At 73.8% G+C, this 56,402-nt stretch carries 48 protein-coding genes (2 of these 48 only partly in view); 23 read left to right on the forward strand and 25 right to left on the reverse strand.

Features of this window, described 5'->3' with window-relative positions:
- Window positions 1–1,283, forward strand: partial view of a multifunctional oxoglutarate decarboxylase/oxoglutarate dehydrogenase thiamine pyrophosphate-binding subunit/dihydrolipoyllysine-residue succinyltransferase subunit gene (locus D7294_RS18605; protein WP_120681166.1) — the end only. The gene continues 2,515 nt to the left of window position 1, outside the view; only the last 1,283 of its 3,798 coding nucleotides appear in the window; the start codon falls outside the window, past its left edge; it ends in the stop codon at window positions 1,281–1,283.
- Between the two features lie 138 nt (window positions 1,284–1,421).
- On the opposite strand, the gene fxsT is transcribed toward D7294_RS18605, so the two are convergent.
- The 8 genes from fxsT to D7294_RS33280 all read right to left on the reverse strand — a co-directional run bounded on the left by fxsT (window position 1,422) and on the right by D7294_RS33280 (window position 15,176).
- The gene (fxsT, locus tag D7294_RS18610) at window positions 1,422–4,412 is read right to left on the reverse strand and encodes an FxSxx-COOH system tetratricopeptide repeat protein (protein ID WP_120681168.1); all 2,991 of its coding nucleotides are present in this window, start codon (window positions 4,410–4,412) and stop codon (window positions 1,422–1,424) included.
- Window positions 4,413–4,534: 122 nt separating this feature from the next.
- A complete protein-coding gene (locus D7294_RS18615; protein ID WP_120681170.1) occupies window positions 4,535–5,920 on the reverse strand; it encodes an aKG-HExxH-type peptide beta-hydroxylase in 1,386 nt (461 codons plus the stop codon).
- A complete protein-coding gene (locus tag D7294_RS18620) occupies window positions 5,917–7,089 on the reverse strand; it encodes an FxsB family cyclophane-forming radical SAM/SPASM peptide maturase (protein WP_120681172.1) in 1,173 nt (390 codons plus the stop codon). The genes D7294_RS18615 and D7294_RS18620 overlap by 4 nt, the downstream gene beginning before the upstream one ends.
- Window positions 7,090–7,303: 214 nt before the next feature.
- A complete protein-coding gene (locus tag D7294_RS18625; RefSeq protein ID WP_241562458.1) occupies window positions 7,304–7,540 on the reverse strand; it encodes an FXSXX-COOH protein in 237 nt (78 codons plus the stop codon).
- A gap of 418 nt (window positions 7,541–7,958) precedes the next feature.
- On the reverse strand, window positions 7,959–11,306 hold the full coding sequence (locus D7294_RS33745; RefSeq protein ID WP_120681173.1) for an SAV_2336 N-terminal domain-related protein: 3,348 nt from the start codon (window positions 11,304–11,306) through the stop codon (window positions 7,959–7,961).
- A gap of 5 nt (window positions 11,307–11,311) precedes the next feature.
- Window positions 11,312–12,271, reverse strand: a complete 960-nt coding sequence (locus tag D7294_RS18635) for an AAA family ATPase (protein ID WP_120681325.1) — start codon at window positions 12,269–12,271, stop codon at window positions 11,312–11,314.
- A 261-nt stretch (window positions 12,272–12,532) separates the two neighbouring features.
- Window positions 12,533–14,674: a VMAP-C domain-containing protein gene (locus D7294_RS18640; protein ID WP_120681175.1), complete on the reverse strand. Its 2,142-nt coding sequence runs from the start codon at window positions 14,672–14,674 to the stop codon at window positions 12,533–12,535.
- Window positions 14,661–15,176: a CU044_2847 family protein gene (locus tag D7294_RS33280; protein ID WP_241562459.1), complete on the reverse strand. Its 516-nt coding sequence runs from the start codon at window positions 15,174–15,176 to the stop codon at window positions 14,661–14,663. Before D7294_RS33280 ends, D7294_RS18640 begins: the two co-directional genes overlap by 14 nt.
- Window positions 15,177–15,349: 173 nt before the next feature.
- Between D7294_RS33280 and D7294_RS18650 the strand changes: the two genes are divergently transcribed.
- The 3 genes from D7294_RS18650 to D7294_RS18660 all read left to right on the forward strand — a co-directional run bounded on the left by D7294_RS18650 (window position 15,350) and on the right by D7294_RS18660 (window position 17,483).
- Window positions 15,350–15,529, forward strand: coding sequence for a DUF6104 family protein (locus tag D7294_RS18650; protein WP_120681177.1), 180 nt, complete (start codon window positions 15,350–15,352; stop codon window positions 15,527–15,529).
- 201 nt (window positions 15,530–15,730) lie between these two features.
- A complete protein-coding gene (locus D7294_RS18655) occupies window positions 15,731–16,591 on the forward strand; it encodes a DUF4097 family beta strand repeat-containing protein (RefSeq protein ID WP_120681179.1) in 861 nt (286 codons plus the stop codon).
- A 1-nt stretch (window position 16,592) separates the two neighbouring features.
- The gene (locus D7294_RS18660) at window positions 16,593–17,483 is read left to right on the forward strand and encodes a PadR family transcriptional regulator (RefSeq protein ID WP_120681181.1); all 891 of its coding nucleotides are present in this window, start codon (window positions 16,593–16,595) and stop codon (window positions 17,481–17,483) included.
- 19 nt (window positions 17,484–17,502) lie between these two features.
- Here the strand turns inward: D7294_RS18660 and D7294_RS18665 are convergent, their stop codons facing one another.
- Entirely contained in the window at window positions 17,503–18,465 is a 963-nt protein-coding gene (locus D7294_RS18665) for a zinc-binding dehydrogenase (RefSeq protein WP_120681183.1), read from the reverse strand.
- A gap of 82 nt (window positions 18,466–18,547) precedes the next feature.
- On the opposite strand from D7294_RS18665, the gene D7294_RS18670 reads away from it, so the two are divergent.
- The gene (locus tag D7294_RS18670) at window positions 18,548–19,081 is read left to right on the forward strand and encodes a GNAT family N-acetyltransferase (RefSeq protein ID WP_158674652.1); all 534 of its coding nucleotides are present in this window, start codon (window positions 18,548–18,550) and stop codon (window positions 19,079–19,081) included.
- A 143-nt stretch (window positions 19,082–19,224) separates the two neighbouring features.
- On the opposite strand, the gene D7294_RS18675 is transcribed toward D7294_RS18670, so the two are convergent.
- Genes D7294_RS18675 through D7294_RS18685 form a run of 3 tightly spaced genes read right to left on the reverse strand, consistent with a single transcriptional unit; the run spans window position 19,225 to window position 21,911 of the window.
- The gene (locus D7294_RS18675; RefSeq protein WP_120681187.1) at window positions 19,225–19,992 is read right to left on the reverse strand and encodes an amino acid ABC transporter ATP-binding protein; all 768 of its coding nucleotides are present in this window, start codon (window positions 19,990–19,992) and stop codon (window positions 19,225–19,227) included.
- Window positions 19,989–20,948, reverse strand: coding sequence for an amino acid ABC transporter permease (locus D7294_RS18680; protein ID WP_120681189.1), 960 nt, complete (start codon window positions 20,946–20,948; stop codon window positions 19,989–19,991). Before D7294_RS18680 ends, D7294_RS18675 begins: the two co-directional genes overlap by 4 nt.
- Before the next feature lie 12 nt (window positions 20,949–20,960).
- Window positions 20,961–21,911 carry an ABC transporter substrate-binding protein gene (locus D7294_RS18685; RefSeq protein ID WP_120681191.1) on the reverse strand — a complete coding sequence of 317 codons (951 nt, stop codon included), beginning with the start codon at window positions 21,909–21,911 and terminating at the stop codon, window positions 20,961–20,963.
- A 668-nt stretch (window positions 21,912–22,579) separates the two neighbouring features.
- Between D7294_RS18685 and D7294_RS18690 the strand changes: the two genes are divergently transcribed.
- Complete coding sequence (locus tag D7294_RS18690) at window positions 22,580–23,779, forward strand: NAD(P)-dependent malic enzyme (RefSeq protein ID WP_120681193.1); 1,200 nt, start codon at window positions 22,580–22,582, stop codon at window positions 23,777–23,779.
- 103 nt (window positions 23,780–23,882) lie between these two features.
- On the opposite strand, the gene D7294_RS18695 is transcribed toward D7294_RS18690, so the two are convergent.
- Window positions 23,883–24,641, reverse strand: coding sequence for a class I SAM-dependent methyltransferase (locus D7294_RS18695; RefSeq protein ID WP_120681195.1), 759 nt, complete (start codon window positions 24,639–24,641; stop codon window positions 23,883–23,885).
- Between the two features lie 99 nt (window positions 24,642–24,740).
- On the opposite strand from D7294_RS18695, the gene D7294_RS18700 reads away from it, so the two are divergent.
- Window positions 24,741–25,364 (forward strand): CGNR zinc finger domain-containing protein, encoded by a 624-nt coding sequence (locus D7294_RS18700; protein WP_120681197.1) that lies wholly within the window; start codon window positions 24,741–24,743, stop codon window positions 25,362–25,364.
- On the opposite strand, the gene sodX is transcribed toward D7294_RS18700, so the two are convergent.
- Window positions 25,274–25,687 (reverse strand): nickel-type superoxide dismutase maturation protease, encoded by a 414-nt coding sequence (gene sodX / locus D7294_RS18705; RefSeq protein WP_241562460.1) that lies wholly within the window; start codon window positions 25,685–25,687, stop codon window positions 25,274–25,276. The genes D7294_RS18700 and sodX overlap by 91 nt on opposite strands.
- 238 nt (window positions 25,688–25,925) lie before the next feature.
- Here sodX and sodN point away from each other — a divergent pair, with 238 nt between their 5' ends.
- On the forward strand, window positions 25,926–26,321 hold the full coding sequence (gene sodN / locus D7294_RS18710) for a superoxide dismutase, Ni (RefSeq protein ID WP_120681201.1): 396 nt from the start codon (window positions 25,926–25,928) through the stop codon (window positions 26,319–26,321).
- Between the two features lie 153 nt (window positions 26,322–26,474).
- Here sodN and D7294_RS18715 read toward each other — a convergent pair whose 3' ends face one another.
- Window positions 26,475–27,407 carry a LysR family transcriptional regulator gene (locus D7294_RS18715; RefSeq protein ID WP_277751105.1) on the reverse strand — a complete coding sequence of 311 codons (933 nt, stop codon included), beginning with the start codon at window positions 27,405–27,407 and terminating at the stop codon, window positions 26,475–26,477.
- A 94-nt stretch (window positions 27,408–27,501) separates the two neighbouring features.
- Here D7294_RS18715 and D7294_RS18720 point away from each other — a divergent pair, with 94 nt between their 5' ends.
- Window positions 27,502–28,413, forward strand: a complete 912-nt coding sequence (locus D7294_RS18720) for a CTP synthase C-terminal region-related (seleno)protein (protein ID WP_120681327.1) — start codon at window positions 27,502–27,504, stop codon at window positions 28,411–28,413.
- Between the two features lie 14 nt (window positions 28,414–28,427).
- Here the strand turns inward: D7294_RS18720 and D7294_RS18725 are convergent, their stop codons facing one another.
- Together D7294_RS18725 and D7294_RS18730 are read right to left on the reverse strand one after the other, a co-directional pair.
- On the reverse strand, window positions 28,428–28,835 hold the full coding sequence (locus D7294_RS18725) for a four-helix bundle copper-binding protein (RefSeq protein ID WP_120681205.1): 408 nt from the start codon (window positions 28,833–28,835) through the stop codon (window positions 28,428–28,430).
- A 62-nt stretch (window positions 28,836–28,897) separates the two neighbouring features.
- Window positions 28,898–31,210 (reverse strand): HelD family protein, encoded by a 2,313-nt coding sequence (locus D7294_RS18730; protein WP_120681207.1) that lies wholly within the window; start codon window positions 31,208–31,210, stop codon window positions 28,898–28,900.
- Between the two features lie 219 nt (window positions 31,211–31,429).
- Here D7294_RS18730 and D7294_RS18735 point away from each other — a divergent pair, with 219 nt between their 5' ends.
- From D7294_RS18735 to D7294_RS18745, 3 genes are all read left to right on the forward strand, one after another.
- Window positions 31,430–32,011, forward strand: a complete 582-nt coding sequence (locus tag D7294_RS18735; protein ID WP_120681209.1) for an NUDIX domain-containing protein — start codon at window positions 31,430–31,432, stop codon at window positions 32,009–32,011.
- A gap of 352 nt (window positions 32,012–32,363) precedes the next feature.
- On the forward strand, window positions 32,364–32,777 hold the full coding sequence (locus tag D7294_RS18740) for an ATP-binding protein (RefSeq protein WP_120681211.1): 414 nt from the start codon (window positions 32,364–32,366) through the stop codon (window positions 32,775–32,777).
- Entirely contained in the window at window positions 32,774–33,682 is a 909-nt protein-coding gene (locus D7294_RS18745; protein WP_422070717.1) for an RNA polymerase sigma factor SigF, read from the forward strand. Before D7294_RS18740 ends, D7294_RS18745 begins: the two co-directional genes overlap by 4 nt.
- 69 nt (window positions 33,683–33,751) lie before the next feature.
- On the opposite strand, the gene D7294_RS18750 is transcribed toward D7294_RS18745, so the two are convergent.
- Window positions 33,752–34,183: a hypothetical protein gene (locus tag D7294_RS18750; RefSeq protein ID WP_120681215.1), complete on the reverse strand. Its 432-nt coding sequence runs from the start codon at window positions 34,181–34,183 to the stop codon at window positions 33,752–33,754.
- A 61-nt stretch (window positions 34,184–34,244) separates the two neighbouring features.
- Between D7294_RS18750 and D7294_RS18755 the strand changes: the two genes are divergently transcribed.
- Both D7294_RS18755 and D7294_RS18760 read left to right on the forward strand, forming a co-directional pair.
- On the forward strand, window positions 34,245–35,213 hold the full coding sequence (locus D7294_RS18755; protein WP_120681217.1) for a diacylglycerol/lipid kinase family protein: 969 nt from the start codon (window positions 34,245–34,247) through the stop codon (window positions 35,211–35,213).
- A 300-nt stretch (window positions 35,214–35,513) separates the two neighbouring features.
- A complete protein-coding gene (locus tag D7294_RS18760; RefSeq protein WP_062206726.1) occupies window positions 35,514–35,771 on the forward strand; it encodes a WhiB family transcriptional regulator in 258 nt (85 codons plus the stop codon).
- Between the two features lie 135 nt (window positions 35,772–35,906).
- On the opposite strand, the gene D7294_RS18765 is transcribed toward D7294_RS18760, so the two are convergent.
- Window positions 35,907–37,550 (reverse strand): PAS domain-containing sensor histidine kinase, encoded by a 1,644-nt coding sequence (locus D7294_RS18765; RefSeq protein WP_241562461.1) that lies wholly within the window; start codon window positions 37,548–37,550, stop codon window positions 35,907–35,909.
- A gap of 569 nt (window positions 37,551–38,119) precedes the next feature.
- Complete coding sequence (locus D7294_RS18770; protein WP_120681219.1) at window positions 38,120–38,719, reverse strand: TetR/AcrR family transcriptional regulator; 600 nt, start codon at window positions 38,717–38,719, stop codon at window positions 38,120–38,122.
- Between the two features lie 102 nt (window positions 38,720–38,821).
- On the opposite strand from D7294_RS18770, the gene D7294_RS18775 reads away from it, so the two are divergent.
- A complete protein-coding gene (locus D7294_RS18775; protein ID WP_120681221.1) occupies window positions 38,822–39,586 on the forward strand; it encodes an SDR family oxidoreductase in 765 nt (254 codons plus the stop codon).
- A 78-nt stretch (window positions 39,587–39,664) separates the two neighbouring features.
- Here D7294_RS18775 and D7294_RS18780 read toward each other — a convergent pair whose 3' ends face one another.
- The 5 genes from D7294_RS18780 to D7294_RS18800 form a co-directional block, all read right to left on the reverse strand.
- Complete coding sequence (locus D7294_RS18780; protein ID WP_120681223.1) at window positions 39,665–40,717, reverse strand: SIS domain-containing protein; 1,053 nt, start codon at window positions 40,715–40,717, stop codon at window positions 39,665–39,667.
- Complete coding sequence (locus tag D7294_RS18785; RefSeq protein ID WP_120681225.1) at window positions 40,714–42,294, reverse strand: glycoside hydrolase family 3 protein; 1,581 nt, start codon at window positions 42,292–42,294, stop codon at window positions 40,714–40,716. The genes D7294_RS18780 and D7294_RS18785 overlap by 4 nt, the downstream gene beginning before the upstream one ends.
- Window positions 42,295–42,303: 9 nt before the next feature.
- Window positions 42,304–43,122: a carbohydrate ABC transporter permease gene (locus tag D7294_RS18790; RefSeq protein WP_241562462.1), complete on the reverse strand. Its 819-nt coding sequence runs from the start codon at window positions 43,120–43,122 to the stop codon at window positions 42,304–42,306.
- Entirely contained in the window at window positions 43,119–44,132 is a 1,014-nt protein-coding gene (locus tag D7294_RS18795; RefSeq protein WP_120681227.1) for a carbohydrate ABC transporter permease, read from the reverse strand. The genes D7294_RS18790 and D7294_RS18795 overlap by 4 nt, the downstream gene beginning before the upstream one ends.
- 72 nt (window positions 44,133–44,204) lie before the next feature.
- Window positions 44,205–45,467, reverse strand: a complete 1,263-nt coding sequence (locus tag D7294_RS18800; protein ID WP_120681229.1) for an extracellular solute-binding protein — start codon at window positions 45,465–45,467, stop codon at window positions 44,205–44,207.
- 234 nt (window positions 45,468–45,701) lie between these two features.
- Here D7294_RS18800 and D7294_RS18805 point away from each other — a divergent pair, with 234 nt between their 5' ends.
- The 8 genes from D7294_RS18805 to D7294_RS18840 form a co-directional block, all read left to right on the forward strand.
- On the forward strand, window positions 45,702–46,490 hold the full coding sequence (locus tag D7294_RS18805; protein ID WP_120681231.1) for a GntR family transcriptional regulator: 789 nt from the start codon (window positions 45,702–45,704) through the stop codon (window positions 46,488–46,490).
- 138 nt (window positions 46,491–46,628) lie between these two features.
- Window positions 46,629–48,833: a carbon starvation CstA family protein gene (locus D7294_RS18810; protein ID WP_120681331.1), complete on the forward strand. Its 2,205-nt coding sequence runs from the start codon at window positions 46,629–46,631 to the stop codon at window positions 48,831–48,833.
- Complete coding sequence (locus D7294_RS18815; protein WP_120681233.1) at window positions 48,830–49,054, forward strand: CstA-like transporter-associated (seleno)protein; 225 nt, start codon at window positions 48,830–48,832, stop codon at window positions 49,052–49,054. Before D7294_RS18810 ends, D7294_RS18815 begins: the two co-directional genes overlap by 4 nt.
- Before the next feature lie 389 nt (window positions 49,055–49,443).
- On the forward strand, window positions 49,444–50,829 hold the full coding sequence (locus tag D7294_RS18820; RefSeq protein WP_241562463.1) for a DUF2079 domain-containing protein: 1,386 nt from the start codon (window positions 49,444–49,446) through the stop codon (window positions 50,827–50,829).
- Between the two features lie 63 nt (window positions 50,830–50,892).
- Window positions 50,893–51,429 carry a GNAT family N-acetyltransferase gene (locus D7294_RS18825; protein ID WP_120681333.1) on the forward strand — a complete coding sequence of 179 codons (537 nt, stop codon included), beginning with the start codon at window positions 50,893–50,895 and terminating at the stop codon, window positions 51,427–51,429.
- 325 nt (window positions 51,430–51,754) lie between these two features.
- Window positions 51,755–54,205: a ribonucleoside-diphosphate reductase subunit alpha gene (locus D7294_RS18830; protein WP_120681237.1), complete on the forward strand. Its 2,451-nt coding sequence runs from the start codon at window positions 51,755–51,757 to the stop codon at window positions 54,203–54,205.
- Window positions 54,206–54,324: 119 nt separating this feature from the next.
- Window positions 54,325–55,281, forward strand: a complete 957-nt coding sequence (locus D7294_RS18835) for a ribonucleotide-diphosphate reductase subunit beta (RefSeq protein WP_120681335.1) — start codon at window positions 54,325–54,327, stop codon at window positions 55,279–55,281.
- Window positions 55,282–55,618: 337 nt separating this feature from the next.
- On the forward strand, window positions 55,619–56,402 hold the 5' portion of the coding sequence (locus D7294_RS18840; protein WP_241562464.1) for an intradiol ring-cleavage dioxygenase. It continues 8 nt past the right edge of the window; the window shows 784 of its 792 coding nt (coding positions 1–784); its start codon is at window positions 55,619–55,621; its stop codon lies off the right edge, out of view.

A 56,402-nucleotide genomic window follows, 5' to 3' on the forward strand; every position in this document is an offset into this window, starting at 1 on the left:
CCGAGCAGGCGCTCCAGGACTTCCAGGGCCAGCTGGAAAAGGTCTTCAAGGAGGTCAGGGAGGCCACCGGCAGCCCGGCGCCCGCCGAGGTCCCCGCGCCCCAGCCGGAGTTCCCGGTGGCGGTGGAGACCGGCGTCAGCCAGGAGGTCGTCAAGCGGATCGCCGAGTCGCAGGTCAACATCCCCGACCGGATCACCGTCCACCCGCGGCTGCTGCCGCAGCTCCAGCGCCGGGCGGCGATGGTCGAGGAGGGCACCATCGACTGGGCCATGGGCGAACTGCTCGCCATCGGCTCGCTGTTGATGGAGGGCACCCCGGTCCGGCTCGCCGGGCAGGACTCCCGGCGCGGCACCTTCGGCCAGCGGCACGCGGTGCTGATCGACCGGAAGACCGCCGAGGACTACACCCCGCTGCTCTACCTGACCGAGGACCAGGCCAGGTTCAACGTCTACGACTCGCTGCTGAGCGAGTACGCGGCGATGGGCTTCGAGTACGGCTACTCGCTGGCCAGGCCGGAGGCGCTGGTGATGTGGGAGGCGCAGTTCGGCGACTTCGCCAACGGCGCGGCCACCGTCATCGACGAGTTCATCTCCTCGGCCGAGCAGAAGTGGGGCCAGACCTCGGGCGTCACGCTGCTGCTGCCGCACGGCTACGAGGGCCAGGGTCCCGACCACTCCTCGGCCAGGATCGAGCGCTACCTCCAGCTCTGCGCGCAGAACAACATGACGGTCGCGGCCCCGACCCTGCCGTCGAACTACTTCCACCTGCTGCGCTGGCAGGTCCACAACCCGCACCACAAGCCGCTGATCGTCTTCACGCCGAAGTGGATGCTGCGGCTGAAGGCGGCCACCTCCACGGCCGAGGAGTTCACCCGCGGCGGGTTCCGGCCGGTGATCGGCGACGACACGGTGGACGCGGCCCAGGTGCGGAAGGTCGTCTTCACCACGGGCAAGGTGCACTACGAGCTGGCCGCCGAGCGCGAGAAGCTCGGGATCACCGACGTGGCGCTGGTCCGCCTTGAGCGGCTGTACCCGCTGCCGGTGGACGAGATCCAGGCGGTGCTCGCCACCTACCGCAACGCCCAGATGTACGTGTGGGCCCAGGAGGAGCCCGCCAACCAGGGCGCATGGCCGTTCATCGCGCTCAACCTCCCGCAGCACCTGGAGCGTCCCGAGCTGCTGCGGCAGGTCACCAGGCCCGCCTCCTCCTCGCCGGCCGTCGGCTCGGCCAAGCGCCACCAGGCCGAGCAGCAGGCCCTGCTCGACGAGGTGTTCGCCCTCTAGGGGACACGCCCCGGCGGGCCCGGCGAAGTCGACGGGCCCGGCACACCCCGGCACAGGGGCCGGGCCGCACCGCGGAAACGGTGCGGCCCGGCCCCTTGCGCCTGTGTGGGACCGGCCGCGGGACCCGGGCCGGGCGCCTCAGATGGGCAGCGGCTCGAAGTCCCAGTAGGGCCTGACCCGGGCGCGGGCGCTGATGGTGTGCGCGTGCTGCGAGCCAAGGCTGGAGATCAGGCCGGACAGCGCCTCCTCCTCCACCTTGTCGGCCTCCCGCCGCCTGCGCAGCCCGCGCAGGTCGGTGGCCAGCGCCACCTGGCTGGAGAGGTAGAGCGGATGGGTGCGGCCCAGCACGGCCCCGGCCCGGCGCACCGTCTCCCGGCTCAGCTCCGCCGCGCCCTCCACGTCCCCCTCCAGGTTGCGGCCCGCGGCGGCGTTCAGCGCGACGCCCAGCGTCCAGGGGTGGTCGAGGCCGAGCGCGGCCGACATGTCCGCCAGGCACTCCTCGGTGAGCATGTGGGACTGCTGCCGCTCGCCGATGGCCCGCAACACCAGCGCGTGGTTGACCGTGGTGCCGATCGTGTAGGGGTGGCGGGCGCCGAGGGCCTCCGCGTAGTGCTTCGTGGTGCGCTCGCCGATCTCCCTGGCGAGGTCCAGGTTTCCGCGGGCACGCTGGGTGAAGGAGTAGCTGGTGGCGATGATCAGGGTCAGCGGCGAGGCGTCGCCCAGGACCTGCTCCGCGCGTTCCAGGAGCCGCGCCAGCCGGGCGCCCGCCTCCTCCCGGTCGCCGGAACGCAGCACGCACAACGCGTGGTTGAGCTCGGCGGTGAGGGTCTGCGGGTTGTTCTCACCCATCAGGTTCCGGTGGACCTCCACGCTCTGCTCCAGGACCGACTGGGCCTCCGCGTAGCGGCCGAGGAGCCGCAGGTCCCAGGCGTACATGATCTCCGAGTACAGGGACCAGTTGTGCCGGGAGCCGAGCAACTCGCGGCGGGCCTGGAGGTTGGCCCGGTCGGACTCCAGCGCCTCCCGGTACCTGCCGAGCATGCGCAGGGAATCGGCCGCGTTGTGCCGGGCGTTGAGCGTCCTGGGGTCCAGCTCGCCGACCAGCTGCCGGTAGTCCGCGAGCACCTGCTCGCTCACCTGCAGCGCCTCGTCGTACTTGGCCAGGCCGCGCAGGTCGGCCCCGAGGCCCTCCTCGGCGCGCAGCACGGTGAGGTCGCGGGGCCCGCGGTGCGCGCTGAGGTGCTCGATGACGGCGCGGTCGATCCGTTCGGTGCGCGCGTAGTCGCCGGTGGCGCGCAGCATCGTGGCGTACTGCGAGTTGAGATCCCACACCAGCGGGTGGTCCTCGCCATAGACCTCCTTCCAGGCCCGCTCGGTGCGCTCGGCGAGCTGGATGCCGAGGGTGTACTCGCCCGCGAGGAACAGGTAGTTGAGGCAGTTGAAGATCAGCCGGTGCATGTCGGCGTGCCGGCTGTGCAGGGCGCCGGATGCCTCCAGGTGCGGCACGATCTTTTCGAACCTGGACCACCTGCGGGTGTCGGCGGCGCGCTGCGGGTCGGCCGCGGACAGGGCGCGGCGCACCGCGCGGGAGTAGGTCTCGCGGTCCTCCTCGCTCATCCCGGCCCGCACCGTCTGGTGCACCATGCGGTGCAGGTGGATGGTGCCGGCCTCGGGGTCGGCCTCCTGCTCGGGGCTGCCCCAGCGGATCACCGAGTACTGGATCAGCTTGTTGATCGCCGTGTTCCAGCGCAGCGGGTCCTCCATGAGGCCCGACAGCGGCTCGGGCAGGTCGGCCTGCGGAATGCCGCGCACCAGCTGGACGGGGATGGCGCCCGGCGCGAAATGGGCGCACAGGCGCAGCAGGTCGACCGACTCGGGCACGGTCTCGCGCAGCCGGTTCAGCAGTATGGAGAAGGCGGTGTAGTACGTCATCGGGAAGTCGGCCGCCACCCGCAGGCCCGACTCCAGGTCGGAGCCGCTGTTGAGCAGGTCGACGTACTCGGCGACGGACATCGCCGAGTCGTTCAGCCAGCCCGCGGTCTGGTCCAGGGCCAGCGGGAGGTCCCCCAGGGCCGCGCTGAGCAGGTCGGCCTCGGCCGGGGTGATGCGGGGGGCGCGGCGCCTGACGAAGGCGACGGACTCGTCCCGGTCGTAGGTGGGCACCGGGTGGAGGACCGTGTTGTGCTCCTCCCACTGGCGGTTCTGCGAGGTGATGATGACGTGGCCCGGGCCGCTGGGCACCAGGTCGGAGATGGGCTCGGGGTCGTCGGCGCCGTCGAGCACCACCAGCCAGCGGGCGTACGGGGTGCCGCGGCGCAGCGCGGTGCCCACGGCACGCAGCCGCTCGCCGTACTCGGGGCCGGTGGTGAGGCCGAGGGCGGGGGCCAGCTCGGCGAGCCGCTGACGCAGCGTGCCGCGCTGGTCGGCGGGGACCCACCACACCAGGTCGTACTCCGTGCTGAACCGGTGGGCGTACTCGGCGGCGATCTGCGTCTTGCCCACCCCGGACATGCCCCACAGGGTGACGACCCCGGCGCCCGGCTCGGCCCGCTGGAGGGTGTCGTAGATGGTCTGCATGGTGTCCTCGCGGCCGGTGAAGCGCACATTGCGCCGCGGGACCCCGCCCCAGACGTGGGGCTGGTCATAGGGGAAGCGGGGTCCCGGCCTGCCGCCGAGCGTGCTGTCGGCAGGGCCCGGGGCGGGGCCGAGCAGCCGCACGACGCGACGCTCGGCCTCCCGGACGCCGGTGCCCCACAGCTCGACCACGCCACCGAAGGCGCTCGCGGCGCCGGGCAGCGGCTGCGTGGCCACCGAGACCGCGGCGAAGCGGTGCACGTGCGGCACGACGATGGACCTGACGGCCGACTCCCACTCCTCGTCGGTGCGCGGGCCGAGCTTGAAGTACCAGTCGCTGAGCACCACGAGCACGCGGCCCTGGACGCGCAGCAGGTCGCCAAGGGCCACGTCGAGGGGGATCTCCACCGGCGGGTTCCAGCGCTGGTAGGCGACCTCCCAGCCGTTGCGCTCCAGGCAGTCGCCGATCCACACGGCCCAGGCCCGGTTGAACCCGGCGTAGCTGATGGTGACCCGCTCGGCCGCCGCCGGTGCGGAACTCTCCTCTGCGGTCATCCGTGTCTCCCTCGTGCTCCCCGGGCGCCTGTCCTTCGCGGGGCCGGCCCGCCCGCTCCCGCGCGACGGCCCGTCAGCTCCCCCTGCCTGGAACATACACCGCGCGTACGACAGGTAACCGTTCAGCGGCCATGTCGGCGCAGCCAGAGCGTGCGCGCGGTCTCCACGTACGCCGCCGCGCGCACCGCGTGCCCCGCGGGCGGCGGCGCCTGGCGCAGCTCCTCGTGGCGCTCCGCGATGGCCTGGACGAACAGCCGTCCGGCGTCGGTGAGTCGGCGGGCGCCGCGCAGCACCGGCAGCACGGCGGCGACCTGGGCGTGGGTGCGGGCGTGCGCCGCCCAGGCGTGGTCGCGCTCCGCCGGGTCGTCGAGGGCCAGGGCGAGGTGCTGCCAGAACGCGGCCAGCGCCAGGTGCGCGTAAGTGCCCTGGAGCAGCCCGTCGAAGGGGCGCGGGTCGGGCCGCCAGGGCGCCCAGTGGCGGCATTCCGGCCCGGCCGTGTGCAGCGGCATCAGGTCGCCGAGCGCGGAGAGCTTGGCGTGCTGGAGCTCGTGCGCGAGCCCGGCCGCGAGGTGGGCGGGCGAGGGCGGCGGGCTGGCCACGACGGCGCCGAACGCCCGCGCGCTGGTGCCGCTGTAGTGGCTCGCCCCGTCCGCGGCGGCGGCGTGCGGGATGGGCACCAGGCAGTCGAGCAGGGCGAGTTCGGCCGACCTGGCGGGTCCGCCCAGGCTGAGCAGCGGCAGGGCCTCGCGCCACAGCCGCTCCCACTGCGCGCGCTCCTCCGGCCGCAGCGCCCCGGGTCCCGCCTGCTCGGCGGCCCCGGCCCGGTGCACGAAGCGGCTGGGGTCGAGGTCGTCGAGGAGGACGAGGCGGGGCCCGCCGTCGAGGGTGTGCAGCGGCAGCCAGCCGGGGTCCGCGGAACGCCAGCTCCCCGCCTCGTCGAGGTGCACCTCGGTCGCGGCCAGGCCGGCGGGGCGGATGCGCAGCCGGCCGGGCTCGCCTGCGAGTTCGACGCCGTGGCCCTCGGGCGCCGCGCAGCGCAGGGCGCCGAGGGTGGGCAGGTGCACGCGCCCGTCGTGGACGGTCAGCCGGGTGCGGAAGCCGAGACCCGAGCGGGCCGCCGCGGCGGCGGCCAGCGAGCCGAGGTGCGCGATGTCGCGGCGCACGTCCCAGGCCGCCTCCTCGCCGGCCCGCTCGCCCTGCGCCGGGTGGCCCCCGTCGAGCCCCTGCACGCAGCGCTCGGCCCAGGGGCCGGTCAGCGAGTAGAACAGGACCTGGCGGGCGGTCTCCGGGGCGGTCTGCTCGACCTCCTGGAGCAGGTCGGCGTGCTCGGCGGCGAGCGCGGCGGCCGGGTCCCGCGGGGTGCCCGCGGCGTCGAGGGCGTCGAGGAGGACGCGCAGCAGCAGCATGCGGCGGGTGTGCTGGCCCGCGGTCAGCGCGGCCAGGGTCTCCGGGTCGCCCTCGGCGCGGCCGAGTTCGCGCACCCGCTCCGGGGCGAGGGTGGCGTTCACCGGGCCACCGCCCGGCGCAGGGCGTCCGCGACGTGCCGGATGAGGCGCTGCTGGTCGGCGCAGTAGACGGTGGGGTTGCGAAAGCCGGAGCCGCGCCGGTAGCGGTGGGCGTAGTGGCCGCCGCCGCACACGTCCACCAGGGCGCAGCGCCGGCACTCGGCGGACAGGGCGGCCAGGCCGTGCTGGCGGGCGGCGACGCCGGGGTGGTCCAGGGCCTCGTCGAAGGCGTTGCGGAAGACGTCGAGTCCGGTGGCGGCGGCGCCCTCGTAGGCGCTCTTGAGGGAGTCGACCTGCTCGATGCCGCCGTCGGTCTCCACCACGACGGCGGGGAAGGGGACGAGGCCGAGGTGCTCGGTGCCGCCCGGCAGGCCGAGGAGCAGGGCGATGCACTCCTGGAAGGTCCGCACCCGCAGGCGGCGGCGGTCGGCGGCCCACCACAGGTCGAACACGGCGCACAGCCAGTCGCCGTAGGGGGCGGGCCGGTGCGGGCGCGCGGGCAGCCCGGCGGGCGGGCGGCTCCAGTTGCCGTGCGGCAGGAGGAAGTCCACGGCGGGCGGGCCGAGTTCGAGTATCGACCGGTAGACCTCGGCCGGGTCGGTGGCCAGGTCGACGACGCACAGCGCGCCGGCGTACGAGGCGCGGTGCCGCTCCGTGGCCAGCAGCCCGGCGGCGCGCCTGATGGCGGGCCAGGCGGGGCGGCCGGCGTGGTCCACGCGCTGCCCGTTGTGGTGGGCCAGGCCGCCGTCGAGGCTGAGGCCGACGGTGATGCGGTGGGCGGCGAGCACGGCCAGCTTCTCCTCGGTGAGGAGCACGCCGTTGGTCTGCACGGAGGCGTGCACGGTGCAGCCTGCGGGCGCCTCGCGCCTGACCTCGTCCACGAAGCCGCCGAGCACCGCGGGGTCGGTCAGCAGGGGTTCGCCGCCGTGGAGCACGACGGACACGGCGGGCAGCCGGTGGGCGGCGGCGTGCTCGCCGATGCGCCTGGCGATCTGCCGCAGGGTGGCCGGCGAGGCGGCGACGGGCTGCGCGCGCCAGCCCTGGTCGGCGCCGAAGTACATGTAGCAGTAGCGGCAGGCGAGGTTGCAGCGGCTGTTGACCTTGACGACGAACTGCCGGAAGGGCACGGCCCGCGGCCGGTCCTCGGCTGCGGCCTGGGTCGGGTCCGCCATTCCTCGCACGCTACGGGTGTCCCTCGGCTCCTGGATTCGTCCGTCCGGAAGTCTTCCGGCGGGCGAACCGTGTAAACGGCATGCGTCAACTCCTGTCCATTTAAGGGCAGCAATGGGCCGAAAGCCATCGAGAGGTGAAGATCGATTCCCGGGGCGGCGGCCCCCGGCGGGGCCCGTGTCCCCGGCCCGGCCCGGCGCCGGCGACCCGGGGCGGCTACGACGGGAGCGAGGAGGAGCTGAACTGGCTGAACTGGTTGAAGCCTCCCCACAACCCTTCCCCGTCGCTCACCCGCTGCCGCAGCTCGTCGAGGACCTCGCTGAGCACGGGGTGGTCGAGCCTGCGCAGCTCGGTCAGGCTCAGGCCGAGCAGGTCGGGCAGGGGCTCCTCGGTGCGCACGGCCGCGCCCGCGTCGGCGGCCCGGGCGGCCGCGTCCGGTGAGTGGGTCGTCATCGGGACTCCTTCCTGGGTACCCAGGCTTCGGCCCGGGGAGGAAACGAGGCTTCCTGCGGAGCAGGGCGGGGAAAGCGGAATCGCCGCCGGGGCGACTCCGCGTCCACCCGCGCCGGCCGACACCGCCGCCCCGCAGGGGACCGAGTCCCCCTCCTACGGGAAGGGAGAAAGGCGAGCCTCTTCCGGAGGCGGGGCCGGAGCGGAGAATTCCCTCTCGGCAGGCGGCGGAAACACCAGGCCGCGCGCCGGCGCGATCCCGGCGGGGGCGACCGCGCGCGCCCCGGAGTGCGCCGGCGCACGGGACGCGAGCCCGCCGCCGCGGGCGCAGACCTCAGCGGGCGCGGACCTCGACGGGCAGGCAGTCGGCGGGCGCGGACCTCGTCAGGCGCACCGGGCGCCCAGTCGGCGGGCGCGGACCTCAGCGGGCGCGGAGGGCGGCGAGGCGCGCCCGGGTCGGCTCCGCCTCCTCCTCGCCGCCGGGCAGCCGCCGCCACTCGTCGAGCGCGGAGCGGTAGGCCTCGCCCGCCGCGCGCGGGCGGCTCGCCTCCTCGAGGACGACGCCCCACTGGTGGTGCGCCCTGGCGGAAAGCCGCAGGATCTCCTCCCCGGCCTCCTCGGGCGCGCCGTCCTCGGCGGCGGCCGCGACCGCCCTGCGGTAGGCGTCGGCCGCCTGGTCGAGCCGCTCGGGACGGTGGGTGTGCCGGTAGGCCCTGCGGTGCGTCTCGCCGAGTTCGAACCAGGCGCGCGCGCCGGTGCGCGCCTCGCGCGCGGAGTGCGTGGCGGTGGTGAACAGGTGCTCGGCCTCTCGCAGGTCCACCAGGTCGCCGGCCTGCCGGTACCTCGCCACCAGCGCCTGTCCCAGCATCAGCAGCCGCAGCGCGAGCCTCGGGTGCCCGCCCGGCGTCTCCATCCGGCAGTCCCGCAGCACCCGCACGGCGCGCGAGACGTAGCGGCCGCCGTCGGGCAGCGAGGCGCGGACGAGCAGCGCGGCGCCCCACTCCTCGATGAGGTCGCTGTACTCCGCCCGGTCCCGGGAGACGGACCGGCTCGCCTGCTCGAAGTGCTCCGCGGCGGCGAGGAGTTCGGCCGGGTCGCCGCTCGTCTCGTAGCGCCGCCTCGCCAGCCGCCCCGAGCGGGCGGCGCAGGCGGCCCGCAGCTCCTGGTCCTCGGTCAGCCACCTGGCCTGGGCGATCGGCTCGGCCGCCGCCTCGAAGTCGCGTTCCGTCAGCAGCAGGGCGTCGACCAGGTCGAGGAGCGCGGCCACCCGGGCCCGCGGCTGGGCCGCCTCGCGGGCGAGCGCCTCGCAGCCGGCGCGCAGCGAACGGGCGGCCTGCTCGGCGTACACCCGGGCGCGCTCCGTTGCCTGCGCCGCGCCCGCCAGCCGCAGCAGCGCCCGGCCGTGCGCCAGCGGCAGCCCGCTGGGCTGGGGCCTGCCCCGCGGCCAGGCGTCGGCCACCGCCTCGACCGTGCCGACGCTCTCCTGGAGCAGGCCGGTGTCGCCGCTGAGCCGCCACTGCTCGGCCAGCACCTCCACGCGTTCGAGGGTCAGCGCCAGGGCCGCGTCCGGCGCGAGCCCCGGCGTGGCGCTGACGGCGGCGAACTCCCGGTCGGCCTGCCGCAGCAGGCGCAGCGCCTCCCCCGTGTCGCCGAGGGCGCGCCGCTCGCCGGCCGCGGCGTGCAGCACCCGGGCCAGAACGCTCCGCGCCCGCACCGAGCCCGGGTGGGTGGCGGCGGTGCTCGCGGCGGTCCTCGCGGCGGCCAGCAGCTCGGCATCGCCCTGCACCCGCCACAGCCGCAGCTGCTGCTCGGCCAGCTCGCTCCACAGCTCGGGGTCCGTGCCGCGCCCCGCGGCCCGCTGGCGGTCGGCGGCGTCGCGCAGCAGCCGCACCGCGTCCAGCTGGTGCTGCACCTTGCCCTCGGTGGCGAAGAGTTCGGCCAGCTCGCGGGCCTGCTGCACGGTACGCGAGGGCGGCTGGACGCCGGGGGGACCGGTGCGCCGCGCGGGCGGCTCGCGCAGGAAGCGCCGCAGCACCTTGGCGGTCACCTGGGCGAAGGGCTGCCGCAACCGCTGCTGCGCCCACTCCTGCGACCCCGGCGGCGCCGAGGGTTCGCCCGTGGGCCAGCCGATTCCCTCGGCCGGCTCGCCGAGGGGACCCGAGGCCGCCTCGGCCGCCTCGGGCGCGAGCCGCTCCCCGCCGGTGAGCTCCGCGAGGGCGAGCGCGGGGAAGTTGGGCCCGGTCCTGCCGAAGCGCTGCTCCACGTAGCCGGAGCAGTGCTTGAGCACGAGGATCGCCTCGTCGTGCCCGAGGTCGGCGAGGAGCTCGTCGTGCACGCCCTCGGCGAACGCGTACCACAGGCCGTCGCCCGCCGAGCCCTCCAGGCGCCGCACCAGGCCGCTCAGCAGGACCTCGGAGAGCTCGGCCGGCCCCGAGTCGGGCAGCATCGTGCGCTGGATCAGCTGCATGACCGGCAGGAAGAGCGGCCCGGCCGCCAGGTAGACGGCGAGCTGCGCGGCGCCGGGCGAGGCCTGGGCGCGGAACCTGGCCACCAGGGCGGCCGGCGTCCTGGGCCCCCCGGGGGCGCGGCGCGCCGCGGCGGGCGGCTGGTCGGCGCGCACCCAGCCGACGGCGGCGGGCACCGGGCCCGCGCCAGGACCGGCGAGCAGCCCGGCCCAGGCGCCGAGCGCGCCCGGCGTGGGCGGCAGCACGGGCACCGGCACCGCGCCGGGCGGCCGGGCGGGCGGGTAGCCGAACTCCTCGGCCACGAAACGCAGTCGCGCCGAGGCCGCGGGGCCCTCCTCGCGCAGCAGCAGGCCGTGGCCCACGGGCAGCCTGGTGCGCGCCCACAGCCGCTGCGGCAGCGGCTGCACGACGGCCACCGGGGCGTGCCTGGCCAGCGAGTGCAGCAGCCGGTGTGCGGCGCCGCTGCGCCACAGCGGCCCCGTGCAGTCGCTGACGACGACGGTCAGCCTGCGGCCGGTGGGGTCCCGCAGCTGCCGGGCGGGGTGCAGCACGGCGGCGGCCGGGTCGAACCTGCGGCTGACGGCCACCGAGCCGTCCGGGGCCTCGTGCAGGTAGTGCACCTGGATGTCGCGGAACGCGCCGAGCCTGCGGAAGACCTCGGCCAGCTCGCCGAGCATCAGCTGCCACACCCGCATCGCCGAGGCGGCGTCCATGAGGAGCTGCAACTCGGTGTGGCCGCGCGGCTCCTCGCGGAAGGCGGGCAGCAGCAGCCCGCCGGTGCGCGCGGTCCGCTCCACCGTGGCCGCCTCGTCGATCGGCAGGTCGCCCGGGCGGCCCGGGGGCCGGGCCGGGGGCCGGTAGCGCTGCAACGGCCGCAGGGCGCGTTCGAGTTCGAGCAGGCTGGGCAGGGACCTGGCCTCGGGAACGCCCACCCGCAGCGCGTCCCGTGGCGGCTCGCCCGCGCCGCCGGGGGCGCCGCCGGGGGCGCTCGCGGGGTCGGCGTAGAGCATCACGGTGTCGTCCCCGGCGCGCGGCGCCCTGCCGTCCAGCCGCGCCGGGCCGGCGGCCGGCTCCTGCCGCCGGCCCGGCCGGTGGCCGGGCGCCGCCCCCGGCTCCTGCTCCGGCCGCGGCTCCGGTGCGGCGGCGCGGCCGGCCCGGGCGGGGGGCGGGGCGGTCGGCGTCGAGTACTGGGCCAGCCACAGGGCGTCCGCGAGGCCGGTGCGGTCCGGGTCGAGCCCGGACTCGCGCAGCGCGCGGATCAGTCCCGCGAGCCGGGTGCGCTGCCGGGCAGCCGGTTCGGACATCGCGGTCACCTCGGCTGGTCGAGGCGCTGGATGAGCTTGTCGGCCAGGCGGTCGCGGGTGGGGGGCTCGGCGTGGTGGGTGAGGTAGATCGCGTTCAGCAGCTGGTCGGTGGCCAGCTGCTCGGTGCGCGAGCGCTCCAGGAAACGGCCGATCAGGTCGTCCCCGCGGCGGGCGAGTTCGTCCCCGAGGTGGGCGCGCACCACCGTGGCGAGCCGCTCGTGGTCGGGGCGGCCGATCTCCAGGTGGATGCAGCGGCGCAGCAGCGGGGCCGGGAAGTCCCGCTCGCCGTTGCTGGTGAGCACGACGAAGGGGAAGGCGCGGCAGCGAATCCTGCCGTCCCTGACGGTGACCTTGGCGCCGTCGTCGGTGAGGACCTCGACCTCGGGCTCGCGCTCGGCGATCCGCTCCAGCTCCGGGATGGCGAACTCCCCCTCCTCCAGGACGTTGAGCAGGTCGTTGGGGAGGTCTATGTCGCTCTTGTCGAGCTCGTCGATGAGCAGCACCCGGGGGGTGGCGGTGGGGAGCAGCGCGGTGCCCAGCGGGCCGAGGCGCAGGTAGCTGCCGATGCCGCCGGGCACGGCGGTGGGCTGGGCGCCCGTGGCGCGCATCCCGGCGGCGATCTGGGTGTCCTGGAGGCGGGCGATGGCGTCGTAGTGGTAGAGCCCGTCGCCGAGGGTGGTGCGGCTGACGATGGGCCAGTGCAGCACGCGGCCGAGCCCGAGCTCGTAGGCCACCGAGTGCGCCAGGGTGCTCTTCCCGGTGCCGGGGTTGCCGGTCACCAGGAGCGGACGGCGCAGGTAGAGGGCGGCGTTGATGATCTCCAGCTCGTCGGGGCTCGGCCGGTGCATCTCCGCCAGGTGCCGGTACAGGCCGAGCCGCCTGGTGGTGGTCGTGTCCGCCTCGGGCCCTTGCGCGACGAGCGGGCCGCCGTCGAAGTCCCGCCACGGCGGGGGCTTGGGGAGCATGCGAATGCCGTCGTGCGGCTCCCCGGCGCCCCGGTAGATCAGCCACTCGCGCGCGGCGCCTGCGGCCGGCTCCTGGCCGGCGGCCTCCGCTGGCCCCACGGGCGAGTTGGTGTCGGCGTTGGTCTCAGCCTCTGCCACAGCATGCTCCTCGTCGTTCGTCGACCGTCCGGGGCGCGGGCGCCTCGACCGTATCGGGGCGGGTACCCGCCGCATAGGGGCTTTGCGCGCTTCCCCGGCCGCCGCCGCGCGCGCCCGCGCGCGTCATGGCGCCTCCAGCGGGTCGTCGGCCCCGGGAAGCGGGTGGCCTGGGTCGGCGTACAGCAGCGCAAGGCCGTGCGACCAGGAGGTCTCGGCGGCGTCTTCCGCGGCCCTGGCCCTCAGCCGCCACAGGGCGGCGGGCAGCCGCCCCGCCCGGTCCGCGAGGGCGACGGTGCGCTGCACCCCGCCGTGGAAGCCCGCGCACTCGGCGGGGCGCGCGGGGGGTTCGCGGCGCCACAGTATGACGTTGTACCCGCTGGCCATCACGCGATGCAGCGCGGCCGGCTCGCCGCCGCTCGCCGGGGTGCGGCACAGCACGGGCACCGTGGACTGGTCGCGGCCGATCAGCGCGGCCGGCTCGGGCAGCGGGCGCGGCTCCTCGTGGGCGCAGTCGAGGACCTCGGAGCGCATGGGGCCCTGGTGCACCCGGTCCCAGCGGCGCAGCCGCAGTGCGAACAATTCCTCGCTGTCCTCGGCCTCGGGCACCGGGTCGGTGCAGCGCACCACCACCGGCCGCAGCTCGCCGATCGGCGGCAGCCCCGGGCCCAGCCGCCAGGTCTCGACCGGCAGGCCGAGCAGCGAGTACGGCAGGGCCGCCTGGAGCCGCACCGGGCGCTCGGGCCGATCGGCGCGGCGGAAGGCCTCGGTCAGCGCGGCGCGCAGCCTGCCGGGCGGGTCGGCCGGGCCGACGGCGCGGAAGTCCTCGTCCACCGAGACGAGTTCGCCGCCGGGGCCGGGGGCGCACACCCGCCAGTCGTATTTGCCGCGCTCCCAGCCGTGCGGGGTGAGTTCGAGCAGCACGTATGGCTCGTCCTCCGCCGCAGGACCGCGCGGCGCTGGCACGCCGTCCACGGGGGCGGGGACGGCCTCGGGGGCGAAGCCGGCGCCCCCGCCGGCCGGCACCTGCGGCGGGGGCACGATGGCGGCGCCCGCGGCCACCACCCGCTCCCGGCCGAAGTCGGGCAGCCGGTCACGCGCCCTGAGCCTGGCGTTCGCCTCCTGGCGCAACGTCGTGCGGAACCAGCGGGAGAGGTCGGGCGCGCCGGCCGCGGTGCGGTGCGCCCAGGCGAGCAGCGCCTCCTCCGTCCCCGGCCTGGCGGGGTGCGGGCGGTCCGCGGTGGCGGCCAGGACGGCGTACCTGAGCACCACCTCCAGCTCGTCCTGGCCCTGGCCCGGGTCGTAGAGCCGCCCCAGCCCGTCGCGCCAGCCGCGGGGGGCGGGCAGCGGCTCCTTGTAGCTGCGGTGCAGCACCTCGGTGACCAGCCTGTCCAGGCTCGCGCTCGACGTGGGCGGGGGCAACTCGGCGAGCAGGCCGAGCAGTTCGACCCGCTCGCCGGGGCTGAGGGCGCGCTCGCCCGTGGCCCGCAGGTCGCTTTGCGCGTCGGTCCAGGTGGCGTCGGCGGCGTGGTCGTCGCGGTGCCGGGCGGCGTGGTGGCGGTCGTGGGCGTGCATGACCCGCTGGTAGGTGTCGTCCGCCTCGGCCGCGACCGGCCCGGCGGGCCGCGGCAGCCGCCGCAGCTGGAGCACGGAGGTGGCGAGGCCGCCGTCCCTGCCGGTACGGCGGGCCTTGAGGACGCCGATGACCTCGCCGCGCTCCAGGTCCACGAGGGGGCCGCCGGAGACGCCGCGCGGTACCTCGTCCTCCGGGCCGAGCTTCAGCTGCCCGTCGCCGCCCATCTCGCCCCTGATGGTGCACCGGCCGCTGAGGTGGGCGATGCGCCCGGCCTCCCCGTCGGGGGCGACGCAGCCGAAGAACGCGACCTCCTTGGAGGTGAAGACCCTGGCCGTGCGTTCGGTGAGCCAGACGCACTCGTGCGGGATCGGGTCGACCAGCCTGACCAGGGCGAGGTCGGGGGCGGGCCAGCGGCCCTCGCCGCGGTGCTCCATCGGCTCGGCCCACTCGACCAGCCCGAGGGCCGGGCTGGTCATGTCGCCGAAGATCAGCCCCACTTCGCGACCACCTCCCTCGGCCGGTCCCCCGCCGAGTGCCACGTGCGCGCAGGTGAGCACCCAGTTCGGAGCGACGAAGAACCCGCTGCCCCTGGGTCCGGTCGTCGACTCGCCGTCGGCATACCCCCTCGGCGGGTCCTGAATGCGTACGGTCGCCGCCTCGACGAGTGGCGCCAGGGACTCAAAGGGGTCCATGACCGCCGCCCGTGCGCCCCCCGTGCTCTCCCGCGCCGTCCGGGCGTCCCAGCTCCTCGGGCGGGCCGCCCTGCCAGGTCAGGGTGACCGAGATCGCGGCCTTGGCCTCCCCGTCGGCCAGCAGGCCGACCACCTTGCCCGCGCGCGCGGTCAGCTCGATGCCGAAGGAGACGCTGACCTCGTCGGGCCGGGCGGCCCGCAGCCCTTCGGCGACGGAGGCCGCGACCCCGGTGATCAGGCCGCGCAGGCTCTCCATCCTGGTGGTGCCCGCCGGGCGGGGCCGCGCGCGAAAGCCGGTGTCCGTGTAGCCGTCGTCCCCGGCCTCCCCGGTCTCCTCGGCCTTCTCGCCCCGGCTTCCCCGGGCGCCCCCCTGGCCCGGCCGCCCCTCCTCCTGCTCGGGCGAGCGCCTGGCCCCGGGCGGCGCCAGCTGCTCGGCCTCGGAGATCCGGGCGAGCACCGGCGTGCCGTCCGGCAGGCTGATCCGGGTGATTGCGCTGCTCATCGGCCCCCCATGCGTTCGGCGTGTGCTGTGCAGGTTAGCCTTCGTTACCGACAGTTGCCCATTTTCCTGGTTTCCCTGGTTCCCTGGTTCCCTGGTTCCCTGGTTCCCTGGTTCCTTGGTTTCCCGGTCTCCCTGGTTTCCCTGGCCACGCGATCCTTCCCCTGGAGCGCCCCGTGTACTTCACCGACCGAGGCATCGAAGAACTCGCCCAGCGACGCGGCGAGGAGGAGGTGAGCCTGGCCTGGCTCGCCGACCAGCTGCGTCTCTTCGTCGACCTCAACCCCGACTTCGAGGTCCCCGTCGAGCGCCTGGCGACCTGGCTGGCCCGCCTCGACGACGAGGACGACGAGTAGCGGACCGCGGGGCCTCGGGGCCGGCGGGAACCGAAGGACGGCCGGCGGCCGGCGGGTGGACGTGACGAGACCGAGGACGAGGAGGAGGGCGCCACGGTTCCCCTCTTGACGCCACGGCTACGCGATATATCGTGTTCCTCAGGGAGTCACGATATATCTTCGTGCGCTCGTCAGCGCGTGCCGTTCAACCGGGGAGGCCCCATGGCGCGGAAATCCGAGTGGTCCGTCACCGAGCCGCGGACCCTCCACTTCGACGACCCGATCGAGGACCTGGAGATCCGCACGGTGAGCGGCACGGTGAACGTGGTGGGCACCGACTCGCCCGCCACCCGCGTGGAGATCGCGGAGCTCTCCGGGCCGCCGCTCGTCGTGAGCGTGCGCGGCCGCCGGCTCACCGTCGCCTACGAGGACCTGCCCTGGCACGGGTTCCTGAAGCGGCTCGAACGCAAGGGCTGGCGCCGGTCCGCGGTCGTCACCGTCAGCGTGCCCGCCTCGGTCCGGCTCTCCGTGGGCGTGGTCCGCGCCTCCGCCGTCCTCAGCCGCATCGCGGGCCCCACGGACCTGCGCGGCGTGAGCGGGGACGCGACGCTGGTCGGCCTCTCGGGCCGGGTCCGCGCCGACACCGTCTCCGGCGCCGTCGAGACCCAGGCCGTCACCGGGAAGCTGTCCTTCAACTCGGTCTCCGGCAGGCTCACCATGCTGGACCACGCGGGCGAGAGCGTCGGCGTCAACACGGTCAGCGGCGACGTGGTCCTCGACCTCGCCGAGCCCGCCGCGCGCCCCACGCTCCGGCTCACCACCGTCTCGGGCGACGTGGCCCTGCGGCTGCCGGCGCAGGCCGACGCGAAGGTCTCAGGGGCCACCACGAGCGGCCCCGTCTCCTCGGCCTTCCCCGAGCTCTCGGTGTCCGGCACCTGGGGGGCCAAGTCCGTCGGCGGCACGCTGGGCGCCGGGACGGGCAGCATCCTGTGCCACACCGTCTCCGGCGCCTTCTCCCTGTTGCGCAGGCCGCGGACCGAACCGGACGCGACCGCCGCCACCACCTCCGCTAAGGACGTCTGACATGCCTCCCGTCTTCGGTCACGGCCGACTCCGCCTCTACCTCCTGAAGTTGCTCGGCGAGGCCCCCCGGCACGGGTACGAGGTCATCCGGCTGCTCGAAGAGCGCTTCCAGGGGCTGTACGCCCCCTCGGCCGGGACCGTCTACCCCCGCCTGGCCAAGCTGGAGGCCGAGGGCCTGGTCAGCCACGCCGAGGAGGGCGGCCGCAAGGTGTACTCGCTGACCGGCGAGGGATACCGGGAGCTGCACGAGCGCGAGCCGGAGCTGACCGAGCTCGAACGGGAGATCCGCGACTCCCTCACCGCGCTCGCGGCGAACATCCGCGAGGACGTGAGCGGTTCGGCCCAGGACCTGCGGCGGCAGGTCAAGGAGGCCACGGCGGCCGCCCGCGCCTCGGGCGGGTCCGAGGCGAAGGAGGGGCGGGCCGCCTGGCAGGCCGCCACCCGGCGCGCCAAGGAGGAGAGCCGCCGGGCCCGGCGGGAGGCCAGGGAGGCCCAGGAGGCGAGCGAGGCGGTCAGGACCCACTTCGAGCAGGCCGCCCGCCGGCTCCACGAGCGGGTGCAGTCGCACGCCAGGGCGGGCGACTGGCGGGGCGCGGTCCGCGAGGGCCTCGACGGGCTCAGCCACGAGATCGGCGGCTGGAGCCGGTTCGTCGAATACCCGAGCACGCCGTGGCCGCAGTGGGCGAGTGGCCGGGAGGAGGCCGAGGAGGAGGCGGAGGAGGTCGCCGACCCCGAGCGCGAGCTGGTGCGGCTGCTCGACCGCTTCCGCGACGAGGTGCGGGACACCGCCAGGGACCACGGCGTGAGCCAGGAGCAGCTGCGCGAGGCGCGCAGGCACCTGTCCGCGGCCGCGGCCCACCTGGTGGCGCTGCTGCGCTCGCCGCACGGCTGAGCCCCAGGCGGCCGCGCTCTCAGACGGTGAGCACGATCTTCCCGAAGAGCTCGCCGCGGGCCAGCCTGGCGAAGCCCTCGCGCGCCTCGGCCAGCGGCAGCACGGTGTCGATGACGGGCCGAATCCCCTTGGCCACGCAGAAGTCGATCAGCGAGGAGAGCTCCTCCTTGCTGCCCATCGTGGAGCCGACGACCCGCAGTTCGAGGAAGAAGATCCGGTTCAGCTCGGCGGAGGGCGGCGCCTGCCCCGAGGTGGCCCCGGAGATCACCAGGGTGCCGCCGGGCCGCAGGGAGCGCACCGAGTGCTGCCAGGTGGCCGCGCCCACCGTCTCCAGCACCGCGTCCATCCGGTGCGGCAGCCGCGCCCCGGCCTCGAACGCGCCCTCGGCGCCCAGCTCCAGGGCCCGCTTGCGCTTGGCCTCGTCCCGGCTGGTGACGAAGACGCGCAGCCCGGCCGCCGCGCCGAGCACGATGGCCGCGGTCGCGACGCCGCCGCCCGCCCCCTGCACCAGCACGCTGTCCCCCGGCCGCACCGCGGCGTTGGTGAACAGCATCCGGTACGCGGTCAGCCAGGCGGTGGGCAGGCAGGCCGCCTCCTCGAAGGAGAGCGCGGCGGGCTTGGGCAGCAGGTTCCACCGCGGCACGGCCACCCGCTCGGCGAAGGTGCCCTGGTACTTCTCGGTCAGCAGGGTGCGCCGCTCCTCGGGGCCCACCCCGTGGCCCGTGGCGCCGATGACCGAGTGCAGCACGACCTCGTTGCCGTCCTCGTCCACGCCGGCGGCGTCGCAGCCGAGGATCATCGGCAGCGCCTCCTCGCGCAGGCCGACCCCGCGCAGCGACCACAGGTCGTGGTGGTTGAGCGAGGCCGCCTTCACCTCGACCACCGTCCAGTGCGGCGGCGCCTGGGGCTCGGGCCGGTCGCCCAGCTCCAGTCCGTTCAGCGGATGCTCCGGGTCACAACGCGCGGCGTAGGCAGCAAACATGGGCTCACGCTAGCCGCAGGCGGTCCCTCCATTCCAGAAGCGACCCCGAAGTGACAGGATGAGGAGTCGCGGGGAGGTTGACATGGGCACGGTGTTCTTGCGACGGCTGAGCAGGTGGCAGGCCGAGTCCGAACGGGAGGGGATCGGGGATCTGTACGCCGCGGCGCACCGCGACGCGCCAGGCGCGCGTCCGCTGGAACGCGCCGAGTTCGTGCGCCGGTTCACCGATCACGACATCCAGCAGCCCGATTTCGATCTGGTGCTCGCCGGCGATCCGGGGCCGGTCGGCTGCGCCTGGGGCTTCCGCGCCGACCGCGGCAGCCGCTGGTGGCAGTCCTTCCTGGACGTGCCCGCGGAGATCGACGAACTCACCCAGAGCCGCCAGGTGTTCGTCCTGGCCGGGGTGGTGGTGCTGCCGCAGCGGCGGCGCGGGCAGCTGGGCACCAGGCTGCACCGGGAGCTGCTGTCCCGCAGCCGCGCGCCGCTGAGCCTCGCCCTGGTCGAGCCGGGGAACGCGGCGGCGCTGGCGGCCTTGCAGTCCTGGGGCTGGAGCAAGGCCGGGCAGCTCACCCCGGCCGACGGCAGCCCGCCACTGGAGACCTGGGCCCGCCGCTGAGCCGAGCGCCCCGGCGGATCGCCGCACCCGGCTCCCCCGGGGCGCTCACGGCACCTGCCCCACGGCACCTTCGCCCGGGGCCCGTTGCTCAGCGCCCGTTGCCCACGGCGCGTTGCCCACGGGGCCCCGCCGGCGCCCCGCGCTCACAGCACCTTGGACAGGAACGTCCGGGTGCGGTCGTGCCGCGGGTCGGTGAGCACGTCCCTGGGGCGGCCCGACTCCACCACGACGCCCTCGTCCATGAAGACCAGGGAGTCGCCGACCTCGCGCGCGAAGCCCATCTCGTGCGTGACGACGATCATCGTCATGCCCTCCTCGGCCAGCCGCCGCATCACGTCGAGCACCTCCCCCACCAGCTCGGGGTCCAGGGCGGAGGTCGGCTCGTCGAACAGCATGAGCTTGGGGTCCATCGCCAGCGCCCTGGCGATGGCCACGCGCTGCTGCTGCCCGCCGGAGAGCTGGGCCGGGTAGGCGTCCATCCGGCCCTGGAGGCCGACCCTGGCCAGGAGTTCGGCCGCGCGCTCCCGGGCCGCCGCCTTCCGCAGGCCCTTGACCTGCACCGGCGCCTCCATGACGTTCTCGGCGGCCGTCATGTGCGGGAACAGGTTGAAGCGCTGGAAGACCATGCCGATGTCGCGGCGCTGGGCCGCCACCTCGCGCTCGCGCATCTCGTACAGCCGGTTGCCCCGCTGCCGGTAGCCGACCAGCTCGCCGTCCACGTACAGGCGCCCGGCGCTGATCTTCTCCAGGTGGTTGATGCAGCGCAGGAACGTGGACTTGCCCGAGCCCGAGGGCCCGATGACGCAGGCCACCTCCCCGCTGCGCACCTCCAGGTCGATGCCGCGCAGCACCTCGACGGCCCCGAACGACTTGTGGACCCGCTCGGCCCGCACCATCGGCTCGGCGCTCATATCGTCACCTTCCCCACCCGGCTCGGCGTGCGGAACGACCCCAGGTGCGACCGCAGCCGCTGGAGGGGCGTGGGCGGCAGCTGCCGGTGCGAACCGCGCGCGAAGCGCCGCTCCAGGTAGAACTGGGCGATGCTGAAGAGGGTGGTCAGCGCCAGGTACCAGACGGACACCACCATCAGCATCTCCATGACCGCCAGGTTCCGCGAGCTGATCGTCTCCCCGGCGCGGAACAACTCCTCGAACTGGATCGCGTAGGCGAGCGAGGAGGTCTTCAGCATGTTGACGAACTCGTTGCCCGTCGGCGGGATGATCACCCGCATCGCCTGGGGCAGCACGATCCGCCGCATCGTCTTCGCGCCGCTCATGCCCAGGGCGTGGGCGGCCTCCGTCTGGCCCGGGTCGACGGACAGGATGCCGGCCCTGGCGATCTCCGCCATGTAGGCCGCCTCGTTGAGCCCGAGGCCGAGCAGCGCGGCGAGGAACGGCGTCATCACGTCGTTCATCTCGTCCTTGTAGAACCCGAGGTTCACCGTGTCGAAGACGAAGGACAGGTAGTACCACAGGAACAGCTGCACCAGCACGGGCGTGCCGCGGAAGAACCAGATGTAGGCCCAGGACACGCTGGTCAGCACCGGGTTGCGCGAGAGCCGCATCACGGCGAGCACCAGGCCGAGGACCACGCCGAGCAGCATCGAGAGCACGGAGATCCACAGGGTCTTGCCCGCGCCCTCGACGATGGTGTGGTACGTCAGCTGGTCGCCGACCACGTCCCAGTGGATGTCCGCGTTGACGAACGCCCAGACCAGCAGCCCGAGCAGGACGAGGACCACGACGGCCCCCGCCCAGCGGCCGTAGTGCCGGACGGGAACGGCCCTGATCGCCTCGGGCGGCGGGCCGGTCTCGGCCCGCCCCGGACCCGTCGGCGAGGCGGGGGCGTCCTTGTGGAGATCGGGCACGTCGGCCTCCGCTCAGCCCGCGTTGACGGTTGCCTCGTCGATGGCACCGCTCTGCGCGTCCCACTGCTCCAGGATCTCGGCGTAGGTGCCGTCGTCGATGATCTGCTGGAGGGCCGCCTGGAGGGCGTCGCGCAGCTGGGTGTTGTCCTTGGGGACGGCGATGCCGTAGGGCGCCGCGTTGATCTGGTCCCCGACCACCTCGAACAGGTCGCCGCCGCCGGCCGTCTCCTGGTTGTACAGGGCGACCGGGAAGTCGGTGATCACGGCCTGGGCCCTGCCGCTCTGGAGGGCGGTGATCGAGTCGGTGTCGACCTCGTTGATCACCGCGTCGATCGGCTCGTCGCAGTCCGCCTGCGCGTCCTCGATGACCTGCTCGTTCGCGGTGCCCTGCTGGGCGGCGACGGTCAGGCCGCACAGGTCGGCCGGGCCCTGGATGCCCTCGGGGTTGCCCGCGGCCACCAGGATCGCCGAGCCGGCGCGGAAGTAGTCGACGAAGTCGGCGCCGCCCTCGGCGTCGTCCGACGCACCCTCCTGGCGCTCCTGGGTGTCGGTCATCGCCGACATGATCACGTCGTGGCGGCCGTTGTTCATGCCGAGGACCAGGCCGTCGAAGGTGCCGTTCTCGAAGGTGAAGTCCACGCCGAGCACCTCGCCGAGCGCGGCGGCGATGTCCGGGTCGATGCCGGTGACCTCGTCGTTCTCGTCCAGGTACTCGATGGGGGGATAGGCGATGTCGGAGCCGACCTTGATCTCCCCGGCCTGCTGGATGTCCTCGGGCAGCAGGTCGAAGAGCGGCGCCTCGGAGGACTGCGAGGACTGGGAGGAACCGTCCGCCTGGTCCCCGCCGCCGTCACCCGCGTCGTCGGTCTGGTCGCCGCAGGCGCTCAGCAGCAACGCGCCGGCGGCGAAAAGCGCGCCCACCGCGGCGCGGCGGCGGGAACTTCTGGGGCTGGGCAGGGTCATCGCGTGGTCCTCCGGGGGTCGTGGAGTGTCCAGGGGCCGGGCACACGTCTTCGAGCGCGACGGCTTCGCCAGGTGCGCCGACGTCGCGGGCGTCCTCGATGTCGCGAACGCCCGGAAAGCCCCGGACATCCCACCCATCCCGGATGTCCTGGCTGTCGCGGACCTCGCGACCATCGCCGACGCCGTCGACTTCGTCAACGCGGAAGGTCAACGCAGGGCATCCTGCCATCAGGACCGCCCTGTTCGGCCTACTCGAACGTCAATATCGGATAACGGACACCGCGCACCGATGACCGGCTGCCCCAAAGTGCCCTCTTCCGCCCGAGGGTTGGCCCTCATGAGAGATCCGTCACGCTCCAGCGAGGCTTTTGCGTCCCGAATAGCGGCGCTTTAGCCGGACCGGGCAGGCTGTGAGAGCCCGGGACGGCAGACGGGCCGCGCCCGTTGCGGGGCACGGTTCGTGCCCCGGGTGTCCCATCGGGTAGAACCGACCGTTACACCCCTCATCCGGGGACCCGGGCGCTTGTGCGGCGCGTCCGGCGTCCGCTGCTCACCCTCGCGGACGAGTGCCCGCCCGCCGCCGCCCCCCACCGGGATTGCGGCCAGCGCTGATGGCAGTTGATGGCAGTCAGTGGCAAGGAAACTCGCAGACAAAGGGGTCAACCACAGTGGCATCGGAGATCGTCAATCCACGAAGCGACCTGGCGGACGAGGAGCCGGGGCTCGACCCGGCGTTCGCCCTGCACCGGGGCGGCAAGATGGCCGTGCAGGCGACGGTGCCGGTGCGCGACAGAGACGACCTGTCCCTGGCCTACACGCCCGGCGTCGCCCGGGTCTGCGCCGCGATCGCCGAGCGGCCCGAGCTGGTGCACGAGTACACCTGGAAGTCCCAGGTCGTGGCCGTGGTCACGGACGGGAGCGCGGTCCTGGGCCTCGGGGACATCGGGCCCGAGGCCTCGCTGCCGGTGATGGAGGGCAAGGCGATCCTCTTCAAGCAGTTCGGCGGGGTGGACGCGGTGCCGGTGGCGCTCGACTGCCGGGACACCGACGAGATCGTCGAGACGGTCGCCCGCCTCGCCCCCTCCTTCGGCGGCATCAACCTGGAGGACATCTCGGCGCCGCGCTGCTTCGAGATCGAACGGAAGCTGCGCGAGCGCCTCGACATCCCGGTCTTCCACGACGACCAGCACGGCACGGCCGTGGTGACGCTGGCGGCGCTGCGGAACGCGGCGACGCTGACCGGGCGCAAGCTCGGCGAGCTGCGGGTGGTGATCTCGGGCGCGGGCGCGGCCGGGGTGGCCATCGCGAAGATCCTCCTGGGCGCCGGCGCCGGCGACGTGGTGGTCTGCGACCGCAAGGGCGTCGTCTCGGCCGACCGCGGCGACCTCACCGAGGTGAAGCGGGAGATCGCCGGCCTGACCAACCGGGACGGCCGCAGCGGCTCGCTGGCCTCCGCCCTGGAGGGCGCGGACGTGTTCGTCGGCGTCAGCGGCGGCACGGTGCCCGAGCCCGCGGTGGCGCGGATGGCGCCGGGGGCGTTCGTCTTCGCCATGGCCAACCCCGACCCCGAGATCCACCCCGACGTGGCGGCCCGCTATGCCTCCGTGGTGGCCACCGGGCGCAGCGACTACCCCAACCAGATCAACAACGTGCTCGCCTTCCCCGGCATCTTCGCGGGGGCGCTGCGGGTGCGCGCCTTGAAGATCACCGAGGGCATGAAGCTGGCCGCAGCCGAGGCGCTGGCCGCGGTGGTCGAGGACGAACTCGCCCCCGACCGCGTGATCCCCTCCCCCTTCGACCCCCGCGTGGCCCCGGCCGTCGCCGAGGCGGTCGCCTCCCAGGCCCGCGCCGAGGGCGTCACCCCCTGACGCGCGCCGACGCGCCCCGCGTGCGCGCCCCCGGGCACCGTCCCGGGGGCGCGCCGCGTTCCCGGGCCCCGCGCGGGGCCGCGCCCGGCCCCGCGCCGCCCGGCTACCGCAGCGCCAGCACCATCGCGTCCGTCAGCGAGGCCCAGGCCACGCCCGCCTCGGCGAACCCGGCCTCCCGCAGGGCCGCCAGGTGCCAGGCGGCCGGGTGGGACTCGCCCTCCGAGTGGTCCCCGCCGGCCGGGTCGCCGTAGATCCCGAACCGCTCCGCCGTCGCCTCGGCCAGCTCGGGGGACTCCGCCGCCGCCTTCCACCACGCGGCCCAGTCCTGCGCGCCCGCCGCCCGCTCCCGCTCCTGCCGCGCCGCGGTGAAGGCGCGTTCCGCCGCGTTGATCCGCGGGATCGAGGGGTCGGGCATGTGGTCGGCGTTCAGGAAGACCCCGCCGGGCCGCAGCAGTTTCGCCAGGTCCCCGTACAGGCTCCGCAGCGGCTCGGTCCGCAGCCAGTGCAGGGCCGTGGCCGTGAGCACCGCGTCGTAGGAGCCGTGCGGCAGCGCGTCCCGCCAGCCGGGGTCGGTGAGGTCGGCGGTGACGAACTCCACCCGGTCCTCCCCCGCGAAGTACCCGCGGGCGATGGTGAGCAGCGCCGGGTCGAGGTCCACGCCGGTGCTGACCGCGCCGGGGAAGCGGCGCAGCAGGCGCAGCGTGATGCTGCCGGTCCCGCAGGCCAGGTCGAGGACCCGCGGCCGGTCGCCCACCAGCGCCTCCACGGCGTCCAGCATCACCCGGAACCGCTCCTCCCGATCCGCCAGGTGCCACTCCTGCTGGCGGTCCCAACTGTCCTGCCACGTCTGCCAGTCGGCCACGCCTCTCTCCTCCCGCCCGGCACCCTGTAATAGGTGCAGCCCGTATACAGCCCTTACTAGTACCGTAGGGACTATAGGCGACCTCGGTAAGGAACACAATTGGAACTGACCTATTACTCAGACTTCGCCGTGCGCCTCGTGAACACCGAGGAGCCGCTCCGCGGCACCGACCGGCTGACCTCGGTGGACACCGTGCGGGAGCTGTTCGGCGCGGCGCGGCACGCCGCCCGGCGGGTGGCGGAGGCCGACGTGACGCGGCTGCGCGGCGTCAGGTCCCGGCTGCGCGCCGTCTTCACCGCGGCCGCCGAGGGCGACGAGGTGCGGGCGGTGGACCTGCTCAACTCGCTGCTGCTCGAATACCCGGCGAGCCCGCAGATCTCCGGCCACACCGAGCTGGACTCCTCGGGCCGCCCGAACTGGCACCTCCACCTGGCCGAGCACCCCTCGAACGCCACCGCGGGCTACGCCGCGATCGCCTGCATGGGCCTGGCCTTCCTGCTCACCGACCTGGGGGTCGACCGCCTCGGCATCTGCGAGGCCGACCCGTGCCGCAACGCCTACCTCGACACCTCGACCAACCGCTCCCGGCGCTACTGCTCCGACCGCTGCGCGACCCGCGCGAACGTCGCCGCCTACCGCGCCCGCAAGCGCCGCGAACGCGCCCTCAGCGGCCTGACGGACGAGGGCAGCCAGGAGAGCAGGGCCAGCAGCGCCGAGCGCTGAGGGGTACGCCGCGGCGGGCGCAGCCGCAGCATCGCCCTGGCCACCACGAGACCGTCGGGCACGACCCCGAACTCGCGGCTGTCGTTGGTGACTCGGGGGTTGTCCCCGAGCACCCACCAGCCGCCCTCGCGCCGCGCCGCGGCGCGCTTGACGATCAGCAGGTCGTGCTGGAAGGGGTGACGCACCACCAGCACGTCCCCGGGCCGCACCCTGGCCCCGTAGCCGAGCAGCAGGTGGTCCCCGGGCCGCAGGGTGGGCAGCATGGAGGGGTTGTACACCTCGGCGAGCCCCAGCTTCATCGTGCGCCCCTCTCCTCGTGCCATCTTCCCGCGGGTCCCGTCTCCTCGTGCCATCTTCCCGCGGGTCCCGCGGGACCCGCGGCGCCGTCCCCCCGGCCGGCCCCTCGCGCGGCCCCGCCCGGCCGCGCTCCGCCGCCGGGACCAGTCAAGCACCGGACTTTCGGCCTAAGCCCGCCGATCACTCCGGGGTACGCCGAGAAAACCTCGCTGCCACGGAGTAGTGTCGCCTGAGAGAAGACGATCACGAGGAAGGACAGCATTCATGCTTTCCCGCCTGTTCGCCCCGAAGGTGAAGGTCAGCGCCCACTGCGACCTCCCGTGCGGCGTCTACGACCCCGCTCAGGCCAGGATCGAGGCCGAGTCCGTCAAGGCCATCCAGGAGAAGTACCAGGCCAACGAGGACCCGCACTTCCGCGCCCGGGCCACCACCATCAAGGAGGAGCGGGCCGAGCTGGCCAAGCACCACGTGTCGGTGCTGTGGAGCGACTACTTCAAGCCTCCGCACTTCGAGAAGTACCCGGAGCTGCACCAGCTCGTCAACGACACCCTGAAGGCCCTCAGCGCCGCCAAGGGCTCGACCGACCCGGCCACCGGCCAGAAGGCCCTCGACTACATCGCCCAGATCGACAAGATCTTCTGGGAGACCAAGAAGGCATGACCCCGCCCTCCCGGCACCCCGGGAAGGCATCGCCCAGCAGACCGTTCGGGGCGCCCGTCCGCATGACGCGACGGGCGCCCCGATCTTTTGCGCGCCCCGCTTCCCGGCCGTGCGCCCGCTCGCGCGCAGCGGCCGTGAGGGCTCAGCGGCCGTTCAGGGGGCGGGCGAGGGCGCCGGGGGCGACGGCGCGCCCCGGGCGCGCAGCAGGTGGTCCCGCAGCGTGCCGCCCGGCGGGGTGAGCCGGGCCGGGTGCAGCAGCTCGGTGCGGTGGACCAGCCGGGGCTCGGACAGCGGAACGGCGCGCAGGCCGAGGGACGCGCCCGCCGCGGCGCGGGAGCGCGGCAGGAGCGCCAGGCCCAGGCCCGCCGCGGCCAGCGGGAGCAGCCCGCCCGGGTCGCTGCCCGCGTACCGCAGGCCGGTCCTGAAGCCTCCGGTCCCCGCGGCGGCGCGCAGCCGGTCGAGGGCCACCCCGGCGTCGGGGGCGTCCAGCCAGCGGGCCCCGGCCAGGTCCGCCAGCCGCAGCCGGGGGCGTCCGGCCAGGGGGTGCCCTTCGGGCAGCAGCACGGCGAGCGGCTCCTCCCCCACCTGCACGGAGCGCAGCGGGCCCACGTCGGGCAGGCGCAGCGGGTCGGTCGGCGCGGCGAAGCCCTCGACCAGCGCCAGGTCCAGCTCCCCGGTGGCCACCGCGGCCGGCAGCCGGGCGGCCGGCCGCACCTCGACGGTCACCTCCACGCCCGGGTGGGCGCGGCAGGCCGCGGCGAGGGCGGCCCCCGGGGCCGCGGCCTGCGCGGTCAGCGGGGCGAGCCCGACCGCGAGCCTGCCCGCCGGGGCGGACACCAGCCGGGCCACGTCGGCGCGGGCGGCGGCGAGCCGGACGAGCAGCGGGCCCGCGTGTTCGAGCAGCCGGGCCCCGGCGGGGGTGGGGGCGACCGGCCGGCGGGTGAGCAGGCGCGCCCCGAGGTCCTGCTCCAGGGCGGCGACGTGCTGGGAGACCGCGGACTGGGTGTAGCCGAGCTCGGCCGCGGCCGCCGAGAAGGAGCCCAGGCGGGCGACGGACACGAAGGTGCGCAGCAGGTGCGGGTCCACGTCGGCCAGTATGCAGGGAAGATAAGCGATCCTGATCCGAGGCCGGGTAATCATCGTTGGCGCTGATCGCGCCCCCGGGTCCAGCATGGCCGACATGAATCCCGCCACCCCCATCCAGCCCGGCCCGCTCTCCCCCTTCCGCCCCGACGCGACGGCACCCACCCACTCCGGGCCCGTTTCCCCCATCCACCCCAGCCCGGCGGCCCTCCCCTCCCCCGCCTCCGGGGACGGGTGGACCGTGCCGCGGCTCGCGCTGGTGGGCGACCGCTCGCCGCACGTCATGTCGCACGCCCGGGTGCCCGGCCTGCTCGCCGCGCTCGCCGAGCGGGAGCGGCTGCCCGTGGACGCCTACTGGGTGCCGACGGCCGACCTCGCGCCCGGGGCGGAGGGGGCCGGCGAGGGGTCCGTCGCCGGCTTCGACGCCGTGTGGCTGCTGCCTGGCAGCCCCTACCAGAGCGAGGCGGGGGCGCTGGCCGCGGTCCGCACGGCGCGCGAGCGCGGCATCCCGTTCCTCGGCACCTGCGGCGGTTTCCAGCACATGCTGCTCGAATACGCCCGCACCGTCTGCGGCCTCGCCGAGGCCAGGCACGGCGAGAACGAGCCGGGCCGGGAAGAGCCGATGATCGGCCCGCTGGCCTGCTCCCTGGTGGGGCGCGAGGGGGAGATTCTGGTGGAGCCCGGCTCACTGGCGGAGCGCGTGCTGGGCACCAGGCGCTCCGTCGAGCGCTTCCACTGCGCCTACGGCTCGGTGGCGCCGCGCTACCTCGCCGCGCTGCGCGCGCACGGCCTGCGGTTCACCGGCAGCGATCCGGAGGGCACGCCCCGGATGGCCGAACTGCCTGGCCATCCCTTCTTCCTGGCCACGCTCTTCCAGCCGGAGCTCGCGGGGGACGGCCGCGTTCCCCATCCGATCATCCGGGCCCTGGCCGTGGCCGCGGCCCGGCACGCCGCGGGGCGCGCCCCGCGGGCCGCCGCCCCGGCGGCCGGCCCCGCCCCGGCCGCCTGAGCCGCGCGCCGGGCTCACATCCCGGCGGACAGCAGCTGACGGCAGGCGCGCTCACAGGTGCGGCACGCCTCGGCGCACAACCGGCAGTGCTCGTGCTCCCTGGCGTGCTGCTCGCACTCCGTGGCGCAGGCGTCGCACGCCACGGCGCACGCCTGGAGCTGGGCGATCGCGATGTCCGGCCGGCTGCCGGTGAGCCGGGAGAGCAGCCGGCCGGTGATGTCGCAGACGTCCGCACAGTCCAGGTCGAGCCGGATGCAGGCCAGCAGCTCCTCGACCCGTTCCTCGGCCAGACAGGCGTCGGCGCACGCCGTGCAGGTCTGCGCGCACTGGTCGCACTCCTGGATGCAGCGGGCCAGCGCGTCCCGGTCGATGGTGCCCAGGTCGGACGGGCTGGTGTTCATCATGTCCTTCACCGTGGTCATCGGTACCACCTCCGGTGGCGGGGTTACCGCTCCCGCCCGGCCCAAACCCGGGGAGGCCCAGGTCAGCCCCGCCCGGAGGCCGGCGGACCGGCCGCCCGCAGCTCCTCGGCGGCCACCCGGCGCAGCGGCGGCAGGTCCGCCGGCGGCCGCCCGGAGTGCACCACGCCCAGCCGCTGGGTGGCGCGGGTGAGCGCGACGTAGAGGTCGCTCAGCCCTCTGGGGGACTCCGCGACGATGCCGTCCGGGTCGACCACGAGGACCGCGTCGTACTCCAGCCCCTTCGCGGTGCGCGGATCGAGCACCTCGACCCGCCCGGCCGGGGCCGCGTCCGCGACGGCGGCGCGCAGCTCGGGCAGCCGGGCGGCGGGGGCGATCACGCCCACAAGACCGGCGCCCTGACCCGCGCACTCCCGGGCGGCACACTCGGCCACCGCGCCGGTCAGCCGCTCGGGCGGGACGGCGCACCGCCACGGGCGCACGCCGGTGGCGCGCACCGCGCGCGGCGCCGTCCGCGCCGGATCGATGCGCCGGAGCACGTGCGCGGCGACCTCGGCGATCTCGGCCGGCAGGCGGTAGTTGACGCTCAGCTCGGCCAGCCGGAACCGCCGGCCGACGTGCGGGGCGAGCATCCGCTCCCAGGAGGGGGCACCCCCCGGGTCGCCGGTCTGCGCGATGTCCCCGACGATCGTCAGGGAACGCGCCGGGCAGCGGCGCATCACCAGCCGCCAGGCCATCGCGGAGAGCTCCTGCGCCTCGTCGACGACGACGTGCCCGAAGGCCCAGGTGCGGTCGGCGGCGGCCCGCCTGGCCTGCTCCCGGTGATCGCGTTCCTCGTGCCGCTCGGCCAGCGTCTCGGCGTCGACCAGGTCGAAGGGGGAGAGCTCCTCCGCCTCCCCGGGGTCCACGTCGTCCTCGATGTCGGTGCCGCGGGAGCCGAGGGCCACGTCCAGGGCCTCCTGCGCGAGGCGCACCCGCTCCTCCCGCTCGGCCGCCGCCGCGGCGCGCGCGGCCGAGTCGTCGGAGCCGAGCAGTTCCGCGGCCTCGTCGAGCAGCGGCACGTCGGCCGGCGTCCAGCGGCGGTGCGGGCCGCGCAGCAGCAGGGCGCGTTCGGCCGGGGTGAGCCCGGGGGCGGCGGCGGCCAGCCGCGCGGGCGAGGAGAACAGCTCGGCGAGCAGCCGCTGCGGGCTCAGGAGGGGCCAGAACTCCTCCAGCGCGGCGGCCACTTCGCGGCTGCCGTCCAGCTCGGCCCTGATCGTTTCCAGGTCCGCTTCGGTCAGCAGCGAACTGCCGTCGATCACGTCGGTGCCGTAGCGCTCGGCGTGCCGGTGGGCCAGCGCGTCCAGGAACAGCTCGTGGACCAGGGGCCGCGCCTCGTTGTGCGGAAGCCGCCAGGACCGCGCGGTGTCCCGCAGCCGCCGGCACTCCTCGGGGCCGAGGCGGAGCACGGAGCCCTCGTGCGGCACCTCGAACCCCTCCTCCCCGGAGGGTCCCTGCCGGGCGGCCACGGCCGCGGCGATCACCTCGGCCATGACCGGGCGGCCCTTGAGCTCGGCGGTGGCGGAGGGCTCCGCGCCCACCGCCCGCACGCCGGGGAAGAGTTCGGCCACCGTGGCCGTCAGCACGCTGGTCTCGCCGAGCGCGGGCAGGACGTCGCCGATGTAGCGCAGGAAGGTGGGGCTCGGCCCGATGACCAGCACCACGCTCCTGGCGAGCCGTTCGCGGTGGGTGTAGAGCAGGTAGGCCGCCCGGTGCAGCGCGACGGCCGTCTTCCCGGTGCCGGGGCCGCCCTGGACGACCAGGACGCCGGCGTGCGGGGAGCGGATGATCTCGTCCTGCTCGGCCTGGATGGTGGCGACGATGTCGCTCATCCGGCCGGTGCGCGCGGCGTCGAGCGCGTCGAGGAGCGCGTCCATCAGGGCGCCGTCGCCCGAGATCTCCGCGGTGCCCTCCAGCTCCTCGTCCTGCACCCCGATCACCTGCCGGCCGCGGGTCCTGATGTGCCGCCGACGCCTGACGTTCTCGTGCGAGACGGCGGTGGCCACGTAGAAGGGACGGGCGGCGGGGGCGCGCCAGTCGATGAGCAGGGGCTCGCACTCGGCCGAGCCGTCGAGGATTCCGATCCTGCCGATGTACCTGCGCTCCTCGTCGCGCATGTCGAGCCGCCCGAAGCACAGCCCGGTCTCGGCCGACTCCAGCCGGTTCAGCCGCCGCGCCAGCTCCGCGGCGGCGACATCGCGTTCCGCCAGGCCCTGGTGGCCAAGGCCGGTCGCGGCCAGCACGGAGTCCAGCCGCTCCTGGGTCTCGCCGCGCAGCGCGTCGAGCCGGCCGTACAGACGCGTCAGGTAGTGCTGCTCGGACCGCCGCGCTTCGTCCATCCTGCCGCTTGACACCGATCCCCTCGATCCGCTATGATGATTTCGGATAGCTCTTCCCCCCCCGAAGGGCAGGAGCATCAAGGAACCGAATATAGCCGGGAATTCCGCGCGCCGCCACGGGCGGCTTTTTTTGTGCGCCTCACCCCGGCCCCGGCTCCCGCAGGAGCGGCCCACCGGCCCCGCACCCGGCCCCGCGAGGCGGCGCCTAGGCTGCACGCCATGGCCTCCCCCCTCTCCTCCGCCTTCTCCTCCCCCGAGCCCGCCACCCCCGCGCCCGCCGTCCCGGAATCCGCCTCCCCCGAACCCGCCGCCGCGGACGGCCCGCCGCCCGCGGCCCTGCCGCCGGCGACGGCCTCAATAACCCTCCTCGTCGGGGCCGTTGTGGTGCACGACCGGGAGCGGGACCTGGTGCTGCTGCTCAGGCGCGGCCCACGGGCGAAGTTCGGCCGCGGCATGTGGGACCTGCCCGTGGGCAAGAGCGACCCGGGCGAGCCCGTGACGGCCACCGCGGTGCGCGAGCTCCGCGAGGAGACCGGCCTCGTGGCCGACCCCGCCGACCTGCGCCTGGCCCACGTGCTGCACAGCTCCCGCGGCGTGGAGTCGCCGAACGGCTTCCTCACCGTCATCTTCCTCACCCACCGCTGGAGCGGGACCGCGCACAACGCCGAGCCGCACAAGCACTCCGAGGTCCGCTGGTTCCCCGTCGGCGACCTCCCCGCCAACCTCGTGTTCTCCGCCGACCGCGTCATTCACCGCTGCCTGGCCGGCGAGGCCGGGGTCACGCTCCTCGGCTGGGACTGAGCCCGGGGCCGGGGGAACGGGGGCACCGACCTACGGCGGCCGCCGAACGCCGGGCGCCCGCGCGGAAAAGGCGGCATCCCCGCGCCCCAGGTCGCAGTACGATCAACGATCATGGCGCTGCGGGACCCGCAACGCCGGGAAGAATTCGAGGAATTGAACGTCACCGGAATGGCCACACTGCGCACCGAATGCATTACGATGAGTAATACCGCCGAGGTGGTCACGGAAGGCCGGACGCCCCCCGGGCCAGGCGACAGCAGGCTTGGGATCGCGGTAGCGTCCAAGGGCGAGCCCGGGCATCCCCGCGGTGCCGGTGAGCGCTCAATCAGTGTGAGTCTCTGTGGAGGTGAGGGTGTCCCCAACCCCAGGTGAGCCCGGATCTCAGGACTTCGTGGAAGTCCGGCTGCCGGCGGCGGGTGCCTATCTTTCGGTGCTGCGCACGGCCACCGCCGGACTCGCGGCCCGCCTCGACTTCACCCTCGACGAGATCGAGGACCTGCGCATCGCCGTCGACGAGGCCTGCGCGATCCTGCTCCAGCAGGCGAAGCCGGGAAGCGTGCTCGACTGCGTCTTCACGCTGGTCGGCGACGCCCTGCGCGTGACGGTGTCCGCCCCGACCACGGAGGGGCACGCCCCCGAGCGCGACACGTTCGCCTGGACGGTCCTGACCGCGCTCGCGGGCGAGGTCGAGTCGTCCGTCGGCGAGGACAAGACGGTCAGCATCAGTCTGCACAAGAAGCGCGGCGCGGCCCCCGGAGCGCCGTGACCGGCGCACAGGGGCCGCCACGGGACGAGGGGGCCGAGGTGAACGAGGTGGACCAGGCGGAGCGCACCGAGCGGCGGGAGCCGCCGGGCGCGGCCATTCCGGAGCAGCCGGAGCCGGGCCAGCCGGTGCAACGGCGCGCGCTGCCCGATCCGCAGGACCGCGGCGCGGCTCGCGACCTGTTCATCGAGCTGCGCAAGCTGCCCGAGGGCTCGCCCGAGCGCGCCGAGCTGCGCAACAGCCTGGTGCGCATGCACCTGCCGCTCGTGGAGCACCTGGCCAGGCGCTTCAGGAACCGCGGCGAGCCGCTGGACGACCTCACCCAGGTCGCCACCATCGGGCTGATCAAGTCGGTGGACCGGTTCGACCCGGAGCGCGGCGTGGAGTTCTCCACCTATGCCACGCCCACCGTGGTCGGCGAGATCAAGCGGCACTTCAGGGACAAGGGCTGGGCGGTCCGGGTGCCGCGCCGGCTCCAGGAGCTGCGGCTGTCCCTGAGCCAGGCCACGGCGGAGCTGTCCCAGCAGCACGGGCGCGCCCCGACGGTGCACGAGCTGGCCGAGCGGCTGAAGATCTCGGAAGAGGACGTGCTGGAGGGCCTGGAGTCGGCCAACGCCTACAGCACGCTCTCGCTCGACGTTCCCGACACCGACGACGAGTCGCCCGCCGTCGCCGACACCCTCGGCGCCGAGGACGACGCACTCGAAGGGGTCGAGTACCGCGAGTCGTTGAAGCCGCTCCTGGAGGAACTGCCCCCGCGGGAGAAGAAGATCCTCCTGCTCCGCTTCTTCGGGAACATGACCCAGTCGCAGATCGCGCAGGAGGTCGGCATCTCGCAGATGCACGTCTCCCGGCTGCTGGCCCGCACCCTGGCCCAGCTGCGCGAGAAGCTGCTCGTCGAGGAGTAGCCGCCCGGCCGCCGGGGAGTGGCCCCCGGCCCGCGGCCGGCCCGCGCGTGGGCGCCCCCGCGTGGGCGGCTACGCCTCCCGGGGGCCGACGCCCAGCGCCTCGGTGGCCGTGGGGTTGATCAGGCAGCCGAGCACCGCGAGGGCGCTGAGCGCGAGCGCCGCCCCGGCCAGCGGCCACAGCGCCCCGCTGCCGAACAGCGTCCAGGCCACGGGCAGCGAGATGAGCTGCACGATGACGGCGGGCCCGCGGCTCCAGCGCCGCAGCCGCCACAGGCCGTGGCCCGCGGCCAGCGGCAGCGCCGCCAGGGCGAGCACGGTGAGGGCACCGGTGACCGCCTGCGAGACGGAGTCGGGGTCGCCCACCACGGCGAGCACCAGCATGCTCGCACCCAGCACGGCGATCACGGCCCCCTGGGCGGCGCAGATCAGGGCGGCCGCGCTCACTCTGCGCGGCCGGCCGGCTACTTCCGGTCCTGGCGACGTGGTGCTGCTCTCGCTCACCCGGCCAGGGTATAGCCGTCCGTGAGCAACCTCGCCGTCCCGGCCGGTTACGCTGCACTGCATGCGCGGACTTCTCGTGGTGAACCCGGTCGCCACCACCACAAGTGCCCGGACCCGTGACGTTCTCGCCCATGCCCTGGCCAGCGACCTCAAGTTGGAGGTCGCCGCGACCGAGTTCCGCGGCCACGCCCGGGAGCTGGCCCGGCAGGCAGCGGAGCAGGGGACGGCGGACGTGGTGATCGCCCTCGGCGGCGACGGCACCGTGAACGAGGTCGTCAACGGCCTGCTGCACCACGGTCCCGACACGGGGGAACTTCCGCGCCTCGCCGTCGTTCCCGGTGGTTCGACCAATGTCTTCGCCCGCGCGCTCGGCCTGCCCAACGACGCGGTGGAGGCCACCGGGGCGCTGCTGGGGGCGCTGCAGGCGGGCAGCGAGCGCTCCGTCGGGCTCGGCATCGCCGCCGGCACGCCGGGGACCGCGGACGCCGAGGTCCCGCGCCGCTGGTTCACGTTCTGCGCCGGATTCGGCTTCGACGCCGGCGTGGTGGGGCGGGTGGAGTCGCAGCGGGAGCGCGGCAAGCGTTCCACGCCGACGCTGTACGTGCGCCAGGCCCTGCGGCACTTCCTCGGGGACCGGCAGCGCACGGACGGCAGCATCTCGCTGCTGCGCGAGGACCACGAGCCGGTGGACAAGCTGGTCGTGTCGATAGTGTGCAACACGGCTCCGTGGACCTTCCTCGGCAACCGCCCGATCTACGTCGCCCCTCACGCCTCGTTCGACACCGGGCTCGACCTGGTGGCGGTCTCGCGGCTGACCTCGGCCGGCGTGACCAGGCACACCGGTCAGCTGCTGCGTTCCTCGCCGGAGCGCGGGCTGAGCGGCAAGCATGTGGTGTCCCTGCACGACGAGACCCACTTCACCTTGCAATCGCAGGCGCCACTGCCGTTTCAGCTTGATGGTGACCACCTCGGACTGCGTACGAGCGTCTCCTTCACAGGCGTGCGGCATGCACTGCGTGTGATTGTGTGAGCGGAAGGCGCGAAACTCCTTCCAGTCGAACGTTTAGCGCAGACTCCACCCCAGGGAAGTAGGGCTGTGAGCTAGGCGACACCAAGGATTCAAAAAAAACTTTCCGGAAGGGGTTGTATCCGAAGCCGAGGTTTGCGAACCTCTTCATGGCGATCGGGACGGCCAAGACAGACCTCGGCCCCCTTGAGAGCCCGAATCCCCTCCCCAAGCTTGGCTGAAGCTGATTATTTGTCCGGGGATTCGTGAAAGCGTTCACATTCACAAGCGATGTAACTGTCACGTGCAGGAGATGGAGCAGACATGGACTGGCGTCACAGCGCCGTTTGCCGCGAGGAAGACCCCGAGCTCTTCTTCCCCATCGGCAACACCGGTCCTGCGCTGCTGCAGATCGAGGAAGCCAAGGCCGTCTGCCGCCGCTGCCCCGTCATGGAGCAGTGCCTGCAGTGGGCGCTCGAGTCCGGCCAGGACTCCGGCGTCTGGGGCGGGATGAGCGAGGACGAGCGCCGCGCCATGAAGCGTCGCGCCGCCCGTAACCGGGCGCGCAAGGCCACCGCCTGACCCAGCGGCGGTCTCGTCCGACGGCCGCCCACCCGTCACTTGCTGCCCCGAGCCGCAGCACGCGCAGCAGCCCGTCACAGAACGGGAGCGCACACCGCGACTGAGCATCCGAGCCCCGTCCCGTGGACCACGTCACTACGGGACGGGGCTCTCGCGTTTCCCGGTACCGCGCCCGGCCGCCGGCGTGTTCCGCCCGGCCGGGTTCTTGTGCTTGTCCAGGGGCAGGTCGAGGATCACCCGGGTGCCGCCGCCCCGCTCCGCGCCCGGGGCTCCGTGGCCGCTCCCCTCCACCGCCGCGCCCGCGGCCTCGGCCGCGCCCGCGCCGTCCGGCGTGCCCTCCCCCAGGCGCACCATGTCGAACCTGCCGCCGAGTTCGCCCTCCACGAGGGCACGCACGATCTGGAGGCCGAGGTTCCCGTCGCTGCGCGGGTCGAAGGACTCGGGCAGGCCACGGCCGTTGTCCTGCACGGTCACCAGCAGCCGGCTCGCCTCCCGCCTGCCCTCGGTGCGGGTGGCGCCGACCTCGATCGTGCCCCGTTCGCCGGGGCCGAAGCCGTGCTCGAGGGCGTTCTGGAGGATCTCGGTCAGCACCATCGACAGGGGCGTCGCCGTCTCGGCCTCCAGGATTCCGAAGCGCCCGACGCGGCGCGCGGACACCCGGCCGTCCGGGGAGAGTTCGGCCACCATGCCGATCACGCGGTCGGCGATCTCGTCGAACTCCACGCGCTCGTCCAGGTTCTGCGACAGCGTCTCGTGCACGATGGCGATCGAGCCGACCCGGCGCACGGCCTCGTCGAGGGCGGCGCGCGCCCGGCTGTCCCCGGTCGCGCCGATGCGCCGGGACTGCAGGCGCAACAGGGCGGCCACGGTCTGGAGATTGTTCTTCACCCGGTGGTGAATTTCCCGGATGGTGGCGTCCTTTGTCATCAACTCGCGTTCCCGGCGCCGCAGTTCGGTCACGTCGCGGAGCAGGATCAGCGAACCGATGCGCTCGCCCTTGGGCTTGAGCGGGATCGCCCGCAGCTGGATCACGCAGTCGTTGCCCTCGATCTCCGCCTCCCGCGGCGCCCAGCCGCTGGCGAGCTTGACCAGGGACTCGTCGACCGGGCCGCGCGTGGGGGCGAGTTCGGCCGTCGTCGGGCCGAGCGGAATGCCCACCAGGTCGGTGGCCAGGCCGAGCCGGTGGTAGGCGGAGAGCGCGTTGGGGCTCGCGTACTGCACGACGCCGTCGGCGTCCAGCCTGATGAAGCCGTCGCCGACGCGCGGGGCGCGGTCCATCCCGACCTGCTGCCCGGGGAAGGGGAAGGCGCCGCCGGCGATCATCTGGGCCAGGTCGGCGGCGCTCTGCAGGTAGGTGAGTTCGAGGCGGCTGGGGGTGCGGACGGTCAGGAGGTTCGTGTTGCGGGCGATGACGCCGAGCACCCGGCCCTCGCGCCTGACCGGGATCGACTCCACCCGCACCGGCACCTCCTCGCGCCACTCGGGGTCGCCCTCACGGACGATGCGGCCCTCGTCGAGGGCCACGTCGAGCAGCGGGCGCCGGCCGCGCGGCACCAGGTGGCCGACCATGTCGTCCTGGTAGGAGGTGGGGCCGGTGTTGGGCCGCATCTGGGCCACCGAGACGTAGCGGGTGCCGTCCCTGGTGGGCAGCCACAGGACCAGGTCGGCGAAGGACAGGTCGGAAAGCAGCTGCCACTCGGAGACCAGCAGGTGAAGCCACTCGAGGTCGCCCTCCTCGAGGTCGGTGTGCTGGCGGACGAGGTCGTTCATGGAAGGCACATCGGCGAGCCTACAGCGGGGCGCGTCCGCGCTCTGGGCGGCGGCCGAACGCCCGCACGCGCCCCTGGCTGCCCTCTTTCCGCCTCCGGGAACTCGACGAATGATGGTGCGATGACCAGGAAGTCCCTTCAGAGCATGGACACGCGACCGGCGGGCGGTTCACAATGGCTGCACGTTCACCGTAGGTCTTCTGTCCTCCCCGCACAGGAGGGCAGAGCGCGGCCCGGCGCTTTCTGCCCTGACGGCGTCCTGGGCCGGTAGTCGCTCCGGGCTGCGGTGCCGAGAGGGTTGAGGGTCCCTGCCCGGCGCCGCGGCCCGTGGGTGCTTTTCTGGCCCTGCGGCGGCCTTCCTCCCCGGCCACGGCCCTGCCGTACCGCTTCCGGTGGCCCTTCCGCGGCGCTTCTCCTCCCCTGACTCGCCCTTGCCTCCGCCCTGCACGGCCCTTTTTGCGGCCCTTCGGGAGGGCTCCTTTGCGGCCGGCCGCCTTCGAAGGCGGTCCGCGGAGGTCCGCGACGGTCCGCGGCGGCCCTCCGCCGTGCGCCGGGCCGGCGGGCGGCGGAGGTGCGCGCTCAGCCGGGCCAGACCCCGAGGGCCGCCTCGGCGATCGCCTCAAGCTCGGTGCGGCCGGCCCCGTCCCGCGACTGCTGGCTCATCCCCTGCATGACCGCGGCGTAGAACCTCGCCAGCGAGGCGGCGTCCACGCTCTCGGGGAGCCGGCCGGCCACCACGTCGGCGTGTATACGGCTCTCGAACGCACGCAGGTTGGCCGCGCGCCGCCGGCGCAGCCCGGCGGCGACCTCCTCAGAGGACTCCGAGTAGTTGTTCGCCGCGGAGAGGACCAGGCAGCCGTGGGGGCGGTCGGGCCGCGTGTACTCCACGGCGGCCTCGCGCAGCGCGCGGCTCACGGCCTCCCTGGCCGTCGGCTCCTCCGCCATCGCGCGGTCGATGAATCCGCCGTACTTCTCGATGTAGTCGGCGACGGCCTCCTCGAAGAGCGTCCTCTTGTCCCCGAAGGCCGCGTACAGGCTCGGGGCGCCGATGCCCATCGCACGGGTGAGCTCGGCGACGGAGGTGGCCTCGTAGCCGTGCTCCCAGAAGACCATGACGGCCCGCTCCAGGGCGCTTGAGCGGTCGAAGGACCGCGGCCGCCCGCGCCGTTTCGTCGCCATGTCTCCCATTCTAGCTTTGTGTAGTGACTACTACAGAAGGTGTGCTAGGGTATTTCTGTAGTGACCGCTAGATAAATCTTGTGGAAGAGAGGGCGGGGCGGCATGAGCGCGCTCAGGGGCAAGACGGCACTGGTGACGGGCGCCAGCAGGGGCATCGGCCGGGCGATCGCGGAGCGGCTCGGCCGCGACGGCGCCCGCGTCGCGGTCCACTTCGGGGGGAACGAGACGGCGGCCAAGGAGACGGTGGCCGCGATCGAGGCGGCCGGGGGCAGCGCCTTCCCCGTTCAGGCCACGCTCGGGGAGCCGGGTGACGCCGAGGCGCTGTGGGCGGCCTTCGACGAGCGCTCGGGCGGCTCGGGCGTCGACATCCTGGTGAACAACGCGGGGATCGACGACGGCAGGCAGGGCCTGGCCGGCACGGCGCAGGCGGCCTTCGACCGCGTCTTCGCGGTCAACGTGCGGGCCCCCTTCTTCCTGGTCCAGCAGGGGGTGGCCCGGCTGCGGGACGGCGGCCGGATCGTCAACGTGTCGACGGCCCTCACCCACGCGCCCGGCGCGATGCCCCAGCTGGTGGCGTACACGATGACGAAGGCCGCCATCGACGCCTTCACCGCCACGCTCGCCAAGGAGCTCGGTCCCCGCGGCATCACGGTCAACGCGGTGGCCCCCGGCGCCATCGACACGGACATGAACGCCGACTGGCTGCGCGCCGACCCGCAGGCGCGGGCCGCCGCGGCGCAGTCCTCGCCGCTGGGCCGGGTGGGCATGCCCGAGGACGTGGCCGACGTCGTCGGGTTCCTTGCCTCCGAGGACAGCCGCTGGGTCACCGGGCAGTGGATAGACGCCGCCGGCGGCGTCCTGCTGTGACCCACCGCGCCCGGCCGTGGGCCGTGGTGAGCCGCCGTGGGCCGGGTGGGCCGCGGGTGGGACCGCGGCCCGCCCGGGTCAGCGGGTCTCGGTGACCTTGGCGAGGGCCCGGGGCGCGTCGGGGTCCTGCCCGCGGGCCAGGGTCACCTCGTAGGCGAGGCGCTGCAGCGGCAGGATCTCCAGGATCGGCTGCAGTTCCTCCGGGACCCCGGCCGTCGGCAGCGCGAAGCCGGCCGACGCGGCGTCGACCTGGCCCTGGGGTCCGACGACGACCAGGTCGGCGCCCCGGTCGCGCAGCCGGTCGAGCACCGCCTGGAGGGCCTGCCCGCCCCGGCCCTCGGTGACGATCGCGATCACGGGGGAGACGTTGTCGACCATGGCGAGCGGGCCGTGCAGCAGGTCGGCGCCCGAGTAGGCGAGCGCCGGGATGTAGCTGGTCTCCATCAGCTTCAGCGCGGCCTCCCTCGCGGTCGGGTAGCCGTAGCCGCGCGAGGTGAGGACCATGCGCTCGGCGAAGCGGTAGCGGCCGGCGAGGCGGCGGACCTCCTCCTGCCGGTCGATGATCCGCTCGGCGAGTTCCGGCAGGGCCGCGGCGGCGGCCACGCCGTCGCCGCCGCGCAGGCTCTCGACGAGCAGGTACAGCGCCAGCAGTTCGGCGGTGTAGGTCTTCGTGGCGGGCAGGGCGCGCTCCGGTCCGGCGAGCACGTCGATGTGGAACTCTGCGGCACCCGCCAGCGGGGACTCGGGGTTGTTGGTCACGGCGAGGGTGACCGCGCCCGCCTCGCGGGCCGAGACGGTGGAGGAGACCAGGTCGGGCGAGCCGCCGGACTGGCTGACGGCGATCACCAGGCAGTCGGTGAGGTCGGGCTTGGCCGCGTAGGCCGTGGTGGTGGACATGGAGGTGAGGCCACAGGGCTTGCCCAGCAGGATTTCCAGCAGGTACTTGGCGTACAGCGCGGCGTTGTCCGAGGTGCCGCGGCCGGTCAGCAGCACGAACCGGGGTCCCCTGGCCGCGATGTGCTCGGCCACCTCGCGGATGGGGCCGGCGCCCTCGGTCAGGATGCGGCGCAGCACGGCGGGCTGTTCGGCCATCTCGGCGGCCATCAGCTGCCCCGGGTGCCCGGCGCTCATCGCCCCTCCTCCCCCGCGCCGGGCCCGTCGGCCGAGGGGACGCGGCCGGCGATCGCCTCGGCGGCGGCCTCCCCGCAGACCCGGGCGGCGCCGTGGGTGGCGAGGTGCAGGGCCCCCGCGGGCGGCGCGTGCGGGACGCCCATCTCCACCACGACGGTGTCGGGCCTCGCGGCGAGGAGGGCGCCGAGTGCCTCGGCCATCCAGGGGTGCCGGTGCACGTCGCGGACCACGGCGACCACCGGGCGCTCCCCGGCCGCCGCCAGCAGCTCGGCGGTCAGCCCCTCGGTTCCGGCGCGTTCGGCGTCCTCGCGGGTGTGGCGGCCGGTGCGGGTGCCGGGCAGCAGGCGGGCGAGTTCCGGGCCCACGCCCCAGGGGACGTGCTCACCGGCCGCGTTGTTGGCGACCGGGGTGAACGCGGCGACGTACGGCGGGCTGGTCAGCGGCCGGAAGGGTGCGGCGCCGGGCGGCGTGGTCAGGCGCAGGGCGCGGCGGGCCGCCTCGCGGCCGATGCCGGTGTCGGGGGGGCCGTCGGTGGCGGCGACGCGGGCCGCGGTCGTCCAGCGGCCGAGGGCGCGGACGCGTTCGGCGGCCTCGTGCAGCCGCTCTTCGGGGAGTTCGCCCGCGCGCACGGCGTGGACGAGGGCGTCGCGCAGCCGGAGCACCTCGGCCTCGTCCGAGGGGGTGCCGCCGATGCAGACGGCGTCGGCTCCGGCCGCGACGGCGAGCACGCAGCCCTGGTCGAGGCCGTAGGTGCCGGCGATGGCGCGCATCTCGATGGCGTCGGAGTAGACGAGGCCGTCGAAGCCGAGGCCGCCCTCGGCGACGGGGGCCCGGAGCAGGCCGCCCAGGACGGTGGGGCTGAGGGTGCCGGGGCGCGCGGGGTCGAGGGCGGGCAGCAGGATGTGCGCGCTCATCACGCAGCGGGTGCCCGCCGCTATGGCGGCCCGGAAGGGGACCAGCTCGCGGTGGTGGAGGGTGTCCAGGTCGACGTCGATCCTGGGCAGGGCCAGGTGGGAGTCGACGCTGGTGTTGCCGTGCCCGGGGAAGTGCTTGACGCAGGCGGCGACGGCCGCGCCCTGGAGTCCCTCGACGTAGGCGGCGGTGTGCCGGGCGACGAGTTCCGGGTCGTCGCCGAAGGAGCGGACGCCGATGACGGGGTTGCCGGGGTCGGAGTTGACGTCGGCGGAGGGCGCCCAGTTGACGGTGACGCCGCAGGCGGCCAGCCGGCGGCCGACCTCAGCGGCGACCCTGCGGGTGAGGGCGGGGTCGTCGACGGCGCCGAGGGCGAGGTTGCCGGGGAAGGAGGAGCCGCCGTGCACCTCCAGGCGGGTGACGTCGCCGCCTTCCTCGTCCACGGCCACCAGGACGTCGGGGTTCGTCTCGCGCAGCCGGGCGGTGAGGCCGGCGACCTGCTCGGGGGAGACGACGTTGCGGCCGAAGAGGCCGACGCCTGTCATGCCGTTCTCCAGCTGCCGCAGCAGCCAGGCGGGGGCGGTGGTGGTTCCGGCGAAGGTGGGCTGCAGGACGGCCAGCGCGTCCCGGGTCAGGGTGTCGGAGTCGCGTACCGCTGTCGTCATGGCTGAGCGCTATCCCTTCACGGCACCCGCGGCCAGGCCGCCGGTGACCCGTCGCTGGAGAACGAGGAAGACGAGGAGGACGGGAACGGTGAACATGGAGGAGGCGGCCATGGTGGCGCCCCAGTCGTTGCCGAAGTTGGTCTGGAACTGCGTGATCCACAGCGGCAGGGTCGCCGCGTCGGGGGCCTTGTTCAGCACGAGCACCATGGCGTATTCGTTCCACGCCAGGATGAAGCCGAACAGCGAGGTGGCCATGAGTCCCGGGCCGAGCAGCGGGAAGATGACGCGGAAGAACGCCTGCCCCCGGTTGCAGCCGTCGATCATCGCGGACTCCTCCAGCTCCTTGGGGACCGCGGCGATGAAGCCGCGCAACGTCCAGATGCTGAAGGGCAGGGCCATCACGAAGTAGACGAGGACCAGGGTGCCGATGCTGTTGAGCATCGACAGGTCGCGGGCGTTGAGGTAGACGACGATGATGAGGATCTCCCAGGGCGCCATCTGGGCCATCATCACCGCGAGCAGCATTCCCCGGCGCCCGCGGAAGCGCATCCGGGCGAGTGCGAAGGCCGCGCACAGGGCGACGGCGAGCGCGAGGAGCACGGCGCCGACCGTCACCACCAGGCTGTTGCGGACGTAGGTCCAGAACAGGTTCACGCCGGTGGCGGTGGAGTAGTGCTCGAAGGTCGGTGTGAAGAAGAACACCGGGTCCCGCGTCAGGACCTGCGAGTCGCTCTTGAAGGAGGTGGCGAACATCCAGTAGACGGGGAAGAGGAACGCCGCGGAGAGGGCGAGCGCCACCAGGTTCAGCCAGGTCTTCCGTGCGTTCACGCCCCGCTCCTCACCGGCGCCGTGGCCGTCTGCGTCGGCAGCCCCTCCTCGCGCTCCTGGCGGAGGATGAGCCGGAAGTAGAAGGACATCGCGACCAGCAGTATCACCAGCGTCAGCACGGAGATGGCGGCTCCGGTGCCGTACTGGTTCTGGCCCATGCCCTCGATGTAGGCCATGACTGGCAGGGTCTCCGACTCGCGGTCGGGGCCGCCGCCGTTGAGCGCGTAGATCTGGACGAACGCCTTGAAGACCCAGATGATCTCCAGGAAGCTCGTGATGAGGAAGAACGGCCGCATGATCGGGGCCACGATGGACCAGAAGATGCGCCAGGCGTTCGCGCCGTCCATCCTCGCCGCCTCGTAGATCTCGCCGCCGATGGTGGTCAGTCCGGCGTAGAGGTTCAGCGCGACGAAGGGCACCGATCCCCAGACGATCAGCAGGGTGGCGATGGTCAGGGTGGACAGGCCGCTGCCGAACCAGTTGTGCTGTTCGTAGCCGGAGAAGCCGAGATGGCGCATCACCCAGTTCGCCACGCCGAACTGGGTGTCGAACAGCCAGCTGAAGACGGTGGTGCTGACGGTGACGGGCATGGCCCAGGCGGCGACCAGGCTGATGGAGAGGACCAGCCGCATGGCGCGGCCCAGCTGGTTGAGGAGCAGGCCGATCAGCGTGCCGATGACCATGATCAGCACCACGTTGACGGCCATGAAGACGAAGGTGCGTACCAGCGAGTCCCAGAACCTGTCGTTCTCGAGCACCTCGCGGTAGTTGTCGAGGCCGGTCCACTCGGTGGTGCGCGAGATGAGCTGACGGCGGCCGAACTCCTGGAAGGAGATGAGGAGGTTGCGCACCAGCGCGTAGCCGAGCACCGCGAGCAGGGCGACCACCGCGGGCGCGATCAGCAGGTAGGGCACCCAGCCCGTGGGCAGCCGCCGCCCGCGGCGGGCGCGCGGGCCGCCGGCGAGGGGGCCGGGCGGGCGGGATGGTGCTTCCTCGATGTCAACGGTCATGCGGAACTTCCCTCGCAAGGAGAAGGGGGTGCCGGCGACCGCGCCCGGCCGCCGGCACCCTGGTGGCGCGGGCTATTCGCGATTGATCCTGGTGGTGATCTCCGAGTCGGCGTCGCCGGCGGCCGCGGAGAAGTCGTCGCCGTCCAGCGCTCGGGTCATGAACTCCTTTATGGGGTTGGGCTCGGTCTCGACGTTCGCCCAGCCCGGGGTGAGCGGCGGCAGGAAGCCGACGTCGGCGGACTGGACCATCGCCTCGGCGAAGGTGCCGGGCGCGGGCTCGGCGGTGACGTCGGTGCGGTTGGGCACGACCCCGCCCTCGTTGGCGTCGACGTACTTCTGCGCCCACTCCTGGGAGGTCGCCATCCGCAGCCAGTTCATGGCCATCTCGCGGTTGCCGGCGCGTTCCGAGACGGCGAGGTTCGAGCCGCCGAGGAAGACGTGGCCGAGTTCGTCCGCGGTCTTGCCCGGGATCGGGAAGTACCCGAAGTCGGCCTCGCCGCCCTGCTCCTCGATCGCGGCGGTGGCCCCGGCGGCCTCCCAGCCGAGTCCGATCCAGGAGGCGACGTCGCCGGCCGGCACCACCTCGGTCGACTGCTGCGGGGATGCCTCGTCGTTGTCGGTGGGCGAGTTGGAGAAGGACTGCAGCTGCCGGTAGAAGTCCATCCCGGCCTGCCCGGCCGGGGTGTCGAGCGCGCCCTCCCAGCTGTCGCCGTCCTGGACGGCGAAGCTGCCGCCCTCGTCGGCGATGAAGCCGCCCAGCACGTAGTAGCTCTGGCCCGGCAGGTAGATGGGCTCGGCGTCGGTGTTCTCGTCGATCTTCTCCAGCGCGTCGATCCATTCCTCGCGCGTGGTGGGCACCTCGGCGCCGGCGTCGGCCCAGATGCTCTTGTCGTAGACGACCACGCGGTTGGCGCCGTACCAGGGAAGGGCGTAGAGGGTGCCGTCCACCCTGGCGGAGTCGAGCATGTTCTCGGACCAGGGCTCGTCGGCGAACTCGCCGAGGTCGGCGAGGCCGCCGGTGTTGGCGTAGCCGACGGTCTGGGTGTTGCCGATCTCCAGCACGTCCACGGTCCCGTCCTCGGACAGTGCCGTGGTGATCCGGTCCTGGATGCCGTCCCACTGCTGCGTCTCGACGTTGACCGTGACGCCGTACTTCTCCTCGAACGCCGTGTTGAGCTCGCTCACCCACGAGTCGGGCGCCGAGCCGTCCATCAGCCAGACGGTGATCGAGTCGGAGCTACCGCCGCCCCCACCGCCGCTGCCGTCGTCGCCGCAGGCGGCCAGGGCCACCGTCATGGCTGCCGCCCCCACGGCGGCGACCAGCTTGTGCCTCACGTCACGCTCCCTCCGGTACCTGTTAATGGTGTAGACAAGAGGTGTAGACCAGTTGCCGGGAGCTTGGACTAGACCAAGGGGGGTGTCAAGGGTCCACGAGCGGCCGAAGCCGTCCGTTACCGGACCGACATCTGCCCGGGGGAGCCCGTGCGCTCAGGGGCGTGTCACGATGTGAACCGCGATGTCTCGGAGGAGCCGGTGACGGCACAGCAGAACGATTCGGGAAGGCCATCGATGGCGAGGGACGGAGGTGGGCCCGGCGGCCAGAGCACCACGGGAGCCGAGGGCGCCGACCGGACCCGCACCGCGAGAGTCCCGAAGTACTACCGCCTCAAACGGCATCTCCAGCAGATGACCGAGACCCTGCCGCCCGGCACCCCGGTGCCGCCCGAACGGTCGCTCGCCACGGAGTTCGACACCTCGCGCACCACCGTGCGCCAGGCGCTCCAGGAGCTGGTCGTGGAGGGCCGCCTGGAGCGCATCCAGGGCAAGGGCACCTTCGTCGCCAAGCCGAAGGTCTCCCAGGCGCTGCAACTCACCTCGTACACCGAGGACATGCGCGCCCAGGGCCTCGAACCGACCTCCCAGCTCCTGGAGATCGGCTACATCAACGCCGACGAGCGGCTCGGCGAGCTGCTCGGCCTGCCGCGCGGCGGCCGGGTGCTGCGCATCGAGCGGCTGCGGCTGGCCAGCGGCGAGCCGATGGCGATAGAGACCACCCACCTCTCGCAGGAGCGGTTCCCCGCCCTGCGCCGCAGCCTGGTGCGCTACACCTCGCTGTACACGGCGCTCGCCGAGGTCTACGACATCCACCTGGCCCGCGCCGAGGAGACCATCGAGACCTCGCTTGCCACGCCCCGGGAGGCCGCGCTGCTCGGCACGGACGTCGGGCTGCCCATGCTGATGCTGTCCCGGCACTCCAGGGACGCCGAAGGCGAGCCGGTGGAGTGGGTGAGGTCGGTGTACCGCGGCGACCGGTACAAGTTCGTCGCCAACCTGGAGCGGCCGCGCCCCACCGGCTGAGCGGGCCAGGCCCAGCCGCCCGGGCGCGCGGAATCGCCCGGGCGGGATGCGCCCGTCCCATGGTTTTCCTGGCCCGACTGGCCTAGATTCCCGCCCGTCAGTCAATGATGACCGGCGGGAGGACACCCCGTGCACGTCATGCAGCAGGTACGACAGGCAGGACCCCGCACCGTCGCCGTCTGGACGGGCGTCGCGCTCGTGGGCGCCATCGGCTGGGCCATGCTGGCGCTCTCCAGGGGCGAGGAGGTCTCGGCCGCCTGGATGGTGGCCGCCGCGCTGGGCTCGTACGCCATCGGTTACCGGTTCTACGCCCGCTTCATCACCACCAGGGTGCTGAGAGCCGACAAGACGAGAGCCACCCCGGCCGAGCGCATGGCCGACGGCCTCGACTACCACCCGACCGACCGCCGGGTGCTGCTCGGCCACCACTTCGCCGGCATCTCGGGCGCCGGCCCCCTGGTCGGCCCGGTGCTCGCGGCCCAGATGGGCTACCTGCCCGGCACGATCTGGATCATCGTCGGCGTCATCTTCGCCGGGGCCGTGCAGGACATGGTGGTGCTGTTCTTCTCCACCAGGCGGGACGGCAAGAGCCTGGGGCAGATCGCGCGCGAGGAGATCGGGCTCGTCGGCGGCATCGCCGCGGTCGTGGCGATCTTCGTCATCATGATCATCATTCTGGCGGTGCTCGCGCTGGTCGTCGTCAACGCGCTGGCCGAGTCCCCCTGGGGCACCTGGTCCGTCGGACTGACCATCCCCATCGCCCTGTTCATGGGCGTCTACCTGCGCTATCTGCGGCCGGGCCGGGTCGCCGAGGTCACCGTGATCGGCGTCGCCCTGCTGCTGCTCGCCATCGCCTCCGGGCGCTGGATCGCCAACTCCGGGCTCGCGGACGCGTTCACCCTGGCCCCGGGCACGCTGGTGACCTGGCTGATCATCTACGGCTTCGCCGCCTCGGTCGCGCCCGTGTGGCTGCTGCTGGTGCCGCGGGACTATCTGTCGACCTTCATGAAGATCGGCACCATCGTGCTGCTCGCGCTGGCGCTCGTCCTGACGCTGCCCACGCTGAAGATGGAGGACGTCACCGACTTCGCCTCGCGCGGCGACGGGCCCGTCTTCGCCGGCTCCCTCTTCCCGTTCGTCTTCATCACCATCGCCTGCGGAGCGCTCTCCGGCTTCCACTCGCTGATCTCCTCGGGCACCACGCCGAAGATGATCCAGAAGGAGACCCAGGTGCGCACCATCGGCTACGGGGCCATGCTGATGGAGTCCTCGGTGGCGATGATGGCGATCACCGCCGCCTGCATCCTCGACCCCGGCGTCTACTTCGCGATGAACGCCCCGCCCGCCGTCATCGGCGACACGGTGCAGGCCGCCTCGGACACCATCACCTCCTGGGGCTTCACGCTCACCCCCGACCAGCTCACCTCGGCCGCCCACGCGGTGCAGGAGTCCTCGCTGCTCTCGCGCACCGGCGGCGCCCCGACGCTGGCGCTCGGCCTCTCCACGATCCTCACCGACTTCGTCGGCGGGGACACGATGGCCGCCTACTGGTACCACTTCGCCATCATGTTCGAGGCCCTGTTCATCCTGACCGCGATAGACGCCGGGACCAGGGTCGGCCGCTTCATCCTGCAGGACGCCCTGGCCGGCCTCCACCCGCGGCTCGACCGCCTGCGTTCCACGAGCTGGGTCCCGGGCGTCCTGCTGACCAGCGGCATCGTGGTCGCGCTCTGGGGCTATCTGCTGTGGGTCGGCGTGCACGACCCGCTGGGCGGGATCAACACGCTGTATCCCGTCTTCGGCATCTCCAACCAGCTGCTCGGCGCCATCGCGCTCGCGGTGTGCACGGTGCTGCTGGTGAAGTCGGGGCGGCTGCGCTACGCCTGGGTGACCTTCGTGCCGCTGGTGTGGGTCTCGGTCGTCACGCTGACGGCCAGCTGGCAGAAGGTGTTCTCCGGCGACCCCGCGGTCGGCTTCCTCGCCCAGCGCGACAAGTACCAGGACGGCATCGACTCCGGGCAGCTGATCGGCGCCGCCAAGGACATGGACGACATGCACACCATCGTCACCAACGCCACGGTGGACGCGGCCGTGTCCGCGCTGCTGGCCCTGCTCGTCCTCGTCGTGTTCGCCGACGCGCTCCGGGTGTGCGTCAAGGCGGTGCGGCACCCGGAGACCGCGCGGCTGTCGGAGGCCCCGTACGTCGCGTCGCGGCTGATCGCGCCGGCCGGGCTGATCCCGACCAGGCAGGAGCGCGAGGAACTCGCCGCCGCGGGCCTCGGCCCGGGCGGCGGCATCCCGGAGCAGTCCCGCGGCGCGGAGCGGGTGGAGGCCCGCGAATGAGCCGGGCGGGCGCGCTGGCCGCCGCGCCGCGCCGGGCGGCGGCCTGGCTGTGGTGGTACCTCACGGAACTCACCGGCGAGAACGCCTACGCGCGCTACGTGGCGAGGGCGAGGGGCGCGGACCCGGCCGCGCCGGTCGCGAGCCGCCGGGAGTTCGAGCGGGAACGCGTCGAGCGCCGGTACGCCGACCCGCGCAACGGGCCGGGCGGCGGCTGCTGCTGAGGCCGGGGGCGGCGGCGCCCCGCCAGGTCGCCGCCGCCCTCCGCACGCCGCCGCGCACGCCGCCCCCGGCGCTCGCGGGGCGGCAACGCCCGCCCCCGGGATGCCTTTCGGGTGCCCTCCGGGATGCCTTTCGGATGCCTCCCGGGTACCTTTGGCGCGCCTTTGAGGGCTCTTGTCCGCTCTTCGGCCAGCGGCGCCCGGCGCAGAGGGGAACTTTTCGGCCGGGTGGCGCGTCCGGACGGGGAGGGACCCGGGTAGCCGCCGTCCCACGCCCCTTCCCCGGACCCGGCTGTACACCGATGCCCCTGCCGACCACCGACGCCCTCCCGCTCGGCCACCGACCGGCCGCCTCGCCGCCGCCCGGCCCCGCGCCGCCGCGGTGGGCCCGCATGCCCCGCGGCGACGCCTACGCGCTCGCCGCCGGCTTCTTCCTGGTCTACGTGGCGCTCTCGGTGACCAGGTACCGCGCCTACGGCAACCTCTCCTGGGACCTGGGGATATTCGAGCAGGTCGTGCGCTCCTACGCGCACCTGCGCGCCCCCGTCGCCGACCTGAAGGGGCCGGGATACCGGGCGCTCGGCGACCACTTCAGCCCGGTCACCGCGCTGATCGCCCCGCTCTACCGGCTGTTCCCCAGCCCCGTCACGCTGCTCGTCGTCCAGGCCGCGCTGTTCGCCGTCTCGGTGGTGCCCGTCACGCGCTGCGCCGGCCTGTTCCTCGGGCGGGCGCAGGGCGCCGCGATCGGCGCCGCCTACGGGCTGTCCTGGGGAGTGCAGCGGGCGGTGGACTTCGACTTCCACGAGATATGTTTCGCCGTGCCGCTGCTGGCCTTCGCGCTGGAGGCGCTGCTGCGCGAGCGCTGGTGGGCGGCCCTGTGCTGGGGACTGCCCCTGCTGCTGGTCAAGGAGGACCTCGGCCTGACCCTGGCCGCACTCGCCCTCCTCGTCGCCGCCCGGGCCGCCCGCCTCGGCGCCCGGCGGGCCGCGGCCGCCGCCCTGGCCGTGGCCGCGGGCGCCGTGCTGGCCTGCGCGCTGATCACCGCGGTGCTGATACCGGCGTTCAACACCTCCGGGCACTACGACTACTGGTCGAAGGTGAGCCACGAGGGCGGGCCGCTGCACACCATGGCCTCCGTCGCCTTCGCCGCCGCCGACCAGAAGCTGCGCACCCTCGCGTGGGTGCTGCTGCCCACCACCGGCCTGCTCGCGCTGCGCTCCCCGCTGCCGCTGCTCGCCCTCCCCACCCTGGCCTGGCGCTTTCTGGGCGACGACCCGCACTACTGGGGCACCGACTGGCACTACAGCGCCGTCCTGATGCCCGTGGTCTTCCTCGCCCTGGTGGACGCCCTTCCCCGCGGCCTGCGTTCGCCGCGCCCCTGGCTGCGCGGCTACGCCCGCCACCTGCCCCTCGCCGTGCTGGCCGCGGCCCTCGCCCTGAGCACCACCCTGCCCGTCGCCGGCCTCACGCACGCGGACACCTACCGGGCGGGCCAGGCCGCCGCCGCCGGCGACCGGGTGCTCGCCGCCGTGCCCGACGGCGCCCGGGTCGCGGCCAACGTGCGCCCCATCGCCCATCTCACCGGCCGCTGCCGGGTGTTCTGGATCGGCGACACCACGGCGGGGCCCGGCTATCCCGGCCACCCCGACTATGTGGCCTACTACGACGCGGCGCAGACCACCTCGGGCCTGCTCGCGCACGCCGCCGCGCTCTACCCGGGCACCGCCTGGGAACTGCTCGCCGCCGAGGACGGCTTCTGGGTGCTGCGCCGGCGCTGACCGGCCTCCCGTCCGCCGTGCGGGGGATGGGCGCTGTCGGTGGCCTGGCCCAGACTGGGGGCCATGGACGTATCGATCAGGCGGGCCGAACCGCAAGAACTGGCGGCGGTGGGCGAGCTGACCGCCGAGGTGTACCTCGCCGACGGGCTGCTGGCCGAAGGCGCGGACGACCCGTATCTGTCCCACCTGCGGGACGCGGCCGGGCGGGCGGCCCACGCCGAGGTGCTGGTGGCCCTCGACCCCGCCGACCCGGCCGCCGGGCCGCTGGGCACCGTGACCTTCGTGGGGCGCGGCGGGAAGCTGGCCGAGGTGTCGGGCGAGGGGGAGGCCGAGTTCCGGATGCTGGCCGTGCGCCCCGAGGCGCGGGGCCGCGGGGTGGGCGAGGCGCTGGTCCGCGAGTGCCTGCGGCGGGCGCGCGCCCTCGGCAGAAAGCGCGTGCTTCTTTCCAGTCAGTTGCAGATGCACACGGCCCATCGGCTGTACCGGCGGCTCGGCTTCGTTCGGGCCCCGGAGCGCGACTGGGAGCCGGTCCCGGGCCTCATGCTTCACGCGTTCGCGCACGAGTTCGCAGCCGACCCCGAGCCGGAACACAACATATAGGGGCGCGCGCGTTCCCCGGCACTAGATGTATGCTCATCCCGCTGTCGCCGCAGGGGAATCCGGTGCGAATCCGGAACTGTCCCGCAACGGTGTGTTCCGGGCTGCTTTGAGGCGGCGCGGAGGGCCGGTTCGCCGTCCGTCCCCGCCGCCTCCTCCCGCCCGGGACGAGTCCGACCGCCCTCGGCGGCGTCGACACACGTCCGGGCCCCGTGGGCTGGGCCGGCGGACGCCGCGGCATGCCTTTGCCTTACCACACGCATGCCTGCGCGCCCCGCTGCCGCCTTGCGCCACCAGGGGGCCACCGCGATACGAGGGAGAGCACCCAGTGACCATCGCACCCGAAGCACCCGCGGAGCCCGTCACAGCCGGGCTCGCGCGCACGCTCGCCGCGCTCGCCGCGGACCTGCCCGACACCGAGGCGGAGCGCGTCCTGGCCGCCGTGCGCCGCGGGCTGCGCCCCGAGGCGGACGCGGCCGAGGCCCGGGCCCTGGCCGTGGAGGCCGCGGCCGGGCTCATCGCCGAGGAGCCCGCCTACTCCCGGCTCGCCGCCCGGCTGCTCACCCTCGCGATCCGGGAAGAGGCCGCGGGCCAGGGCGCCGTCTCCTTCTCCGCCTCGATCGCCGTCGGCCACCGCGAGGGCCTGATCTCCGCCCGCACCGCCGGTTTCGTGGCCCGGCACGCGGCGCGCCTCGACCGGCTGGCCGAGGAGACGGTGGCCGCGGGCGCGGACGACCGTTTCGAGTACTTCGGGCTGCGTACCGTCGAGACCAGGTACGCGCTGCGCCACCCGACCACCCGCCGGCTGATCGAGACGCCCCAGCACTTCCTGCTGCGCGTCGCCTGCGGCCTGGCCGCCGACGAGTCCGCGGAGGCCGTGGCCGAAGTCACCGGGTTCTACCGGCTCCTGAGCAGCCTGGCCTACCTGCCCTCCTCCCCCACCCTGTTCAACTCGGGCACCAGCCACCCCCAGATGTCCTCCTGCTTCCTGCTGGACTCGCCCCGGGACGAGCTCGACTCGATCTACGAGCGCTACCACCAGGTCGCCCGGCTCTCCAAGCACGCCGGCGGGATCGGCATCCCCTACACGCGGGTGCGCTCCCGCGGCTCCCTGATCCGCGGCACCAACGGCACGTCCAACGGCATCGTGCCGTTCCTGCGCACGCTCGACTCCTCGGTCGCCGCGGTGAACCAGGGCGGCAGGCGCAAGGGCGCGGCCTGCGTCTACCTGGAGACCTGGCACGCCGACCTGGAGGAGTTCCTCGAACTGCGGGACAACACCGGGGAGGACGCCCGCCGCACGCACAACCTGAACCTCGCCCACTGGATTCCGGACGAGTTCATGCGCCGCGTCGAGGCCGACGCCGACTGGTCGCTGTTCTCCCCCTCCGACGTGCCGGAGCTGACCGACCTGTGGGGCGAGGAGTTCGACGCCGCCTACCGCCGCGCGGAGGCGGCCGGCCTCGCGGTCAGATCCGTGCCGGCGCGGCAGCTCTACGCCCGCATGATGCGCACCCTGGCGCAGACGGGCAACGGCTGGATGACGTTCAAGGACACCGCCAACCGCACGGCCAACCAGACCGCGCGGCCCGGCTCCGTCGTCCACTCCTCCAACCTCTGCACGGAGATCCTGGAGGTCACCGACGACGGGGAGACCGCGGTCTGCAACCTCGGGTCCGTCAACCTGGCGGCCCACCTCGGCGCCGACGGCCGGATGGACTGGGAGCGGCTGGACGCCACGGTGCACACGGCCGTCACCTTCCTGGACCGGGTCGTCGACCGCAACTACTACCCCACCCCCCAGGCGAAGACCTCCAACTCCCGCTGGCGCCCGGTGGCGCTCGGGGTGATGGGCCTGCAGGACGTCTTCTTCCGGCTGGGCCTGCCCTTCGACTCCGCCGAGGCCCGCGAGCTGTCCACCCGGATCGCCGAGCGGATCATGCTCGCCGCCTACGAGACCTCGGCCGCCCTCGCCGAACGGCACGGGCCGCACCCCGGCTGGGCCGACACCCGCACCGCGCGCGGCGTGCTGCACCCCGACCACTATCCGGACGCCCACCCGGCCTGGCCCGAGCGGTGGCAGGCCCTGCGCACCCGGGTGGCCGCCTCGGGGCTGCGCAACGCCCTGCTGCTCGCCATCGCGCCCACCGCCACCATCGCCTCGATCGCCGGGGTGTACGAGTGCATCGAGCCGCAGGTGTCCAACCTGTTCAAGCGCGAGACGCTCAGCGGGGAGTTCCTCCAGGTCAACTCCTACCTGGTGGCCGAGTTGAAGCGGCTCGGCCGGTGGCACGAGGCCACCCGCGCCGCGCTGCGCGAGGCGAACGGCTCGGTGGCGCGGCTGCCCGGGCTGCCGCCGCGGCTGCGGGAGCTGTACCGCACGGCCTGGGAGCTGCCGCAGCGCGCGCTGATCGACATGGCCGCCGCCCGCACCCCGTACCTGGACCAGAGCCAGTCGCTCAACCTGTTCATGGCCGCGCCGACCATCGGCAAGCTCAGCTCGATGTACGCCTACGCCTGGAAGAGCGGCCTGAAGACCACGTACTACCTGCGCTCGCGCCCGGCGACCAGGATCGCCCAGGCCGCCGGCGCCGCCACGGCCGCCACGGCCCGGCCCGCCGGCGCCTCCCCCGCAGGCGGCGTTCCCGACGGCGTTCCCACCGGAGTTCCCACCGGCGTTCCCCCCGCCGGTTCCCCCGCCGCCGAGGCGGCCGCCTTCCCCGAGCAGGCCGTCGCCTGCTCCCTGGAAAACCCCGAGTCCTGCGAGGCCTGCCAGTGACCACCACCGCCGATTCCCCCGCGCCGCACACGCCCGGCACCCCGGACGCCGCGGACGCCCCGCCCGCCCCGGCGGAGCGGAACCTGCTCGACCCCGGCTTCGAGCTGACCCTGCGCCCGATGCGCTACCCCGGCTTCTACGAGCGCTACCGGGACGCGATCAAGAACACCTGGACCGTGGAGGAGGTCGACCTCCACTCGGACGTCGCCGACCTGGCCAGGCTCTCCCCGGGCGAGCAGCACCTCATCGGCCGCCTGGTCGCCTTCTTCGCCACCGGCGACTCGATCGTGGCGAACAACCTGGTGCTGACCCTCTACAAGCACATCAACTCCCCCGAGGCGCGCCTCTACCTCTCCAGGCAGCTCTTCGAGGAGGCCGTGCACGTCCAGTTCTACCTGACGCTGCTCGACACCTACCTGCCCGATCACGAGGAGCGGGTGGCCGCCTTCGCCGCGGTCGAGAACATCCCCTCCATCCGGGAGAAGGCGAACTTCTGCTTCCGGTGGATGGACTCGGTGGAGGACCTCACCCGCCTGGAGTCGAAGGCGGACCGGCGGCGTTTCCTGCTCAACCTGATCTGCTTCGCCGCCTGCATCGAGGGCCTGTTCTTCTACGGCGCCTTCGCCTACGTCTACTGGTTCCGCTCCCGCGGCCTGCTGCACGGCCTGGCCACCGGCACCAACTGGGTCTTCCGCGACGAGAGTTGCCACATGGACTTCGCCTTCCACGTGGTGGACACCGTCCGCGAGGAGGAGCCGGACCTCTTCGACGCGGAGATGGAGCGCGAGGTGACGGCCATGCTCAAGGAGGCGGTGGCCGCGGAGCTGCAGTTCGCGCGCGACCTGTGCGGCGAGGGGCTGCCCGGCATGAACACCGAGTCGATGCGCGAGTACCTGGAGTGCGTCGCCGACCAGCGCCTGATCCGCCTCGGCCTGCGGCCGGTCTACGGCGCGCGGAACCCGTTCGCCTTCATGGAGTTGCAGAACGTGCAGGAGCTGACGAACTTCTTCGAGCGCCGCCCCTCCGCCTACCAGGTGGCGGTCGAGGGCAACGTGGCGTTCGACGACGAGTTCTGAGCTTCCGGCGCCTGCCGGTCCCGTCGCGCCGCGGCGGGACCGGCAGGCACCCGCGCCCCGGCATCCGCACGCCGCCCCCATGAATTCCCTGTCGAACGGCCACTTCCCCCGCCCTTCCCCCGGCGATTCCTGTCATCTCACCGCCGGGCGGCACGCTATTTCGGGGTTTTGGGGAAATTACCCGGGCGGCGGGACATGTGGCGAAGAAAGCCGAATCCGGAACGGCGGGGAAGGGCGCCGCCCCGGAGAATTGAAACAATAATTACTCGTTTCTCAGGAAGGACTCACAGACGTTCCCTGTGATGGGGCCACTGCCCGATACCACAGGAGGTCTCAGGTGCACGACCACACAGAAGAGCACGACAGGGGACTCGGTTACGACCTGCCGACGCTCGCCCGCCGCAAGATGATCACCCTGCTCGCCGGCGGCAGCGTGCTTCCGCTGGTCGCCTCCGTGAACCAGGCCCAGGGCGCCACGCCGGCCGAGGCCGCGGCGGCCGCCTGCGCCGAGGTGCCGAGCGAGACCGAGGGCCCCTATCCGGCCGACGGCTCGAACGGGCCCAACGTCCTGACGCAGAGCGGCATCGTGCGCCAGGACATCCGCCCCAGCTTCGGCACCGCGAGCGGCGTGGCGGACGGCGTGCCGCTGACGATCGAGCTCACGGTCGTCGAGGCGGCGGACGACTGCGGCACCCCGCTGTCCGGCGCCGCGGTCTACGTCTGGCACTGCGACCGGCTCGGAAACTACTCGCTGTATTCGCCGGGGGCGGCGAACGAAAACTATCTGCGCGGCGTCCAGGAGACCGACGAGAACGGCACGGTCTCCTTCACGAGCATTTTCCCGGCCTGTTATGCGGGCCGCTGGCCGCACGTCCATTTCGAGATCTACCCGAGCCTTCAGGAGGCCACCTCGGCGGGGAGCATCCTGAAGACCTCGCAGCTGGCCCTGCCCGAGGACGTGTGCGACACGGTCTACGACTCCGCGGGCTACGACGGGAGCATCGCCAACTTCTCCCGGGTGTCCCTGAGCACCGACATGGTCTTCAGGGACGGGGTCTCGCTCCAGCTGGCCACCGTCACCGGAAGCCTCCCGTCCGGCTACACGGCCGCCCTCCGGGTCG

Source organism: Streptomyces hoynatensis (assembly GCF_003626535.1).
In the GTDB taxonomy this organism is placed as follows: domain Bacteria; phylum Actinomycetota; class Actinomycetes; order Streptomycetales; family Streptomycetaceae; genus Streptomyces; species Streptomyces hoynatensis.

Bases quoted from the DNA above. Each gene is read 5' to 3' on its own strand.
- D7294_RS18670 (WP_158674652.1), top strand. From the start codon at position 18,548: ATGGGCACGGTGTTCTTGCGACGGCTGAGCAGGTGGCAGGCCGAGTCC.
- D7294_RS18675 (WP_120681187.1), bottom strand. From the start codon at position 19,992: ATGAGCGCCGAGCCGATGGTGCGGGCCGAGCGGGTCCACAAGTCGTTC.
- D7294_RS18835 (WP_120681335.1), top strand. From the start codon at position 54,325: ATGCGCTACCCCGGCTTCTACGAGCGCTACCGGGACGCGATCAAGAAC.
- D7294_RS18780 (WP_120681223.1), bottom strand. From the start codon at position 40,717: ATGAGCGCCGGGCACCCGGGGCAGCTGATGGCCGCCGAGATGGCCGAA.
- D7294_RS18755 (WP_120681217.1), top strand. From the start codon at position 34,245: ATGCGCGGACTTCTCGTGGTGAACCCGGTCGCCACCACCACAAGTGCC.
- D7294_RS18735 (WP_120681209.1), top strand. From the start codon at position 31,430: ATGGCCTCCCCCCTCTCCTCCGCCTTCTCCTCCCCCGAGCCCGCCACC.
- D7294_RS18775 (WP_120681221.1), top strand. From the start codon at position 38,822: ATGAGCGCGCTCAGGGGCAAGACGGCACTGGTGACGGGCGCCAGCAGG.
- D7294_RS18720 (WP_120681327.1), top strand. From the start codon at position 27,502: ATGAATCCCGCCACCCCCATCCAGCCCGGCCCGCTCTCCCCCTTCCGC.
- D7294_RS18770 (WP_120681219.1), bottom strand. From the start codon at position 38,719: ATGGCGACGAAACGGCGCGGGCGGCCGCGGTCCTTCGACCGCTCAAGC.
- D7294_RS18665 (WP_120681183.1), bottom strand. From the start codon at position 18,465: ATGTTTGCTGCCTACGCCGCGCGTTGTGACCCGGAGCATCCGCTGAAC.
- D7294_RS18785 (WP_120681225.1), bottom strand. From the start codon at position 42,294: ATGACGACAGCGGTACGCGACTCCGACACCCTGACCCGGGACGCGCTG.
- D7294_RS18725 (WP_120681205.1), bottom strand. From the start codon at position 28,835: ATGACCACGGTGAAGGACATGATGAACACCAGCCCGTCCGACCTGGGC.
- D7294_RS18655 (WP_120681179.1), top strand. From the start codon at position 15,731: ATGGCGCGGAAATCCGAGTGGTCCGTCACCGAGCCGCGGACCCTCCAC.
- D7294_RS18730 (WP_120681207.1), bottom strand. From the start codon at position 31,210: ATGGACGAAGCGCGGCGGTCCGAGCAGCACTACCTGACGCGTCTGTAC.
- sodN (WP_120681201.1), top strand. From the start codon at position 25,926: ATGCTTTCCCGCCTGTTCGCCCCGAAGGTGAAGGTCAGCGCCCACTGC.
- fxsT (WP_120681168.1), bottom strand. From the start codon at position 4,412: ATGACCGCAGAGGAGAGTTCCGCACCGGCGGCGGCCGAGCGGGTCACC.
- D7294_RS18795 (WP_120681227.1), bottom strand. From the start codon at position 44,132: ATGACCGTTGACATCGAGGAAGCACCATCCCGCCCGCCCGGCCCCCTC.
- D7294_RS18640 (WP_120681175.1), bottom strand. From the start codon at position 14,674: ATGGACCCCTTTGAGTCCCTGGCGCCACTCGTCGAGGCGGCGACCGTA.
- D7294_RS18685 (WP_120681191.1), bottom strand. From the start codon at position 21,911: ATGACCCTGCCCAGCCCCAGAAGTTCCCGCCGCCGCGCCGCGGTGGGC.
- D7294_RS18635 (WP_120681325.1), bottom strand. From the start codon at position 12,271: ATGCTCCCCAAGCCCCCGCCGTGGCGGGACTTCGACGGCGGCCCGCTC.
- sodX (WP_241562460.1), bottom strand. From the start codon at position 25,687: ATGGCACGAGGAGAGGGGCGCACGATGAAGCTGGGGCTCGCCGAGGTG.
- D7294_RS18805 (WP_120681231.1), top strand. From the start codon at position 45,702: ATGGCGAGGGACGGAGGTGGGCCCGGCGGCCAGAGCACCACGGGAGCC.
- D7294_RS33280 (WP_241562459.1), bottom strand. From the start codon at position 15,176: ATGAGCAGCGCAATCACCCGGATCAGCCTGCCGGACGGCACGCCGGTG.
- D7294_RS18810 (WP_120681331.1), top strand. From the start codon at position 46,629: ATGCAGCAGGTACGACAGGCAGGACCCCGCACCGTCGCCGTCTGGACG.
- D7294_RS18625 (WP_241562458.1), bottom strand. From the start codon at position 7,540: ATGACGACCCACTCACCGGACGCGGCCGCCCGGGCCGCCGACGCGGGC.
- D7294_RS18760 (WP_062206726.1), top strand. From the start codon at position 35,514: ATGGACTGGCGTCACAGCGCCGTTTGCCGCGAGGAAGACCCCGAGCTC.
- D7294_RS18825 (WP_120681333.1), top strand. From the start codon at position 50,893: ATGGACGTATCGATCAGGCGGGCCGAACCGCAAGAACTGGCGGCGGTG.
- D7294_RS18660 (WP_120681181.1), top strand. From the start codon at position 16,593: ATGCCTCCCGTCTTCGGTCACGGCCGACTCCGCCTCTACCTCCTGAAG.
- D7294_RS18620 (WP_120681172.1), bottom strand. From the start codon at position 7,089: ATGGCGGACCCGACCCAGGCCGCAGCCGAGGACCGGCCGCGGGCCGTG.
- D7294_RS18820 (WP_241562463.1), top strand. From the start codon at position 49,444: ATGCCCCGCGGCGACGCCTACGCGCTCGCCGCCGGCTTCTTCCTGGTC.
- D7294_RS18815 (WP_120681233.1), top strand. From the start codon at position 48,830: ATGAGCCGGGCGGGCGCGCTGGCCGCCGCGCCGCGCCGGGCGGCGGCC.
- D7294_RS33745 (WP_120681173.1), bottom strand. From the start codon at position 11,306: ATGTCCGAACCGGCTGCCCGGCAGCGCACCCGGCTCGCGGGACTGATC.